The organism is Leptothoe sp. LEGE 181152, assembly GCF_032906605.1.
GTDB classification, from domain to species: domain Bacteria; phylum Cyanobacteriota; class Cyanobacteriia; order Phormidesmidales; family Phormidesmidaceae; genus Leptothoe; species Leptothoe turfae.
Genome location: NZ_JASATU010000016.1, coordinates 1 through 57,671, shown reverse-complemented (window position 1 = coordinate 57,671; position 57,671 = coordinate 1). Strand labels below are relative to the sequence as shown.

The 57,671-nt window shown below is 49.2% G+C and carries 36 protein-coding genes and 3 pseudogenes (1 of these 39 running past the window's edge); 24 read left to right on the top strand and 15 right to left on the bottom strand.

Annotation, left to right across the window (positions count from 1 at the left end):
* Both QGP82_RS08035 and QGP82_RS08030 read right to left on the bottom strand, forming a co-directional pair.
* On the bottom strand, positions 1–1,234 hold the 5' portion of the coding sequence (locus QGP82_RS08035; protein WP_499058269.1) for a CHAT domain-containing protein. Its footprint begins 1,367 nt before the window's first position; only the first 1,234 of its 2,601 coding nucleotides appear in the window; the start codon lies at positions 1,232–1,234; its stop codon lies beyond the left edge, outside the window.
* 23 nt (positions 1,235–1,257) lie between these two features.
* Positions 1,258–5,667: a two-partner secretion domain-containing protein gene (locus QGP82_RS08030; protein WP_499058267.1), complete on the bottom strand. Its 4,410-nt coding sequence runs from the start codon at positions 5,665–5,667 to the stop codon at positions 1,258–1,260.
* Positions 5,668–7,148: 1,481 nt separating this feature from the next.
* Between QGP82_RS08030 and QGP82_RS08025 the strand changes: the two genes are divergently transcribed.
* From QGP82_RS08025 to QGP82_RS08005, 5 genes are all read left to right on the top strand, one after another.
* Positions 7,149–7,304, top strand: a complete 156-nt coding sequence (locus QGP82_RS08025) for a hypothetical protein (RefSeq protein WP_163670229.1) — start codon at positions 7,149–7,151, stop codon at positions 7,302–7,304.
* Positions 7,305–8,083: 779 nt separating this feature from the next.
* Positions 8,084–8,725, top strand: coding sequence for a sigma-70 family RNA polymerase sigma factor (locus tag QGP82_RS08020; protein ID WP_499058265.1), 642 nt, complete (start codon positions 8,084–8,086; stop codon positions 8,723–8,725).
* Between the two features lie 39 nt (positions 8,726–8,764).
* Entirely contained in the window at positions 8,765–9,793 is a 1,029-nt protein-coding gene (locus QGP82_RS08015; RefSeq protein WP_499058262.1) for a DUF1822 family protein, read from the top strand.
* Between the two features lie 14 nt (positions 9,794–9,807).
* Positions 9,808–12,177 carry a CHASE2 domain-containing protein gene (locus QGP82_RS08010; protein WP_499058260.1) on the top strand — a complete coding sequence of 790 codons (2,370 nt, stop codon included), beginning with the start codon at positions 9,808–9,810 and terminating at the stop codon, positions 12,175–12,177.
* A gap of 86 nt (positions 12,178–12,263) precedes the next feature.
* Positions 12,264–13,094: a DUF928 domain-containing protein gene (locus QGP82_RS08005; protein WP_163670222.1), complete on the top strand. Its 831-nt coding sequence runs from the start codon at positions 12,264–12,266 to the stop codon at positions 13,092–13,094.
* A gap of 246 nt (positions 13,095–13,340) precedes the next feature.
* Here the strand turns inward: QGP82_RS08005 and QGP82_RS08000 are convergent.
* The 6 genes and pseudogenes from QGP82_RS08000 to QGP82_RS07975 form a co-directional block, all read right to left on the bottom strand.
* Positions 13,341–13,763: pseudogene (locus QGP82_RS08000) on the bottom strand (ISAzo13-like element transposase-related protein); the annotation flags it as partial.
* Between the two features lie 56 nt (positions 13,764–13,819).
* On the bottom strand, positions 13,820–15,481 hold the full coding sequence (locus tag QGP82_RS07995) for an IS1182 family transposase (protein ID WP_499058258.1): 1,662 nt from the start codon (positions 15,479–15,481) through the stop codon (positions 13,820–13,822).
* 320 nt (positions 15,482–15,801) lie between these two features.
* The gene (locus tag QGP82_RS07990; RefSeq protein WP_499058256.1) at positions 15,802–16,461 is read right to left on the bottom strand and encodes a SprT-like domain-containing protein; all 660 of its coding nucleotides are present in this window, start codon (positions 16,459–16,461) and stop codon (positions 15,802–15,804) included.
* Between the two features lie 172 nt (positions 16,462–16,633).
* Positions 16,634–17,071: a hypothetical protein gene (locus QGP82_RS07985; protein WP_006513347.1), complete on the bottom strand. Its 438-nt coding sequence runs from the start codon at positions 17,069–17,071 to the stop codon at positions 16,634–16,636.
* A 1,551-nt stretch (positions 17,072–18,622) separates the two neighbouring features.
* A complete protein-coding gene (locus QGP82_RS07980) occupies positions 18,623–19,084 on the bottom strand; it encodes a hypothetical protein (RefSeq protein ID WP_499058254.1) in 462 nt (153 codons plus the stop codon).
* Between the two features lie 199 nt (positions 19,085–19,283).
* A complete protein-coding gene (locus QGP82_RS07975) occupies positions 19,284–20,285 on the bottom strand; it encodes a GlxA family transcriptional regulator (protein WP_499058252.1) in 1,002 nt (333 codons plus the stop codon).
* 139 nt (positions 20,286–20,424) lie between these two features.
* On the opposite strand from QGP82_RS07975, the gene QGP82_RS07970 reads away from it, so the two are divergent.
* The 6 genes from QGP82_RS07970 to QGP82_RS07945 are packed head-to-tail and all read left to right on the top strand — an operon-like array spanning position 20,425 to position 24,561.
* Positions 20,425–21,096, top strand: a complete 672-nt coding sequence (locus QGP82_RS07970) for a DJ-1/PfpI family protein (protein WP_499058250.1) — start codon at positions 20,425–20,427, stop codon at positions 21,094–21,096.
* 19 nt (positions 21,097–21,115) lie between these two features.
* Entirely contained in the window at positions 21,116–21,442 is a 327-nt protein-coding gene (locus QGP82_RS07965; protein ID WP_499058248.1) for a DUF3817 domain-containing protein, read from the top strand.
* Complete coding sequence (locus QGP82_RS07960; protein ID WP_499058246.1) at positions 21,442–21,870, top strand: CopD family protein; 429 nt, start codon at positions 21,442–21,444, stop codon at positions 21,868–21,870. Before QGP82_RS07965 ends, QGP82_RS07960 begins: the two co-directional genes overlap by 1 nt.
* Positions 21,871–21,914: 44 nt before the next feature.
* Positions 21,915–22,868, top strand: a complete 954-nt coding sequence (locus QGP82_RS07955) for an ATP-binding cassette domain-containing protein (RefSeq protein ID WP_499058244.1) — start codon at positions 21,915–21,917, stop codon at positions 22,866–22,868.
* A 9-nt stretch (positions 22,869–22,877) separates the two neighbouring features.
* Positions 22,878–23,714 carry an ABC transporter permease gene (locus QGP82_RS07950; RefSeq protein ID WP_499058242.1) on the top strand — a complete coding sequence of 279 codons (837 nt, stop codon included), beginning with the start codon at positions 22,878–22,880 and terminating at the stop codon, positions 23,712–23,714.
* A gap of 25 nt (positions 23,715–23,739) precedes the next feature.
* Positions 23,740–24,561: an ABC transporter permease gene (locus QGP82_RS07945; protein WP_499058240.1), complete on the top strand. Its 822-nt coding sequence runs from the start codon at positions 23,740–23,742 to the stop codon at positions 24,559–24,561.
* A 458-nt stretch (positions 24,562–25,019) separates the two neighbouring features.
* On the opposite strand, the pseudogene QGP82_RS07940 reads toward QGP82_RS07945, so the two are convergent.
* Positions 25,020–25,658 (bottom strand): annotated as a pseudogene (locus tag QGP82_RS07940) (alpha/beta fold hydrolase); the annotation flags it as partial.
* 107 nt (positions 25,659–25,765) lie between these two features.
* Between QGP82_RS07940 and QGP82_RS07935 the strand changes: the two are divergent.
* The 10 genes from QGP82_RS07935 (at position 25,766) to QGP82_RS07890 (ending at position 42,782) form a co-directional block, all read left to right on the top strand.
* Complete coding sequence (locus QGP82_RS07935; protein ID WP_499058349.1) at positions 25,766–27,445, top strand: ISL3 family transposase; 1,680 nt, start codon at positions 25,766–25,768, stop codon at positions 27,443–27,445.
* A gap of 87 nt (positions 27,446–27,532) precedes the next feature.
* A complete protein-coding gene (locus tag QGP82_RS07930; protein ID WP_499058239.1) occupies positions 27,533–29,029 on the top strand; it encodes a glycoside hydrolase family 19 protein in 1,497 nt (498 codons plus the stop codon).
* Positions 29,030–29,135: 106 nt separating this feature from the next.
* Positions 29,136–29,555 carry a hypothetical protein gene (locus tag QGP82_RS07925; protein ID WP_499058237.1) on the top strand — a complete coding sequence of 140 codons (420 nt, stop codon included), beginning with the start codon at positions 29,136–29,138 and terminating at the stop codon, positions 29,553–29,555.
* A gap of 7 nt (positions 29,556–29,562) precedes the next feature.
* On the top strand, positions 29,563–30,138 hold the full coding sequence (locus tag QGP82_RS07920) for a hypothetical protein (protein ID WP_499058235.1): 576 nt from the start codon (positions 29,563–29,565) through the stop codon (positions 30,136–30,138).
* A 4-nt stretch (positions 30,139–30,142) separates the two neighbouring features.
* Positions 30,143–31,909, top strand: a complete 1,767-nt coding sequence (locus QGP82_RS07915) for a type IV secretory system conjugative DNA transfer family protein (protein WP_499058233.1) — start codon at positions 30,143–30,145, stop codon at positions 31,907–31,909.
* Between the two features lie 24 nt (positions 31,910–31,933).
* The gene (locus QGP82_RS07910) at positions 31,934–33,388 is read left to right on the top strand and encodes a hypothetical protein (RefSeq protein WP_499058231.1); all 1,455 of its coding nucleotides are present in this window, start codon (positions 31,934–31,936) and stop codon (positions 33,386–33,388) included.
* Positions 33,389–33,396: 8 nt separating this feature from the next.
* Positions 33,397–34,656, top strand: coding sequence for a hypothetical protein (locus QGP82_RS07905; RefSeq protein ID WP_499058229.1), 1,260 nt, complete (start codon positions 33,397–33,399; stop codon positions 34,654–34,656).
* 3 nt (positions 34,657–34,659) lie between these two features.
* Positions 34,660–38,604 (top strand): strawberry notch C-terminal domain-containing protein, encoded by a 3,945-nt coding sequence (locus QGP82_RS07900; RefSeq protein ID WP_499058228.1) that lies wholly within the window; start codon positions 34,660–34,662, stop codon positions 38,602–38,604.
* Between the two features lie 87 nt (positions 38,605–38,691).
* Positions 38,692–42,156, top strand: coding sequence for a DUF6908 domain-containing protein (locus QGP82_RS07895; protein WP_499058225.1), 3,465 nt, complete (start codon positions 38,692–38,694; stop codon positions 42,154–42,156).
* Positions 42,153–42,782: an ABC transporter ATP-binding protein gene (locus QGP82_RS07890; RefSeq protein WP_163668364.1), complete on the top strand. Its 630-nt coding sequence runs from the start codon at positions 42,153–42,155 to the stop codon at positions 42,780–42,782. The genes QGP82_RS07895 and QGP82_RS07890 overlap by 4 nt, the downstream gene beginning before the upstream one ends.
* Positions 42,783–42,946: 164 nt before the next feature.
* Here QGP82_RS07890 and QGP82_RS07885 read toward each other — a convergent pair whose 3' ends face one another.
* Positions 42,947–43,456 carry an IS5 family transposase gene (locus tag QGP82_RS07885; RefSeq protein ID WP_499058347.1) on the bottom strand — a complete coding sequence of 170 codons (510 nt, stop codon included), beginning with the start codon at positions 43,454–43,456 and terminating at the stop codon, positions 42,947–42,949.
* 186 nt (positions 43,457–43,642) lie between these two features.
* Here QGP82_RS07885 and istA point away from each other — a divergent pair.
* The 3 genes and pseudogenes from istA to QGP82_RS07870 form a co-directional block, all read left to right on the top strand.
* Positions 43,643–44,509: pseudogene (gene istA, locus QGP82_RS07880) on the top strand (IS21 family transposase); the annotation flags it as partial.
* A 619-nt stretch (positions 44,510–45,128) separates the two neighbouring features.
* Positions 45,129–45,893 carry an IS21-like element helper ATPase IstB gene (istB, locus tag QGP82_RS07875; protein WP_284681996.1) on the top strand — a complete coding sequence of 255 codons (765 nt, stop codon included), beginning with the start codon at positions 45,129–45,131 and terminating at the stop codon, positions 45,891–45,893.
* 222 nt (positions 45,894–46,115) lie between these two features.
* Entirely contained in the window at positions 46,116–46,454 is a 339-nt protein-coding gene (locus tag QGP82_RS07870) for a YybH family protein (protein ID WP_163668358.1), read from the top strand.
* Between the two features lie 79 nt (positions 46,455–46,533).
* On the opposite strand, the gene QGP82_RS07865 is transcribed toward QGP82_RS07870, so the two are convergent.
* The 5 genes from QGP82_RS07865 to QGP82_RS07845 form a co-directional block, all read right to left on the bottom strand.
* Complete coding sequence (locus QGP82_RS07865; RefSeq protein WP_163668356.1) at positions 46,534–47,925, bottom strand: di-heme oxidoreductase family protein; 1,392 nt, start codon at positions 47,923–47,925, stop codon at positions 46,534–46,536.
* Entirely contained in the window at positions 47,922–49,262 is a 1,341-nt protein-coding gene (locus QGP82_RS07860) for an imelysin family protein (protein WP_499058220.1), read from the bottom strand. Before QGP82_RS07860 ends, QGP82_RS07865 begins: the two co-directional genes overlap by 4 nt.
* A gap of 476 nt (positions 49,263–49,738) precedes the next feature.
* Complete coding sequence (locus QGP82_RS07855; RefSeq protein WP_499058219.1) at positions 49,739–53,800, bottom strand: ABC transporter ATP-binding protein; 4,062 nt, start codon at positions 53,798–53,800, stop codon at positions 49,739–49,741.
* Between the two features lie 164 nt (positions 53,801–53,964).
* Positions 53,965–56,088 carry a TonB-dependent receptor gene (locus tag QGP82_RS07850; RefSeq protein ID WP_499058217.1) on the bottom strand — a complete coding sequence of 708 codons (2,124 nt, stop codon included), beginning with the start codon at positions 56,086–56,088 and terminating at the stop codon, positions 53,965–53,967.
* 212 nt (positions 56,089–56,300) lie between these two features.
* Positions 56,301–57,326, bottom strand: coding sequence for a helix-turn-helix transcriptional regulator (locus QGP82_RS07845; RefSeq protein WP_499058216.1), 1,026 nt, complete (start codon positions 57,324–57,326; stop codon positions 56,301–56,303).
* Positions 57,327–57,671 lie beyond the last annotated feature (345 nt).

Genomic DNA, 57,671 nt, shown 5'->3' with positions numbered 1-57,671 from the left:
GGTTTTGTGCAATTGCCAGGGCGGATGCTAACTGGACCTGTGCCTCAGACAGATTGGCTGTTCGGTTGTAGAGTTCTCCTAAGTAGCCCATTGCGTAAGACTCAGCACGACGATCCCTGAGGTCTTGGGCCTGGTCAAGTGCTTGTTGCAGGAGTTGAGCGGTCTCGTTGGTGGGTAGTGGTTCGGCATGATCCAGCAAGTTACGGGCCAGGACGAGCCGGGTGTAAACGCTAGTGCGACCAACAGGCTGATTAGTTAACTGGGTGCGGATATCGGCAAGGAGTGAAGTCGCCACATCGGTTTTGCCGGTTTCAAACAGTAAACTGAGTCGGGTAATGTTGGCCTTTAGCCGTAAGGAGGATGAAACTGGCTGAACAGAGACTTGCTCAAAATAGTTTAGGGCCTGGTCCGTATTTCCCTGCGCCTGGATCGTATTGCCTAAGCTAAAGCGGATTTTGGCTGTTTCGATGGGATCGCCTAGCTGTTGGGCCAATGTGAGACTTTGTTCCAACACTGTTTGAGATTGTTCAAGGTCGCCCGTAATCCGGAGCAGATCTCCCAGGTTGCGCAACCCTGTTATTTGGCTCAATGAGGGCGAACGGTCTGCAAGGGGAGGATTCAGGTCTGTGAGGGTGTTGAGTGCTCGACGGTAAAAGCCTAGTGCTTGCAAGGCCTGGGCCTGGTTAACCTGACTGCGGAGAATGCCATTGTTGTTACTGGCCTGGCGGTAATCCCGCTCGGCCTGCTGAAAAGAGCTGAGGGCATCTGTGGGTTGCGATCGCAATAAATATATGGTCCCCTGGGTGCTTTGCACCTGGCCTCGACTACTCCAGTAGTCAGGTTGGTCGGGTGATGGGTTACTGTCGAGCAGTTGTAGACTAGTGCTAATGGCCTCATCTGTCTGGGGGCTCTGGCCTATATTTTGATAGGCCAGAGCCAGATGGCTATGTACACTGGCCTGACTCAGCCAGTTTCCCTGGGCGACCAGTTGGTCAACGGCTTGTTGCCAAACCTGGATAGCTGTTTTGTAATTACCTGCTTTGTATAGGTCTCGTCCCTGTTGAATTAGGCTGGATGATGACCTGTCTGTCTGTTGTGCGGTTAGGCTGTTGAGAGAGTTAATTTCAGTATCTGGCGTCTGAACTAAGGCTGGCTGGCTGGCTGGTGCTGGTGGCGGGTACCAGAGGATGCCTATGCCTAGCACTGTGACTAAAGATAGGCAGAAGTAACCCAATGAAAATGTCCTTAGATATCTTCTCATGGTCTGGATGGGCATGCACCACTGTAAGAGATTAACTGGGCTGTTGCCTGGGGAGCCTGGGCTAACAGCTCAACGATGCCAGAGTCATTCATGACAAAAGACTGAGCTTCGACATGTGCTGGGCGATTTGCTGTTGGGGTTAGGGCAGTGGGTTTTGCATTAGTGTCTGTACTCTGGGTGAGGGTATTGGGGTTTCCATAAATTTCTAGGTCTATCAATCCAGGTGATTCACTACGTACTACATCATTGGGGGTGGGGGGTAATCCGCCGCGACCGGTTACTACAAATGCACTCTGCCCTTGGCCAGTATCAGTCAGGCAGCGTTGATCAATTTGGTTGCTCCTATCTACGAGGTCGGTCGGTAACTCAATCAGTCCTTGAGCGGGATCAAGGTTGGGGGTATTGAGAGTGACAGTGCCCGATAGGCCAAACTCGGAGCTGGCGGTGATGTCACTGAGGGGTGTTAGCTTGGGGCGAAATTCTAGACCAAGGATATTTCGGGCGGTGATGTTGATATTGCCGCCATTACCTTCAAAGGCATTGGCAGTGATGTCGCTGTTTTCATCAGGAACAGCAACGAGAAAACTATTGGGACCAGTAATGCTGATATTGCCACCATCACCGCCAGCTTGGGCGGTTCCGGCAGTAGCAGAGAGAGTGCTACCGTTGCGCAACACTAAGACATCTTCCAGGGTGAAGGTCAGGTTACCCCCATTACTGCTGCGCGTGGTGGCGGTGATGGCACTACCGTTGTTTAGCGTTAGTTGGTCAGCGATTGTCGTGATATTCCCCCCCTGAGCTTGCCCTTCGGAGTTGACCGTAATCCGCCCACCGTTATTTAAAGCGACCTCAGGAGTGCTTTGGAGAATTACAGGCTCTCCACCTTGCTCGACAATCTCATTACCGATGAAAATATTCCCCCCCAATCCGGACGAAACAGGGCCTGTACTGGATTCAACAGTACTATTATCAATAGTCAGACTGTCGGCAACGTCCAAGAGTATGTCTCCTGCTTGGCCTGATGCTGTGGTAGTTGCTGCGATGGTTATTCCCTCCTTGAGGGTGACTTCCGGAGCCGTCAGTGTCACCTGCCCTGCATCACCTTGTCCCAGGGTCTCAACCGAGACTCGTCCTTGCCCCTGAATGTTAATAGTTTCAGGGGCCGTAATCTCAATACCACCGCCGATGCCAGTGGCTGTCGTGCGAGCAGCAATAAAACCATTGTCTCTGAATTGGATATTTAAATCGGTATCATGGCTAGTGGGTTGGATGGATAAGTCTCCTGCGGGTGCAGCGCTGTTGGTTTCGGCAAAGACCCCCAGTTCACCGGAGATATCTAACACCGAGGTATTGAGCTTGATATCGCTGTTGCCTGCCTGGTTGGTAGAGTCTACGGTAATGGTGGTACTGAGTTCTGCATTCTGACCAATGGTAAGGATTGGGGCCGTGATTTCAATGTCACCGGGGGCACCAGCACCAGAAGTTTCAGCAGTCAGACGGGTGTTTTGTCCTAGGGTTACGGCTTCTGATGCTTCAACCCTGATGGAACTAGCGTTACCTGCACCAGTAGTCTCGGTTGAAATAAAGGCAGCATCCGCAAGGCTTAAGTTGGGGGTGGCGATGGTGATCTCTCCTGCATTTCCCAACGCCGAGGTACTGGCAGCGAGCCCTGCCCTATCCAGTAGTTCGATGCTCTCAGACGCCTCCAATATAATCCCCTCAGAATCTCCTTCAGACCTCTCTGATATGCTGCTGGACTCGACTTGGCTGAAAACGCCACTGTTATCACCATTGCTAGATGCTCCCTGAGCACGAAATGTGGTGGTATTTACCACGATTTGCCCAGCATTGCCCTGATTCAAGGTATTGGTAATGAGTTGTGCCCCATCCAGGAGTTCGATGCTGTCAGATGCTACTAATTCAATTTTTCCAGAAGAGCGCTCATCCTCATCGAACGTGAAGTTAAAGCTGAAAACACCACTGTTATCACCGTTGCTAGCTTCTCCCTGAGCGCGAAAGGTATTGGTATCCACCACTATTGAGCCAACAGTGCCTGCACCCCGATCTCTAATAGTGGTACTGAGTCGTCCCCCATCCAAGAGTTCAACGCTGTTAGAAGCCTCCAGGACTATGCCCCCAGAGTTCCCCTCAGCAAATCCTTCAATTTCGCTGATAACACCGCTCCGTCCTCGGCTGCTTTCTCCTTGAGCGCGAAAGGTAGTGGTGTTTATGGCGATTGGACCAGTATTGCCCTGACCAGAGTTACTGGCAGCAAGTTGTGCCCCATCCAGGAGTTCGACGCTCTCAGATGCTTCTAACACAATTCCTCCAGAATTCCCCACCGCGAGAGATCTGACTTCACTAAAAACAGTACTCGGGACACCGAAACTGCCTGTTCCCTGTGCGCGAAAGGTAGTGGTGTTCACTTCGATGGGTCCGGCATTTCCCTGACCAGCGGTATTGCTAAGGATTAATGTCCCATCCAGAAGTTCAACACTTTCTGAAGCCTCCAAAACAATTCCCCCAGAGTTTCCCACAGCGAACGGTTCGACTTCGCTGACAACATCACTGTCCTGCGCACGAAAGATAGTGGTGTTTACGACGATGGGCCCAGCATTTCCCTGACCAGCGGTATTGGCCTCGAGTCCTGCTTTATTAAGGAGTTCAACACTGTCAGATGCTTCTAATACAATTCCCCCAGAGTTCCCCACAGCGTTTCTTCCAACTTCGCTAAAGATGCCTGCTCCATCCAGGAGTTCGACCCTTTCAGAAGCTTCCACCACGATCCCTCCAGAGTTTCCTACAGCATCCTCTTCGACATTGTTGAAAATGCCGCCACTGCGACGTAAAACTTCACTAGATGCTCCCTGAGCACGAAAAGTACCGGTGTTCACCACGATTTGCCCAGCATTGCCCAGACCAAAGGTACTGGCCTCGATTCGTGTTCCATCCAAAAGTTCCACTAGATTAGAGGCATTGATAACAATATCCCCTGCCCCATTGCCGCTCGTCGCGTCTGCCCTAATTCCGGCCACAATCTCGCTCGCCTGAGTCAGACTAAGGGTGTCAGCTAAGATGGCAACGCTCCCATCACCATCCCCTTGTACATTCACTGTGGCTCCGGCCTCGAACAAAACATCCCCACGGACAACATTTTCAGGAAAAGCAATCCTCTGATTCGCGTCTAACGTAATCACCCCTGCTGCATTCAATCCGCCCAACTGCACATCTGCCCCTGGTGCCAGAATTTGTCCGCTTTCCAGGCGAACATCTCCCCCCAGCAACGTCAGGGTTTCACCTGCAGGCACCTGTAAGCCGCCCACATCATTAGGATCCGAACTCAGAACATCAAGAAAAATTGTGTAAGCTCCACTCTCTTGGCCATTGTCTGTATAGCCTGCTAAGGGTAAGACCGACCCTGGCCCTGTCGGTCTAAAGTCATTAAGTGAAAAAATATCTCCCCCTGCACTTACGGGGCGATTGTTAAAACTAGATAGACCCAAATAAAATTCCCCTGATGCGGTTACTTCTTGAGCAGGCAACGTCGATTGAAGCCCTACATCATCATCATTGCCAATAATCCCCAGTCCGTTTTCATCAAACAAGAAAACAATTGTATCCACATCGGTTCCGCCGACCGTGCTCGCCGAAAAAGAAGAGCCTGCGGGCAGTAAGAGCCTGTACAAATCAACATCATTATTCTCGGCGAGTTCGCCCGTGATGGTGTTGGGTACCGATGATCCTGCATCATTAGCAACTTGGGCTGTATCTAGTAAAGGCCCTGCATCAGCGACTTCAGTGATGTTTCCTGCCGTAAAAGAAATCGGTTGACTACGAACCACAATGTCCCCTGGATTTTGCCCAACTTGCAGCCCCACCGGTTGGCTAATCGTTAGCAAAGGCGGAACTGTTGGATTAACAGTGTCAAATTCATACTCGTTAAATAAGACGCTGTCGGCAGTACTGGCGAAAAAGGAACCGCCCACATCTAAGCGACTATTGGGACCAAAGATAATCCCATTCGGATTTAGCAAGAACAAATTTGCATCGCCCAAGACGCCTAACGTACCGTCTATTGCTGAAGAGTTTGCACCGGTTACTCGACTAAAAATGTTCTCGATCCCAATGCGGTTGCTGAAGTAAGCCCCTCGTCCTTGTTCAACATTGAATTCGATAAAACTGTGAAACAAGTGGGAACCTCTAACAGCCCCACCATCAATGATGTCTACAGATAAACCATCGATAGTTTGATTGGGAATAATTTGAGAATTTTCTGCTCCTAAACTGTTGTCAGGGATAAGGTTGCTTTGAGCTAATGTAGGTGCGACTAAAAAAACACTAGTCCCATAAGCCAAATAGCTAATGAGGTTAAGGTAACAAGACCAGTGGTTTAAAGGCTGACTCATGTTTATATCCTCTACTCCTGGAAGTTATGGTGATTCCCAATCGCTTCGAATACAGTGTTTCCCTTTCTACTTTTCGATACTCGGTCTAAATCACAAATGCTTTGATTATAAATATGTTGCCGAACATCATTTTAATATCAAAGCTTTCTCCGGGTAAACCCTGAAACTGTTTGAGCTATATATTTATTTCAAGGCCTTGACGTGGTGAATCGTAATGCCTGGCCCTCAAACAGAATGCCTAGCCACTGACTTGGGTTTACCCAAGCCGCTGTGACCGGGCTGAATTTGTTTAAGTAGGACATTAGAGAGCGAGCGCTACTGGTCAAGTGCTTGTTGCAGGAGCTGAGCAGCCTTGCTGGTAGGGCAATGGCTCGGCATAATCCAGCAGTGCCATGCTTTTATATAACGCTTCAGTCCTTGGTCTGACTGGGTTTGTTATATCACTTAATGTATTAAGTCGAGCTTAGTTTCATACTCATCCTAAAAAAGTTGCGTCACTCTGCATAATTTCTAGAACCTCCCCTGATAGGTCAATAGACGCTTACAGAAAATCTGTTTGAAGTATCTGATATCCACTAACTAATCCTGTAAGGAGGCTGGTACCAGGCATTATTGACTCAAAGAATGATTTTCATGTTTATGTTCACGTACTAGCGATCTCACTTGCAATTTACTCAATGTGAGATCGCACCTTTCGCCAAGTTCCAAAGCACAGTCCATTAACCTAACAGTGTTCAATCAGCAAGCATCGTCAGACAAAACAAAGAACAACTCAAAGAACACCTTTTTTACAAACCAAAATGGGTTTGTAAGGAGTTATCCATGATTTTAGAATTTGTCCGTATTTTGACTACACCAAAACCATTGTCTCCGTCAAAACCTTATTCTCTCGAATAATTGAATGTGACTAAGGTATCAATACCAAAACCTCACATCATCCGATCCGCTAACCCCGATTGGACCAGTCTGCTTGGTCTTTTAGTCTTGACAGGACTAATGGCAATCGCAACATGCGCCATGGTGATGGATATGGCCACATTACGCCAAGTGTTTCAGCCTGATGTGCCGATTCCAGGACAATATGAGGCTGCTGAACAAGTTTCTTGTTAGCTAATGCTTATCGCATTCTCGATTGGAATGAATATATTGGCAAGGTGAGGCAATGGGCAATGGGGATATATTCAGCGCATGTGAGAAACGCTGTATCCTCTTTAAGAGTGATCAGAGATGGAACAGTAAGACTGAAGCGAGCAAGACTAACGTCAAAGCATTAATCCTTTGGAGAACTTTCCGATCTCATGTTCCATCCCACCCATGGTCAGAAGGAGTAAAAAAAATGGGCCCTAGGGGCTTGCCGGTAAATAAGGTACCTGCCAATAGCCCCTTACCCTTGTTCCTTTACCCCTTTTCCTTCTCTCAGCCAGAGATTTTATTTTTTGGCAGATCCCTAACCTTGATCACATTATTTGGAGAAAATTGTCATGACTGCACCTGTTCAAACCCTGGCCCCTAAGACTGATAAATTCCAGACTCAAATGCCCACTGCTCAAACCAAAGCTCGGCTAACGGCTACCTGGGTTGTCGAAAACAATCGCTTAGTTTGTAAGTGGCTACAGATTAACCCTTATGTCCGTTGAAACCGCTTTTCTAGTAGTCTGTCAAGCCTAAATTTTTAGGTTGAGACTAGGGTGACGGGAATGGAGTAAGAGGGAAAACTTCCTCTGAAATTCCCCTGGACTGAAAATCGGCGGAGATATCGATAGAACCCTTTCAGTCAATATTATAAATTCTCCGAAATCTGGAGAAAACAATATCGAGTTTCGGGTAACTGGTGGAACTGGCAACGTCAGCATTAGTGACGTTGCCATCTTTTATCGAAATGCGAATGCTCCTCTCGTTCCCTAATGATTCCTGGGTAGAGAGAGTTCTATCAGTATCTTCCCAAGTACTCAACTAGTCCAAAGATTTTATTCATAAAGGGGATCTGTCTAATGGCAGCCCCTTTTTATTTTTTGACCTGCCTCAAGCAGTAATTTGCCCTTAAGTTAGAATCTAAAATTACTGCTATTGCCAAGTGGTCTGTCAAGACGAAGATTTTGACTTGGCAAGTCATGGGCAAGACGTGGCTAAACTTGATATAAACCTTGTCCACGTCCAGAACTGGAATGTTACCGTAGAGGAAACGACAGGTTTCAACTTGGACGTGGTTTATCAATTACGGCTCACGACTCACTGTCTTAGTTCCAAATTTTTGCTTTAATGATGCCCAAGCAAGAGTGGCGAGTTAGCCTCTCAACTTAGTGAACTTTCACATAAACGTCCGCGTAAAAGTTATCAATCTTCCTGATAGGTTATTTAGATGACCGTCCAAAGATCGCTAACTTAAACTGACGTTTGCAAGGGTGACTGATCAGGCATGAGTGAACTCCAGGAAACCGTCGAAAAACTAATTGCTGAGGCCTGTTGTCATCCTCCAGGTAGTCTGAAAAGACAGACTCACCTGACCCAAATCATTCGCCTGATTTCCAATCAGCTTTGGCGGGACCAAGCCCCCTACTATCAAGATGCTCTACAGCAGACCTGGATCTACTTTTGTCGTAATCTGTGCGAAGCAACAACTGGTTGCGCTTACGATCCTGACAAGGCTAATGTCGTTACCTGGTTAAACGCTTACCTTAAGCGTCGCCTCCAGGACGGCTACATCAATACACAAAAGCAATACGCTACCACGGCATATCCATCCACTTCCTCAGATTCAGAGGGAAAACCTTTGGACCCGATTGACAGCTTACCTGCCCCACCAGATATTCCCCCGCTGCTGGCAGAAGTTCAAGCCTGGGCAGAGGCCGATGCTGATGGCGTCCTGGCTGACACCCACATTAAAGGTCAGCCTCAGATTACCTGTCAGCTGCTGATTCTAAAGCGATTGCCGCCAGAAACTCCATGGAAAGAGTTAGCTGCACAGCTAGAGGTGTCTGTGAGTACCTTGAGTAGCTTTTACCAGCGTCAGTGCATTCCATTATTAAAAGAATTTGGTCGAGTCCAGGGTTATCTATAAACCCATTGTGTCTGATTACTATTACGCCAGAGAAAGATGATGACCACACAGTTAACGCTATACCCTCAAGCAGTGCCGCTTCCCATTACTGAACAGGCCCGCACCATGGCCCAGCAATTTGCCAGTGCTCAGCCGACTGCCATCAAGTCAGAGCAGGTGCAGCTAAATACGCTAGCCGTTTTTGCTACCCATGGTTACTGCCAGATGATGGGAATTATCAGCGATTTAGAGCAAAGTGATAGCTGGAATCCAGTGACTCAGATGATGACTGATGTTGCTGACTTGACGCTGCCAGGGCTGGGTCGGTTAGAATGCCGACCTATTCAGACAGGGGCTAATAGTTGTGAAGTCCCCCCTGAAGTATGGGATCTGCGCATCGGGTATGTGGTTGTCTGGATTGATGAAAACTTGAAAATGGCTCATCTACTGGGTTTTACGCCTACCGTTGGTGAAACAGCCTTAACCATTTCAGACCTGCAGCCCCCTGAAACATTGCTACAGCGTATCCATGAGCTGATGCCCTCGAACGCAGTGGCTACATTCTCAGATATGGACCAGTCCCAGCTAGCTGCAACAGCGGTCAAACTTGGCCAATGGCTTAATCAATCATTTGAAGCAGGATGGCTTGCAGTGGAAACCTTGCTTAGTCCAGAACAAGTCAGTCTGGCCTTTAGCTTTAGACATGTCGATGAAACGGATACTGATACTCCATTGGATGCTGTATCTGATGGCCCCTTTGCTGACAGTCTTCTTGATGTCAAACGAGCCAAGCTGATTGATGTTGGAGTGCATCTGGGGGATGTGCAAGTTGTCATGCTGGTGGAAATCCAGAGTGAATCATCTGGGGCAATTAACATTGGGCTACAGGTACATCCTCAAGGTCAACCTTACCTTCCCCCTGACCTTGAACTGGCAGTGCTAGAAACATCGGATACTGTATTTATGGATGCTCGAGCCAGACAGGCTGACAATTATATTCAGTTACAATTCAGCAGTCGTCCTGGTGAGCGCTTTCGGGTACGGCTCCAGTTGGATGGTGTCCAATACCTCGAAGAATTTGTCATGTGAGACTTGAGCGGGCCATGGAGCAGTTGGTTACCTTAAAGTTTGGTAATGGCAGCCTGGAGACTGGGCTACATGTCATTTTGCAAATTGGTGAGTCAGGTCAATTACCCACTGTAGAACTTACTGGGAATTTACCGCCTGCTGTGCAACTACAGCATACGCTGCAGCGCTGGCAAAGGGCATACCGTCGCATGGGCACACCCTATCGTCTGGAGGCTAAAACCGGGTTTGCCAAGAATGTTTCTAGAATAGATGACTGTGATACGGTTGCTCGGCAATTAAATGCTGAATTTAATCGCTGGCTCAGTTCAGATAGCTTTCGCCCTTTATATGACAAACTACTGGAGCGATTAAATCCCAGTGACCACATTCGTATTGTTTTACAAACTGAGCTGTATACTCTCCAACGGTTGCCCTGGCATACTTGGGCTTTGTGCGATCGCTACCCAAAAGCCGAAATTGCCCTGAGTGCCCCTGCCTACGAACGCATTGAACGGCAGACGATACCTCGCTCCAGGGTTAGGATTTTGGCCATTTTAGGCCATGGTCAGGGGCTGGAGCTACAAACTGACCAGGCATTGTTAAACCAATTATCCCAAGCCGATGTGCAATTTTTAGTTGAGCCCGACCGTCAACAGCTAAATGATGTTCTTTGGGATCCGCAGGGATGGGATATTCTCTTTTTTGCTGGACACAGTTCCAGTCAAACGCAGTCAGCAACAGATATCACCGGGAAACTTTATCTCAACCCTGACGACAGTTTAACTGTGCCTGAACTGAAACATGGCCTGAGTAAAGCCATTGAGCGTGGATTAAAGATCGCTATTTTCAATTCCTGTGACGGTCTGGGTTTGGCCCATGATCTGGCAGATTTGCAAATTCCTCAGGTGCTGGTGATGAGAGAACCAGTTCCCGATCCGGTCGCCCATGTGTTTCTCAAATCGTTTTTAACTACATTTTCCCGTCAGGTACCCTTTTATCTTGCAGTCCGAGAAGCCCGAGAAAAGTTACAGGGATTAGAAGACAAATATCCTTGCGCTACCTGGCTGCCGATGATTTACCAACACCTGGTTGAACAACCACCCACCTGGCCAGCCCCACAGCTCGACAACATAGCCAAGCCACCCCACAACATTCCTCAACAACAACAAACACTGGGCCTGAAAGAACTACTTATTATTGGCATTTTTTCAGTATGTACAACCTTAGGATTACGCCAGACTGGGATACTCCAGCCTTGGGAATTACGAGGGTTTGACTTTTTAATGCAACGCCGTTCCCACCAGTTGCCCGATCCGCGACTGTTAATCATCACGGTGACCGAAGCAGATATTCAGGCTCAGGATGCGGCTCAAAGACGGGGTTCCCTTTCAGATGATGCGTTATCAGCGCTGTTAGAGAAGCTAGAACCGATGCAACCCAGGGTGATTGGGTTGGATATCTATCGAGATTTTCCAGTCAGCGATCGTCAGCCACAACTCATTGAGCAGCTGCAGTTACCCAATTTGATCGCGACGTGCCAATCTCGCAATAGCCGTGACGATAGTCCAGGGATTGCCTCGCCGCCAGAAGTGCCCAGCAATCAAGTAGGCTTTAGCGATGTGCTCACCGATGCCGATGGCATTACTCGTCGTCAGTTACTGTCGATAACGCCTGAGCCAGCCTCCCCCTGCCCGGCCAGCTATTCTTTGAATGCCTTAATCGCTCTACACTATCTGTCAGCGCAAGGTATGGACATCACCGTTACCCCTGAGGGGCATCTACAGGCAGGTGAGGTGATCTTTACGCCATTAGAACCCCATAGTGGAGGTTACCAGCGGATGGATGCTGGGGGACATCAAATTTTGCTGAACTATCGCCATTTACCCTCGCCGGATCAAATTGCGGACCAAGTTACCCTCGACGAAGTGTTAGCGGGGCGTGTGAGTGATGATATTGTGCGCGATCGCATTGTTCTGATTGGTACCACTGCCACCAGCTTTGGAGACTATTGGTTAACCCCCTACAGCCATGGACATATGGGCCTACAGGAAACGGCAGGGGTTTTTCTACAGGCCCATATGGTGAGTCATCTCCTGAGCACGGTCCTGGATGGACATCCCCTCATTCGAACCTGGCCTGATTGGGCTGAAATTCTATGGATAGTGAGCTGGACGACCCTTGGTGGTGTCGCGATTTATGGTGTTAACATTTGGATTCCTACACAGCCTCAATGGAGACAGCTACTATTGGTAGGAGTAGTGGCTCAATTTAGTTTATTGAGTCTATGTTGGTTTAGCCTGACACGGTTTGGTTATTGGCTGCCATGGGTATCGGTATCTACTGTAATCATAATTACGGTAGGGAGTGTAGCGACCTACCGTCGTTTCCAGTCAGCTCACGTCTGAATTCATTAACCGGCCAAACACTGTAGGTTCTTCCTCGGAAAAACGACCATTCTGACTGTAGATAAGACTGGTCATCTAGCACGATTATGAAAAGACTTAACACACTTTTCAACTTAATGTTTCCAGTCAGTTTACTGGGTGTTGCCTGGCTATGCTTAGTGCCAATCTCCAGCTTGGCTCAGTCAACCCAAATCAACACTAATATCGAATTTACTCCACCACCTTTAGAAGATCGCGGTCGTCCTCACTCAGGGCGTCGTCAGGGAGCTGCTAGCCGAGGGAGTTGTCAGTTGTTAGAACAGCAAACTGGCCTTACGGCTCTCGTGCCAAATACCCAGGTTCAATTAGAGGACACTGCAGAAACCGCCGACAATGCTTACCTGTCTAACTATGAATCAGTCTTGAGTTTGACAACAGAAGCCTTGCCTGCTTTTTGGTTCTACGTTCCCTACTCCTCTGAAGATATAAAGGAATTTGAGTTTGTTTTACAAGATGAAAGCGGAAATGAAGTCTATCAGGAGACATTTATTTCCCATCATGAAACCCCAGGCATTGTCCAGATTACTCTCCCCGAAACGCTATCCCCTTTGAGATTGGATGCTACCTATCAATGGTTCTTTTTAACTCACTGTGAATCTGGTACAACAGCCCTATCGCCTGAGGTGGGAGGATGGATCCGACGGGTTGAGTTGGTATCTAATTTACAAACACAGCTTGATAATGCCACAGCTTTGGAAATGGCTTCCATTTATGCATCGAATGGTATTTGGCAGAATGCCATCACTATTTTAGGAGAACTCTATCGGGAGTCGCCCGAAAACACCATATTTCGAGATAATTGGAGTAGTTTATTGACATCTATTGACTTAGAAACCATTTCAGAACAGCCACTACTGGAGCCAGTAAGTATCGATTAGGCTAGTCTGTAGTTTCAAAGAAATGCTACATCAAACTAATTGAAGAGAAGCTGTAATTAGTTTGGATTATTTGAAAGTTCTGGGAACGACTATTTCAAAGTTTTGAACCAGAGATAGTCATGCTCTACAGTTGAAATATCCTAGCTATGAGGGATACTTATTGGTTGTGAGATCAGGCTTTTACGAAAAGAAATAAGAATTTTAGTGTAAGTCTGATAAGGGAAATGCAAATGAATAACACACCAGTCAAATGGGAATAATAGTGACGTCCCACTTTGGCAATTGCTCAGAGCGTTGCCACTGCTGTTCAAGCTTGGCGAGTTCTTCAGGCGATGCCTTGACGCCCTTGTGATAAACCTTGTCAACCAAATCGACAACGGGTGTACATCCTCTCCAAGTCATGTTGGCAGCCCACCGTAGGGCATCTTCAACAGTCTTGAGAATCGTTCCATTCCAGTAGTTTTCTAACGCAGCCCAACACCGTTCAATCGCATTATATTTGCTGTGGTAAGGCGGGTAGTAAATCAATTGGATGCATAAACGACTCGCCTGAGCAAAAGCTACGATACGTTTGATGAACTGAGTGCGATGACTGTTGAGCGATGGACCGTTATCCAAGTTGATGACCAATTGCTCAATCTCAACATACTCGTCTGCATAGGTCAGCCACCACTCTTCTAGGCCTTTGTATAGAGGACACTGTTGGCGAACTTAAATTTCGGCAACTAAGCAGCAGGTTCTAGCGCCTTAAATCGAGACACTCTCGTTTTGGCTAATGGAACTTCCTGAAACCAGTTGAATAATCGATCAATATTAACCGCCGCGCCAATTGCCATATTCTGCAAGTGAGTCTTAGCCATGCCCATATAGCGAGAACGCCGTAGACCGCAACTATTCACGCCTTGAGCAATTGTGCCCTCGATGCCAGCACGGCGACGATAACGCTCCTGACCTTCGGTTGTCGTTTGTATGGATCGAGCTTTTTCTAATGCCTTGTGTTCGTCTTGGGGCAGCAGATGCAGTGTGCGGCCAACAGTTGGCTTAGCTTTGGTGCACAGTGAGCGAACTGGGCAACCAACGCAGTCTTGAGGGTCAAACCTAGCCAGAATATAGGGTTTTCCGGAATCGCGGTTGTACGTTTTCCACGCCTGAGAGATTTTACCTTCTGGGCAAGTTACCTGTTCGTTATCCCAATCAATCTTGAAGTAATCTAAATTAAAGGCTCCTTCAGTTCGTGTCTGCCAACTGGTGTCAAAGCGAGCTGGCCCAATCATCTCGATGTTTTGATTCTGTGCATTTACCAGCAGGAACGCATTAATATAGGCGGTATCGGCAAAGTGCTCTTCAGGCCGAAGATGCTTGTCGATTAGTGCCTGGTGAATGTCATCAACGCACTGTGCTTCATGGACACTGGCATCAGTGGTCATCACATGAGTAATCAAATGACAGCTATCATCATCGCAGGTTTCACTCAAGTGGGTGATATAGCCTGTCCAAGTGGTGCCACAGCGCCGACGATAGCGTACGTCCGTGTCATAGGGTGATTCGACAGTTGGTGTCTTCTTTGTTAGCTGTTTGTCGCTTTTCCAACGCAGGCTCGGACCATCCTCCTGATGGTTGTATTCATAGTGATATGGCCACAGTTCCTCTAGTGCTTGCACTGTCTTGAGAGCCTGGCCTTCAGCAGATAGCTTTGATTCAGATAGGCATTTGAGTAGATAAGCTCCATCTTCTCCAACCTGTTGCGCGTAGGCGATACGCTCTGCTGGCTTTGATGGCAGCCGGTAGTCTTCTATGCGTCGTCCATAGCGTTGATACCAGTCTTCAGGTGCTATCTGTTGTAACCAGTCAGGAGCCAATACTGCTAAGTCATTGAGGGCGGCGCGAAGAGTCTCTCCAACTACTTCTAAACGGTTCAGACTACGAATGGCTCCCAGGACACGGGTTGAGTCAGTCCGTTGCTTGCCTCCGGCTTTGACTAGGCCTAATTCTCCGCAGCGGACCAGCAATTTATCCAGTAGCAAATGCTCGACGTTGCCTGCGATTAAACGGTCTCGAAATTCACTTAAAACACTATAGTTGAAGCCAATGTCAGTCAGCTCTAGCCGCAGCAGATATTTCCAGTCGATACGTGAGCGTACGGCTTCAGCGGCTTGTCGGTCGGATAGGTTTTCACGGAACTGCATGATAGTGACCAAAGCCAGCCGCCACGGTGGAATGGCCGACTGACCGACCTTTGAAAATAGCTCGCTGAAGTCGGTATCTTCAAAGATAGGGCCGAGTTCATCATGCAGCGTCACGTAGGGATTGCCTTTAGCGAATACGGCTTTAGCAACTCGCAGCGTATCAGCGGGTACTGGCGATTCTGGTTGAGGCTTTAGGGACATGGTGTTCTTCCTTCAGGACACGCTTTAGCGATCACACTTACTGATAGCGATAGATCGGTCTCAGCTTAGTGGTTTTTCAATACTTCTGGAGTTCGCCAACAGTGTCCTATACAAAGGCCGACTTGACCAGAGTTTTCTCATTTCAAAAGGGTGGAGTAATATCCTCCACAGCAATCAACCGCAGAGAAAATCTTTTGCAGTTTACAGCAAGAACTTTTTGCTGGTGGCACTGGATGACCTCATAAGATTGGTGGCAAAGACTAATGAGATCTCCAGGCCGAAGGCCCTTTATCACTTTGTCCTTCGAGGAATCCGGTTTATTAATCATCCTCATCCTGCGTCTCAGCAACTAACAGAATGACACAATCACCACAAATGAGACGAGTCTTCGGTTTTGCCCAGGCATTGGTGCCACATTGGGGGCAAGAATATTTTGTTTTGCTGGCTCCCTTTTTAGCCTTCAGACGAAGGCGCTCTTCACTGTGTAACTCTACATAAGGCAGAGTTACCCCTTGGGCAATCAGCTCCTTACAGCAGGTATCAAAGGCTCCGTCTTTGATAATGTAGTGAGTCATTCTGGAGCCAGTCACTTTACCACCAGGGGCTCCCGTCGAGGTAGGCATAAGCCCGATAGATTTCATTTTCTGAGCCCATTCCTTATTATGGTAGCCATTCTTGCTCGGCTTACCATGGCGAAACTGCCACAGGTGAACCATTTCATGAGCCAGGGTGGAAAGAATTTCCTCAACCGATCTGCTCTTAAAATGGACTGGGTTCAGGGCGATCTCATCAGTAGTTTCGTCGCCATCACGGGTAGTAAACCGCTGGCCTGCAAAATACCCGTAGGCACCTCGTTTCCGCTGCATGGTGATCAGGCATCCTGGCAAAGCGTTACGAAAGAGCTTGGCATTGAAGTATGCATACGCTCTATTTAGTTCGTCATAGGTTCGTTTTGTAGGAGTTGCAGTCGTTACGGTCATCAGGATGACTCATTTCAGAGTTAATAAATCGTACGATTTAAATACTAGAGTATGCCCGATTGAGCTTGAATAAGTAACTTAATTGATTAGTTTAATCGTACGAGTTAATTTTTAGAATCAAAGATGGCTACTGTGGTTACTGGCGCTTGTATAGAGATGAATCCTAACCCAGCTACCAGGGCAAACGATTTCGGGTCTTCTTAGACTCATCCCTAACAATATTGAGAATCGCTTCGTTAACCGCTTCTTGTTCCTGATGGGGCAGACTGCCGATCCACCTTTCGAGTTCTACAGCGGTGAGCACTTCGTTAGCCATGTATGCCTGCTGAACTATTTCAGGCAAAGTTGATCGGTCTCTACGTTTTCCACCAGTTGCCTTGTACAGTTCACGTACACCACATCCAAAAAGTTCAGCAGTTTCTTCTTGTACAGCATCGTTATAACAATCTCCTCCGTTAGCCTTGATGCTATCAGTGAAGCGTTTGAATATCTTTCCCCCATCAGTCCTACCTCGTTTGTCAGGTAGCCTCTCTGAATCACCTGATAGGGTTAATTGATGCTCCGAGGGTTGCGTTTCCTGCTCCTGCCGCCAAAAGTCTAAGAACCCCATTATTTTTTACGTCCTCGCGTTCTTCGGTAGTGAAATCATCAGTCGTAAATACAACCTCTAACCCATGACGGATGATGTCTAAACCATCCTCGAACATTAGGAACTCATCTAAAATCTGATGTCTGTATGGATATAGCGAATCGGACTCGTGGAAATTCAACCCGTGGGTAATCAACATGTGGGAATCGAGCGTCGTTTCATACAGCCAGGTAGAGTACAACCGGCACAACGCATTGATCCAAGTCCGCTTATACCGTCGATCTCCGTAACTACGAATTTCAGACACGTAATTTTGCGGCGGACTGGTCAATTCGCCTTTCCAAGAATTGAGCTTCCGCCAAAGTTTGAATACCTGGTCTTTTAGCGCATACATCTTCATGGGCCAAGTATACCAAACGCTGAAACGTCGAGGCTACGTTACTTCAAAGTGTAAAGCAAATGACCTGTAACACCCTGAAAACTACTTTATTCCCGATTTAGGCAATACATTTGCCACACTTTCACATTACGAATTCATAGCATTTGAATGTGACCAATGGGGTGATACGCTCTCAACTCAATTCCCCCCTTTTATTTAGCCTGAATAAGTAGGCATTTAGTGTAACCGCAAGTTGATGGTCGAAAGTACTTCAACTTGCCCGTCGCATTCTGCGATTTAGGCAACGGGTCTGCCCCTTGGCTAGCAATTTGCGGTCTTGGTCAGCGCATCGGCTCTTAACCCACGATTGAACGGTTCGATTTTAAACGGATCAAATCACCGCTTGTAGTATCATCAACCACAATATCCTAGAGACCTACCTCACTGACCAGTAACAAAAACTAACAACATTAACGTTTATGTCAGAGAAGAGACATTGATCCACTCTAGGAATATTCTAAATACATGAGCTGAAAAGCTCGCAAACACGACAAAGGAGGTCAACAATCGATATCTCAACAAAATCGTTTGACGGCTCAATACCAGCACCCAACCAGGTCACTGATATTTCTTCTTGCTTGCACTAGAGAGCATTGTTTTTAGTCAAGATTACTCTTCTAACAATAACTCTTGAGCGTCTTGATCTAATGTAGAAGAGTTCCTCAGGTAGATCGTTCTGGGTGTTGTTGTGCTTTAAAGCGCCCCTAGACCAATCGCCCAACACTACACCTCACTGAGCCATGGCCTAAGGCAGCCCAAGAATCCTTCAGTTAATATCAAAACAACTCATTACGCTGTGATCACACACCTAACCTAAGAAGAAATGATGGTTGTGTAAGCAGACGGTGGGATTATTCTGCTAAGGGGGTGGTCTGCCACATATCGGCATACAGTGGATTCACGGACAAAGCATACTATTGCATAACTTCCTATCTCGAACCCTATATCGCCTAAATGAATTTAGGTAAGTAAACAGCACACTGTATTACTTAAGCCTCTATATCTAAACCGAAGCCCCTATGGACACTAAGGTTCATGGGGGCTTCTTATATTGAATTGATATTGGCCGGTTGCGTATAGCCCAAAGGGCATGGCTGCGCTAAGGAGGAGCCGCTCCAGCGGAACATCGCATCCTAGCTTTCGCCCACATCCAACAACTCTAACCGCTGAGGTACCTCATGTTCATTAGTGAAAAAGTAGGCCTCTACTAAAGCAGTAGCATCGAGTTTTTCTAAAAGGTGAGCTGCATATTTTTTAGCCTGGTCTTTGACAGTCTTACGCTTACCCTGATTACTTTTTCTCCTGGTTTTGCCAGTCCCCAGCCGATTATCGCCAGTCAGGGCAATGTATTTCACCTCTACAACGGCAAAGCAGCCATTGCCATCAGTAAAGACTAAATCTCCGCGTCCTTCGTTTGCTCGGCCTGGCTCTACTTCCCATTCGTCATCAATAACAAAAGGGTAATCAGGCAACAGTGCTTTGCTATCCAAAACAAACCGCCGTTTTAGTGCTTGCTCACCGGCTTGGTCCCAGTTGCGTCCCTTAAAGTAATCTCGCAGCACTTGATCACGATGTTCGATATCAGATCGATTCATTCTCAGGATAGGTATCACAACTAGTAAATTCAGGGCGTTCAGCCTTAGTTACTCTGTTAAAACAAATTGAAGTTGCGATCGCAACCGCCTAGCCACACCTCTATCACCACATTTCTTCAGCCAAACTCAGAAACCCGTTAAGACTGGCATATTCTTGGGCGGGGTGCCATACCAGTTAAGTTGTCAATACCTTGGTGGGTTATTGCTTGCAGAATCGCTTGCGATAATCGCTAGGAGCGACCCTCACAACGCGGTGAAATGAACGCCTCATCGAATCGGCGCTGCCGAACCCGCAATTTTTTGCAATGGCATCAAGCGATTGGTCTGTCTCTTCAAGACTCCTACGCGCTGCTTCGACCCGCAGTTTCTCAACGAACGCAGCAGGTGTCTGACCGACTTCGTTACGAAAAACTCGCGAGAAGTTCCGAAGGCTCATGTTAGCTCGTTCGGACATTGCTTCGACGGAAAGATTCCTTGATAGGTTGTCTGCGGCCCACGCAATCAGTTCGTTAATGGAGTCTCGTTCGACGTGTTGTGATTCCAACGTGGTACTAAACTGAGACTGCCCACCGGGACGCCGCATAAACACGACAAGATTTCGGGCACAGTCGAGTGCCATAGCTCGCCCTAAGTCTTCTTCTACAAGAGCTAGCGTAAGGTCGATACCGGCTGTAACTCCGGCTGACGTATAGACGTTTCGATCCTTAACGAAGATTGAATCGCCCTGGACATCAACTTTTGGAAAGCGAGCAGACAATTCATCAATCCCTCGCCAATGAGTCGTTGCCTTCTTGCCGTCTAAGAGCCCGGCTGCAGCTAGAAAAAACGCTCCTGCACAGATTGAGACAACGCGGCGAGATCGTCTCGCGAGGCGTTGTAGCACCTTTAATGAGCGATCTGTCGGTTCTGCTATCCAATCCAAGTTGGCTGCTGGGACAATCAGCGTATCGATAGCACCGCAGCAAGAAGTCGCCGATCGGTGGCTTACCATTGAAATCCCTCCACCGGAGACGATCGTCGCGGAGTCATCGCCGCTAACCAGCTCCAGGTCGTAAGGCGGTATCTTGGTACAACTTAGGGTGTTTGCCAGTGAGAGTACCTCCCACGGTCCTGTCAGGTCAAGAAGTGCCACTTGCGGGAACGCAATAAACACAACACGGCGAGATTTTTCTTTTGAAGTATCTATGGGGCGTTTTTTCATCTAGCTTCCTTTATTTCTTAGTGTGGCCGAATTTGTCGGAATATTGTCATTTACGCCAAATTTAATGTCAAGTATAACTGTGATTGTGTTGGGTATTGGACTCAGCACGTTGAGTAAATGACATCACAGAGGAGAAAAAATGACTGATTTACCAACCAACTGGCCCCACTACGTTATCGGCATTGTGATCTATCCCGGTATGACCACATTGGACATCGTTGGCCCGCAAACGGTGTTTGCTGGGTTGCCTAACGTTGACATTCATCGCGTTTGGAAAACCCTAGAGCCTGTGACCGGAGACGATGGCATGATTGTTGTGCCAGATACTACGTTTGCGGATTGTCCACCGGTCGATGTCATCTGTATCGGCGGCGGTCGTGGACAGAGCGCAATTGTCGATGACCCTGAGATACTTAGTTTTCTAAAAGTACAAGGCGAAAAAGCTAAGTTTGTGACCTCCGTTTGCGGTGGCTCTGAGTTTCTAGGCAAAGCAGGGCTGCTCGAAGGCTATCGCGCCGCTACTCACTGGGCAGCCCGTCCGCTGCTTGCTAAATTGGGCGTTGAAGTCGGCACCGAGCGTGTGGTTATAGATCGCAATCGGATGACGGGCGGTGGTGTCACAGCCGGGATTGACTTTGGTTTAACGGTTGCCAAAGTCCTCTACGGTGAAGATGTTGCCAAAATCAACCAGCTTTTGATGGAATACGACCCAGCGCCGCCTTACGATGTGGGCTCACCAGAGAAAGCGGGGCCTGAGCTGGTAGAAAAATCGATGCAGTACATGATCCAGACAATGGGTGCCAAACTATAACCACTCATCAGCACATTGTATGGAAGACGATCGCCTCAAGTTGATATCGACACTACAGTCAAACATTCGAATTGCGGCTGTAGCTGAAGGTGTATCGTTGCTTGCTTTACTATTGGTCGCGGTTCCTTTGAAGAGATTAGCTGACCTTGAGATAGCTACGGCAATTGCAAGCCCTTGTCACGGTTTTTTCTTAGTCGTTTATCTTGTCTTATTGATCGAAGCGGTCGCGGCAGAAGCGCTACCTATTCTAGTGCTGCTGCTAGCTGTTGTTGTTGCGCCTATTCCATTTGCCACGTTCATTATTGAACGGAAGTTTGTATCACAGATAAATCAAGAATCGGAGTAATGGTTTATACCCTCCTGAAAGTCTTTCACATTACCGCAATGGCGCTTTGGCTAGGTGGAATGTTCACCTTCTCACTTATCGGCACTATTGCGGATAAAGAGAATGCAGCCGCGTTGCGCACTCTTTTTGGAAAAATCGTGACGCCAGCAATGCTGGCAACTTGGGCTGCTGGCCTGAGTTTAGCGACGATTGGTGGCTGGTTTAATATCGCTACATGGCCCCTTGTAAAGATCACAGGTGCTTTCATTTTGTCTGGTGTACATGGAATGGTTGCAGGTCGTTTGACACGACATGCTAGTGAAGAATACGCAAATGAATGCGCTAGTAAAGAACAAACCTCTGACGTTTCACTCTCGATAGCAGCACCAGTTGTTACAGCGCTAGTTATGGTTATCCTCATCTTTGTTGCAACGACCAAGCCGTTCTAGATATCAACTGATAGAAACAACAATATATGTAATCAAAGAGGATTATGATCCCGGTTTTAGAGGTAAAAGATCTGACCAAGCACTTTGGTCAAATGCTTGTTTTACGCGGCGTGAATCTATCGGCAGAGCGAGGCACGGTGCTGGGTGTACTAGGGCCGAATGGGTCTGGAAAGACAACAACGATCAACTGCTTGACAACGCTGCTGGTGCCGGATGGGGGCGTGGCAAAGATTGCAGGGTATGACGTTGTAGATGACCCTGCGGCGGTGCGTTCTCTTATTGGTTTAACAGGACAATTTGCGGCGGTGGATGAGACGCTGACGGCTAGAGAGAATCTGGTTTTGTTTGGGCGATTACTCAGGCTAAGCAATAAGGTTGCAAGGCAGCGAGCGGATGAGTTGCTGACACAATTTGAGCTGACTGAGGCGGGTAATCGGTCAGTCAAAACGTTTTCGGGTGGAATGCGGCGACGACTGGATCTGGCTGCAAGTATTGTGGTGTCACCGTTGGTATTGTTTTTAGATGAGCCAACAACAGGGCTAGATCCGCGTAGTCGGCAACAACTTTGGTCAGTGGTGCAAGACCTGAAGGCGCAGGGGATTACGATTGTGCTGACGACGCAGTACTTGGAAGAGGCGGATGCGTTGGCGGATCGAATTGTGGTGATTGATCGCGGGCAGGTCATTGCACAGGGAACTGTTGACGAGTTGAAAGATCGGGTAGGGGGTCGATTTTGCGAGTTTCAGCTAGAGCGTATAGCAGATTTAGAAAGTGTGAAAATTGTACTTGAGGAAATGGGTTTTGACTACGCTCAGGCCACGGGTGAAGGGCAGGAAAAGGCAGGAAAAACACTGGCGGTGCCAGCTCTTAATGGAGCAAGGACGCTAACTGAAATTGTGTCGAAGTTGGAGCGTGAAGGGATTGTACTAGAAGATATATCCTTGCGTAGACCTAGTTTGGATGATGTGTTTTTCGCGCTGACAGGTCATACCACTTAGATGAACAATATGAAGGCTGATGATAATGTGGCTATATTAGCCAAAGAGATGGTGCCTCGCCGGAAAGAGACAGGTTTGCGGCGAGCGGTGAGAGATAGTTGGCTGATTACAGGTCGAAACTTGAAGCGGCTGAAGCGCAATCCGATTGTGATTGTAGCGACTGTGATCTTCCCGATGGTCTTCTTTCTAGGCTTTTGGATGATTGGACAAAAGCTATTTGCTGCACAAGGAATTGACTATATACAGTACCTGCTGCCAATTGTGAATTTGCAGGCGCTGTACTTTTCTGGGTTTGGGTCGGCAATTATGCTGGCACAAGATATTGAATCAGGGATGATGCAGCGGTGTCGGGCAATGCCGATTTCGCGAGTGGCTGTGGTGGTTGGCTTAGTGGCCTCTTACACGGTGCGCGGGCTATTATCGACGATAGTACTGATGCGGATCGCTTCTGCGTTAGGTTTTCGATTCAGCGGCGGATTGATTGCGGCGCTGGGCTATCTATTCCTGGTGCTCATCTTTACGGCAACTTGCATCATGGGATTTAGCGTTTTGGCGCTGAAGTTGCGCAAGCCGACCTTAGTAAAAGCCGTGGCGATTGTTCCTTATGCACCGCTGGTAAAGCTAAGTAATGGGTTTAGCCCAACTGAGAATTTTCCAGAATGGTTACAGCCGTTTGTTCGCTATCAACCAGTGAGCGTAACTTGTGATGCGTTGCGAGCGTTGGTTGCGGGCAGCGAAGGACGTTTATTTTCGTTTGGGGCTAGCTCTTTATGGTTAGCTGTTCTGCTGCTTGCTTTGGGTGTGTGGTCGGTGAGGCTATATCGCCGATTAGGTAGCGCTGTTTGAATGGTCGTACTTGGTTAGACGCTCCATGAACTTTGATCAGCAGGCGATCTCGCAAATGGTCGCAGATAGAAAAGAAGGTGGATTAGGGCGAGCGTTTCACGATGTAGTAATCGTAGCCTGGCGAAATATCTTGATAGATTTGAGAAATCCGGCAGAAGTTCTGGCCTCCACCGCCTTTTCAATCTCTTTACTATGTGTATTCACAGCTAGCTTTGCGCGGGTGGTCAATCCAGGGGGCAGTTTTTCGGAATATGCTCAGTTTTTACTACCGTTTACGATTGTTCAAGGGCTGCTATTTAATACAGTGAATGTCGGCATCGCCTTCTATAACGACTTAGAGGGTGGAATGGATATGCGGCTTCGAGCCATGCCGATTGCGCGTCTCTCTGCGGTAGGCGGAAGGCTGATTTCGGCAGGGGTACGTTTGTTGTTTCAAGTTTTAGGCTCTGTGTTAGTGGCCCATTTACTGGGATTTCGCTTTTCGGGCGGTCTATTGGGCGCGATTGGATTTTTTTTGCTGCCAGTGATATTTACGCTCTCAATTGCGATGATTTCTCTCTATGTTGCAACTGAGGCGAAATCGGCTGAGGCTATTTCAGCGGCGATGAATCCGTGGATATTACCACTGACGTTTTTGAGCGTTGGTTACGTGCCGAAAGAAGCATTTCCGGATTGGATTGTTGGATTTGTTGTTCGGAATCCGGTTTCGATAGCGTCTGATGCGATGCGAAAATTGGCTACTCATGAATCTGCAATAGGTTCCGGAATGGCAACCCTGGCCTGGAGCCTGGTACTTTTTGGAGTGTTTGGCTGGCTGACTTTGAGAGCCTATCGAAAGCGGCTCTAGGCTACGTGTCAGCATAAGGTATAGCCGTCTGCAAGTATGTATGGCTGGTAAAAGTCGGCTTTTCTCGCGCTCTGAAAATATTACATACCAATGCTTTCAGGGGATTTGGCAGTCCTGTTCAAGATCGTTGTGTGAGACGTTTTCCGAAACCAGCTCTGTCTGGAGGATGGAAAACAAGGAGAGAATCTTGACAACTGATATCTCGATGAGGGTGAAAGTCTCTCTCTCCAATTGGTGGAGTGACAGCATACCCCCCAGGTTCGCTAGTTTTACCCTCAATACCAAATTTGAGAGCAACTTTTTCGATATGAATATCGGCAAAGGCTGTGTTACAAAACTATGGGCTCTTTCTTTAGAGAACGTTTCGCATGAACTTGGAGGTTGCTATTCAAATACCGTTGCTAATCCAACACCAGCGCGGTTGTTTGACTGCTAGGACAACTGCGCCGTTTCGATACTCACATCGATGTCACCCTGTCTAAAAACTGTATTACAGCTTGATTGAATAGATCAGGAAATTCCATCCAACAGTTATGTCCGCCACGCTCTAATACTACTAACTCAGCTTTTGGGATCCTGCTAGCAAGTTCTTCTGAACACTCTATAGGGATGAAGATATCATCTCCACCAATCAAAACCAGAGTCGGAGCTGAGATTTGGCTAATTCGCGATCTCGTGTCATGCTTCATCAACGCAGCAACTTGTCCGGTAAAACCATAAGTGGATAGCGGATAAGGATGATTGATCGCACGATTGACTGAAGCCGTCACCGTTTCATCATGTTCAAAAAATGTGTCTGTATAAACCCACAAGAAGCCTTCTCTTATGCGGGTTTCTAACGATACATTTTCGTTCAACATTCTCAGCCAGTTCTGAACTAAATGTTTTGCTTTGGCGGGAAATTGAGCGGCGGTTGTATTGAGTAGCAAACTTTTCACTAATTCTGGATATTTAAGCGCAATGATCTGGGCAATCATGCCGCCCATTGAAAAACCCAAAATATGAGCGTTATCCACATTCAAAAACCTTAATAAGGCAACAGTATCATCCGCCATCATTTCGGTTGAGTAATCTTCATTAGGAGCATCCGTTTGTCCAACACCGCGATTGCAAAATCACACTAACTTCGGGCTCATGGCAACTTTTGGTGATCCAAATTGGCTGGCAAGGCGTAGATGGGATTAGCCTTTATGTGCATCCCATCATGAACTTCCTCCAGCATCTACTCCCTGACTCATCAGCCTTGGCATTGAAACACTGGGAGTTAGAGACGGCAACTCACCAATTCGTTATCACCGTAGAATCCACTCAGGTGATTGCACATTGTCCATTATGCCAAGCGCCCACTGGGCGAGTGCATAGTCGCTATCAGCGAACCCTTAGAGATTTACCCTTGGTTCAGTTCAGCCTCACTCTCTTATTAGAGGTCTGTAAGTTTTTCTGTCTCAATGACACCTGTCCGCGACGCATCTTTACCGAGCGATTACCCAGCCTGGTCGCCCCTTGGGCGAGACGCACGGCTCGCTACACAAACCATCTCATCGCCATGGGCCTGGAATTGGGCGGGTCAGCGACCGCTCGATTAAGTTATCAAGTGGGGTATGGCTATAGTCGAAATACCTTTCTGCGGCTTCTCTCTAGCTTACCGCTACCCGAGGTGGTCACCCCCAAGATTCTGGGTGTGGATGATTTTGCCTTCCGTAGAGGTCATCATTATGGGACTATCTTGGTGGATCTCGAAACGAACCATCCCATTGCCCTATTACCTGACCGAACAGCAGAAACCTTGGCAACCTGGCTAGAAGACCACCCAGGCATCGAAATCTTGTCACGAGACCGGTCCAAGACGTACAAACGTGGAATGACCCAGGGGGCTCCTAATGCCATTCAGGTCGCAGATCGCTTTCACCTATTACACAATCTTGAAGAGACTTTAGAAAAGGCACTGAAAAGTCACTCGAAACTTCTCAAACAGGTTGAGCAAGAACAGCTTCAATCTGAGGGTGTTCTTGCCTCTGACGTGTCGATATCAGAAGGCTCAGTTCCCCAACCTCAAACAGCACAACAACGGAAAACGGCCCAAAAGCGAGCTGAACGATTAGACAACTATGAACAGGTCCACAGCTTACGACAACAAGGATACAAAATCAAAGACATTGCCTACCATCTAGGAATGGGGAAGCGTACCGTGTATACCTACCTGTCTCACGAGACATTTCCAGAATGGCAGTCGTCCAGCCGACAATGCAAGAGCATCTTAGATCCCTACAAACCCTATCTCATCGATCAATGGAGCCAGGGACGTCAGCACACTAAACAGCTCTTTAAGGAGATTCAACAACAGGGGTATTCAGGGACCTATAAAACCGTGGCCCGCTATACCCATACGCTACGGTCAGCTCAGTCTCAACCACTCCCCCATCCCGACTCTTTAAAGGACCTGCCCGGTCGAGGTCCGGCCCCAAAGGTGACCATCAAGTCCCAGAAACCATTAAGTGCCAGGCGTGCGGCTTGGTTAGTGCTCCAGCGACCAGACACGTTGACAGACAAGCAAAAAACGCTGTTGGAATGCCTCACTCAACGATCTGAACTATCGGGAATGATCCGGCTCACTCAGGGATTTATAGACCTTGTCCGACAGCGGCTTCCCAAGCAGCTAGATAGCTGGCTAGAGAAGGCTAAAAATAGCACAGTAAAAGCATTTCAGAGTTTCGCTAAAGGCATAGAAGACGATTATGAGGCGGTCAAGGCAGGCATGACCTTAGACGTCAGTAATGGACCGGTGGAAGGTCAAAACAATCGATTAAAAATGCTGAAACGACAAATGTTTGGTCGCGCTGGGCTAAACCTATTGGCCAAACGACTGATCTTAACCAATACATAGTCTCTTAAGGCGATGGTTTAAGTGAGGGTAGTGCGATCACCAAAAGTTGCCATGAGCCCGAAGTTAGTGTGATTTTGCACGGTCCAGGTGTCGATTTCATTTCGTACCTGTAAGACAATCTTTTTTGTAAAAACCTGCACACCCTATGTCTTTCCCACCCCCAAAGGGATTCCCATTGGCAGAATCAAAGAGAAAGCAATCTTTCCGGTAACACCCCCTGATATTAAGTTATCCGGCGATGATTTTAACTACGGCAATTCTCGCTATGGGAGTAATGGCAATCGCTATAGCCGAAATCCCTGTTTCTCTGGTGCAGGCGGTGTCACAGGAGATATCGTTGACCGGGCTGTTGACGCCCTACTCACGGTGCCGCTATATGACCGCAATGGTCAACTTGTTGGCCAAGGCTGGGATGAAGCGGGGGTGAGAGAACATGCCCCCCTACTCATTGGTGCAGCCCTAGAGCACGGGGTCACCGATCCGGCCCACATTGCTTATATCCTGGCGACGACTGGCCATGAAGCCTTATTCCGTGGCCCGATTGAAGACTTTGAATCCGGCTGGCAACGACGTACAGGTCCAGGAGACTATGGCGCTATCCATAGTGCCACCGGTCATCGTTACTATGGTCGCGGCTATGTACAAATTACCTGGGCGGCTAACTACCAAAAGATCGACCAGGTTCTGGGCACCAATACCTACCAGAATCCAGATCAGATGTTAGATCCAGCCGTGGCGGCACCGGCCACAGTTATCGGTATGCGCGATGGTATTTTTACCTCCCGCAGCCTGGACGATTATGGTTATGGCGACAATTTTGACTGGAATGGCGCGCGAAGCATCATCAATGACGGCGATCTTCGCTCGACTATTGGTGGCTATGGTCGACACATTTATGAGTACATCAAAGATACCGATTCAAATGATGTTCAACAAGCGGATGGTACGGTCGCTTCCAACTGTGCTCCAGGCAACGGAAGTGTTTCATCCCCCCTTGGAGGCACATCTCTCGAAGAGTTGTTAAATACCTACCAGCTCGCTGACTTTCAACGCTTTGAGGCCTATCGCGCCTACAGAAACGGCTGGCATGGAGGCATTGACCTCGATTATCGGGCCAATGGCGGTGCCGGTGGCGCAGTCAGTTCGGTCTCCCAGGGCACCCTCGTATCTGTCAAACAAATTGGCAATGCCCGTACGACTGGGGAACCCAGCGTTCAGGTTGTTGTCATGACCACCGATTCCCTCGGTCGTCAGATTGAACAGCGCTATAATCACTTATCATTAAGCTCCGTCCAAGCGGCAACAGGATGTGGACTGGGTGATTGTAACGTCCCTGTAGGTTCTGGCACCCAAATTGGTGCCGTTGGTGAAGAAGATACCTTATCCCGAGGAGCCCATCTCGATTACAAAGTCAAAATCGACGGTCAATTTGTTGATCCATGGGGATTCCTGCAGGTTCAGACTACAGGTGGTTCCGGCACGATTAACACAATCGATCTATCCACAGGAGCTATCGGCTCAATCGAGGTCGTTCCATTAGGGGTCACGGAGACTGAGGAGATACCGTCCTCACCCTCTTCTTAGAACGCAACGCTTTGGCATAACAACATAATCTCAATGAGAAATCATGAAACCCATAAGACCCATAAAATTTCTGTCATTCCTCCTAATCTCAGCCGCAATTGTCATCATGCAGTTGTCACCCGTTCATGCCTTTGAAACACCACCAGGATTAGAAAACGCCTATCAACAGGTGTTATCCGATTGGGCCGCGCCACTACTACCGGCTGAAATCCCCTTTGAATTTACTAGAGTCGAGACCAGTTCCAGTGCCTCTCACTACCTTATCTCCATTGACATTAATGAATTTCAAACCGTTGCGATCTCAGCGGGTAACGGCAGCAAACGAATTGACGCAGTGTCATCAACAGCTGTGCAGCAAATTGCCCTCAACAATCAAGTCGTCGGCTATTTTCTTCCGGCAGGTGAAACCGATGAGGAACCACCCGAACTCTCTTTTTTGATTGAAGAGATTAACTACTACGTCGGGGGCTGGGCTGCACCTGAGGATTTAATTGAGATCGCGAACTCCATGATTGATAACCAATAAGCACACCATGAGATTACTCACGAAACCACTCCTCATCCTGGCAGCCTGTGCAGTTGTACTCTTCACGGGATCATCGCTTCTGGCTCAGTCTAATGAAGTCACCGTTGAGGCGATTCAAGCAGAAACACAAATCCCGGTTCTGATACCGGATGAGACGGTGCTGGCCATTGAGAGTCCTCTCTATCCCGAGATTATTTACACCGGTCCCGATGGCTACTATGTGGCCTATGGATTCACAGAAAACTGCGCCGATGCAGGCTTTTGTAACTATGCCCGTGTCCAAGGCTATCGCATCGGTTCCACCGCTTCTCACTTTAAGCCAGACTCACTTGATGAGTTGATTACCGAGCGCACCGAAGTACTAGCGGAAGCACTGCACATCTCGCCCGACCCGATTGAAACCGTCACGCTTGCTGATGACTCCGAAGCAACCGTTCTGCCCTGGTATTCCTATGCCAATCCAGGCAATACCGAAGTCATTTTTGAGCGTGATGGCATTCGTTATCTCTTTGCCATTGAAATGGCTCCCAATGCAGATGTTATCTCCATGGCCAATTCAGCACTGACCTCCTTTCCTGAGTAATCCCATGGCCGACTCCCTTGGTTCCACACAGCCAGCCTCACCAGCAGCAAACTATCTGTCCTCACTCTCGCCCCAGCAACTTGGCATCCTGGGAGCCTGTGCGGTCGGCATTCTGGCACTGGTCATCCTGGGCAATCAAGGAAGTGGTCGTAAATCACGACTAGCCACCAGTCGGTGGGCGAAAGGGAGCGACCGCAGTCGAGCAAAAAAACGAGCCAAACAACAAATTAATGGACGTGAGAAAAATAAGGTCACCCTATGGGTAAACGGTCCCAAAATAAATGTTGTTCACCGTGAGGAGAAACCAACTCAATACAACGTCTCTGGAGACCATAAAACGATTTACATCCCGGATGCACAGCGCGGTATGTCGGTGATTGGTGGATCGGGTACCGGTAAAACCTTTAGTGTGATTGACCCGGTGATACGGTCTGCCATTGCCCAGGGGTTTCCGTTGTGCCTTTATGATTTCAAATATCCGGCCCAAACCCAGCGGGTAGCGGCCCTAGCCGAAGCCGCAGGCTATGAGGTGAATATCTTTGCCCCCGGCTTTCCTGAATCTCAGGTGTGTAATCCGTTGGACTTTATCCACGATGCCACTGATGCGGCCACCGCCCGTCAAATCGCAGAAGTTCTCAATCGGAATTTCAAACTTTCAGCCGCTCAATCGGACGATCCATTTTTCTCCAATTCAGGCGATCAACTGGTGGAAGCCACTCTCCTACTGGCTAAAGCCTTACCTCATCCCGATGTGATGACGGCCTACACCATCCTTAGCGATCCGGATCTCATTAACCGGCTCAAAGGCATTAATGCGGTGAATCCTTGGGTTGGTGTGGCTTTTGGTCAGCTATTAAGTACCGCCAAGTCTGAAAAGACGGTCGCCTCCATTGTCTCTACAGCGGCACTGGTCTTCACTCGCTTTATGAAAGCAGGCATGTTACCGGCCTTTTGTGGTGAATCCACCCTGCCCTTGGATATGACCGGGAAACGACTGCTCATCTTTGGCATGGACCGTAATAAGAGGGATGTCGTAGGACCTCTGGTAGCCACTGTTCTCCACATGGTGATCACCCGCAATGTTACCCGGCCTCGTACAGATCCACTGGTAGTTGTCTTGGATGAGTTACCCACGCTGTATCTGCCCAATCTGGTGCAGTGGCTCAATGAAAATCGGGAAGATGGCCTCTGTACTCTCATCGGCTATCAAAACCAGACGCAGTTGGAAAAAGCCTATGGAAAAGAGCTAGCCCAGGCTATCTTTGGCGGCACCGCCTCAAAATTTATGTTCAATCCCCAAAGTGCGGAATCCGCTGACATGTTTAGTCGGATGCTTGGCGATGAAGAGATTCGCTACAAGTCGAAGTCCCGCAATACCGGCAGTGGCAAAAGCAGCATCACTCGTGCGGATCAAGAACGTACCCGTCGTCTCTTTGCGCCAGAACAGTTTAACCGACTGCCCCAAGGTCATTGCATTTACATCAACCCCGCCTATGGCAGCCGTAAAGAAGGCTCAGTTCCCCAGAAGCTCAAAATCAAGGTGACTCCCCGTGAGATCAAGGCCCAAACCCTGAGCATCCAGTGCTGGGAACAGCTCAGGAATAGCCTGATCTCACGAGGTATCGGCAATACCCCTCAAGATCCCAAAGCGGTCACCATTCGAGAACAGGAATTTCAGACCAAGTTACCCCTCACCCGCAGCAACGACACCACCATGCCAACCGGCAATGCCCTCACTGCCTCACCCCAAACCATATCCAGACGCATTTAAGCCCCATCGATAGGAGATTGTCCAATGCAAACGGGATACACACAACTGGATGCCGAAGAACGCGAAGCCGTCCGCACCAATGGCGCGATTACGGGTCAGATGCTGACAACAGCCGCTCGTCTCACACGACAGGCATTGGACCGGGGTCTACAGTGGTTCCAAAACAGAACCCGACCTCCCACTGAGTTAGAACTCACGCGATCTCAGCAGCAGGCCGCTGACATTATCGCCATCACTACTGAACGCTGTGGTGAACTTCAGAGTGATGGCAGTCTTGCCTTTGAAACAGAACAATATCGCTTTTCAGTGACACCCGATGGCATTTATTCAGCGGTTGATAAAAATCTCGAGTGGACTGTCTTTGAATTTCAGCGAGGCCGTACAGCAGTACAAGAAAAAGCAGCGGCACTGGCCGATTTAGCAGCGGATTATGGTGACTACACTCCCGAAGCGGCAGCGACAGCCACCAATGGTGCGATCGATGACTTGTTTACCGTCATCGACGGACCTGATTTAGAGATTGATCAAGCTGTTCCAACCTCACCAGTTGTAACTACACCCACCGCAGAACCGGTTGTTGATGACATTACACCCACGGTCACTCCACCTGAGGCTATATCTATTGCCACGGCTGAACTGACTGCCCCCATTGAAGAATCGGAACCAGTACCTGCTGTTGACACTACTCCAGCACCTGGAGACAGCAACAATTCTCAGACGATGGCGGCGTTCTTTGCCAATCTGGTAGACACCCAAGGGCAGATTGAAACAATTGAAGCACCTCAGATAGAAACAGCACCTGCTGAGGTCATGCCCTCTGAAGAACCACCGAGTCAAGTCATTGATGATCCGTGGATAAAAGCCCCCTCTGTGGAGCCCACCGCTGAGATCGCGGACGAACTCATAGAATCCTACGGTGAACCGATTCAACCGAAACCACCTAAACGGTACGCCGGAGAAGACTTTGACATTCTCCAAAACGACAATCGCTACGAAGTGCGTGACAAGGACAATCAAACGCTCTTTAGCTTTGAAAAGCACGGCAATCAGTATCACATCCTCCAGGACAATCTCAGCGACGAACAGCGCCAACAGTTTGCTCGGGTCCATACACGCACCCAGTCAGTAGGACTAGATCAGGTGATGGCTGACCCTACGGGCAATACCCAGCTGCGCTATCTCGAAGACCTGGCTCCTGAAGGCAGTAAAGCCGTTTCCTTTGCTCATCATCAGCTGGACCTGGCCCATACCAATCAGCTAGAAACCCAATCCCAAGGCATCATTCGCCATGAGGATCGCTCCTTGGTGATTTACAACAAGGCTGACAATCGGGTAGTCGCTTCGTCCACGGCTCAAGGTGAGATTTCGTCCCAGATGACACCCCAGGAAAAGGCCACCTTTGACCGGGCATGGCAGCAAACCACACAGCAGCAACAAACCATGCCACAACCATCCCGCAGTCCAGATCTCGAACGGTAAATTCCATCATGGCCAAAACCCTTATTTCCTACACCCTCGCCGCAGGCATTTTGACACCACCTGTCATTCTGGGTAATCAACCCACAGAACCTGATGCACAACCATTAACATCAGATTATCCGCTGATTCAGGCAGCTCAACCCGTTCAGATAGACAAACCCATTCCCCATAATCTCCCGACTGTTGTACCACCACCACCAGCCGTTGTGCCCATACCCCAGACAATTGCCCCGCAATTTGTCACCTATCGTCCTGAACGAGTGCCAGTGGCAAGCACATCTGAAAGTCTTCCACTACCTGAGCCACCAGCTCCAGTAGGGCAAGAACCGACTGAGTTCGCTCTCTCGGAACCACACATCCCTACAGATAGTCCTGATGTGACTTCGGAAGCGGTCTCACTACTGCCGCCGTCACCCACTATTGAGAACTCTGACGTAGAGACTCCAGAAACACCTGATTCGTCTACAGATCTCACAGTACTGCGTGACGTTACTCCCCAAGCCCATATCAGCAGTACAGCTCCCTTAAGTGCCTACGACATCATGTCCGGTGAACGGCTGTGGGAAACAACTGAACCTCTTACCGTTCAGGCCAGTAATCATCAGGTCCTGCTTGATGACCAAGCCCATACAGAACTCATTCTTATCGTGCCTAACAATGAATCCATCACTGTTAATGGCACGGATTATCCTGGTGGTCTCATTATCCGTGCCCAAGAGGATGAGCTTTACGTCATCAACTATCTCTCGGGAGATCAGATGATGACGATTCAGCCAGAGGTTGTCTCAACAATCACTTCTTTGTCTGAACAAACAGTCACCCTTATAGCCCAATCCGAACCGGCTCATCACTGGTATGACCTGGATGGTCGTTTACCAGAACAGCCGCCGCAAATTTGCACGGCGTGGGTCACCATAGATGGGTTCTTTGCTCCGGTGTCCTCCATGTCGACTGTACCCATGAATTTACTCACTGCCCAAACCGCCGATGATTTTACCCAGTTGGGAAAAGAACTCATCGATATTCAAGCCCTCCTTCAAGCCCAAGCCTATGAACTAACCGAACACGATACCGTTCCAGACTGGATGCAACCCTGGCCTGTCGATATGCAAACCGTCTTTTGTTGTCCTACCTGGAATCAATGGATGGTGCAACAACTTCAGCAATGGCAACCCACTGAAGACCAGGTGCCTCTTACCATTACCAATCTTGTTAAAGCAACCGTCTTCTATCTACGCTCCGGCGAACTAGACCAATTACCGGCCTAATCCATGGATTTAGCGGACCAACAGACACTCATTCAGCAGTTTCAGGCCCATTTTCTGACTGGAAACGGGTTTTCCACCATCGTGCAGGCCCGACAGTTTGCCAATGATCAGTTGGACCAGTCCCTGGATCCGCTCTCCTCCGACCACAAACAAGTGGATGAAGCCATTGAAAAAGCTATCGTCCGCAGTGCTCGGATTTTAATCTCAGGCAGTGATTCCCTTGCACCACCCATCACTACCCACCAGGCCTTTGACCGACTGACTGATTTACTCAGCCATCAGCCTCGTTTGGCCGTGCGCACCTCCACCTCCATGGCCCAGCAAGCCTACAGCACACCCATTCCCATTGCCTATTTTGCTGCCACCCTGGCAGGCATTGATGCCAACACCACTGTCTATGAACCCACTGCAGGCAATGGAGCCTTACTCATTTCGGCGAATCCAGCCCTGGTCATCGGCAACGAACTAAACAGTGACCGATTGACAGAACTTCAACACCAGGGATACACACAGCTGACTCAACATGATGCCTGTGACTATAGTCCTGGTCAAAGCATTGCTAATGTGGTGATTACCAACCCGCCCTTTGGTCGTGCCCGAGATCCGACAACGGGTCACAGCAAACGGTTTGCCATTGGTGATACCTGGAGTGCTCAGCTAGACCATGCCATTGCCTTTAAGGCCCTTGATGCGCTCAAGGATAACGGTCGAGCGGTCTTAATCATTGCTGCGCCCCACCGTCGTACTCAACAGATCACCGATGAGTATCGCGCCAACCAATACAACGAGCGTGAAACCCGTGGCTTCTTTTTTACTCTCTATCGCCACTACACCGTCACCAATCATCTCACCCTGGATGGTGACCTTTATACCAAACAGGGAGCCGGTGCCGATATTGATCTGATTGTGATTCAGGGGCGACGGTCATCGCGGGATGATCCCTTTGTTCGAGCCTTGCCCGCCGTAGATGTCCCGCCCATTCTCAACACCTTTGACCAGCTTAAGGAGAGATTACCCGATGTTCCCCTATCCCACCTATCCCTACCTTTGGAGGCCCCAGAAGAGTCCAGAGATTCTCACGGTGAAGGTCCCCCAGGAGTACACCCACCTGACGGACCGCATCTATCGGACACTGATGGAGGAACGTCTGAGCTGGCTGATGTGGGAAGCGATGACGACAGAAGGCTATCGTCTGACGGACATTCACCAAATCCTGAGTCAGTTTCTCTCCCAGACCGCCCCCACCCAGATGCCACCGAACCTGCCGGACAGTCTGGAGGACGAAGACGGCAAGATTCAGTGGTGTCAGGACTGGGCACAGACACTAGTCCAGGGCAACGAGATCGTCAGAATAGTTCTGAATACAGCCGACCTGACCATACCGCCCCTAACCCCAGACAGCCCCCTCTATTCCAACGGGCTGGATCTGCACAACAGCACTACCCTCCACACCTGGCTCGATACAGTGAAACCCTAGCAACCGCCATGGCTCAACCTGTTTCCACCCCCAAAGACACCACCCAAGTGCCCTATCAACCGCGCAGTCAGGGTCGTCCCATGGATACCCTGATTCCGCGCAATATGGCGAATTCAGCCCAGGTGGCTCTCACTCGCTTTGAGCAACAGCATGGCAACATCGATGAATTTGTCCGCACCAGCCTGGGCTACAGCTCCATTGGTGAATTACACCAGCGGCTCTACGCGGAACAGATTGACACCATTGGGCTGGCCATTAGTAATCTCAACCAAGGTAATGGCTTTGTCATTGGTGACCAAACAGGCATTGGCAAGGGTTGTCAGTGTGCAGCCCTGATGGCCTACAGCACTCGCCAGGGAAAACCGGTGGTGTTTTTCACCCAAAAGAATGCCCTGTACAAGGACATTCTGCGGGACCTAGAAACCATCGGCGTAAGAGATTTTGCTCCCTTTGTGACCGACAGTAATGCCAAGATTGACCTGGGTAAGGGGGCGATGCTGCGCACTGGCAGTCATAACCAGCAGGAACAAGAAATGAACCGGCTGATGGGGCTAGGCAATCTGGGCTCCTATGATGCGGTGTTTACCACCTACAGCCAGATTCAAACAGTGGCTCAAAAAGAACCCCTACGGCGACACTTTTTAAGATCGCTGGCTGAACGGGGAGCCATCTTTATCTGCGATGAAAGCCACGAAGCGGGCGGGTCTCCCCAGACCGGCTGGCAGATTAATGGAGCACCACCCAACCGGGCCGAATTTATGCGCGAGTTGATTGATACGACGCTGGCCAGTAGCGGCGGCGTGGTCTACAGCAGTGCCACCTATTCCAAACGGCCTGATGTCATGGACCTCTATGCCCGCAGTACCGATCTGCGCTACGCGGTGGGCAAACATCGGTCATTAGAAGTCACTCTGCGGGTAGGTGGCGTACCGCTCCAACAGGTGATTGCGGCCAAGTACGTTAAGTCCGGTCAGATGATGCGCCGGGAACGTTCCTTTGAAGGGGTGTCCTTTGACACGCTCACCGTTCCTGCCGATAAAGAAACTGCGGATCAGTTTTCGGCGGCGATGCGGGCTATTAATGCGTTTGATCGGGCTAAGCACAAGGAAGTGAAACGCCTCAGCAAGGAACTGAGAAAAGAAGCCAAACGCATGGCCCTGGACAATGCCATCGGCCAGGTGGGCGTAAAATCCACTAACTTTACCAGCCTGATGCACAACTGCATTGAGCAGGGGTTGTTGGCTCAAAAGGCAGAGGCGACAGTTCAGACCACCATTCAAGAACTAGAAGCCGGACGCAAGCCGGTGATCGCCTTAGACAATACTATGGGAGCCTTTATCGATGACTGGGCGGAGACCCATGATGCTAAACCCGGAGACCGGGTCAATATTACCTTTTCAGATCTGTTGGCCCGCTATCTGGAGCGCTCCCGTGATATCTCCATCAGTGACCATGCTGGACGCAGAGACCGCCGCCCCATGACCGATGAGGAACTGGGCATCGATGGTATGGCCGCTTACATGGAAGCCCGAGACATTATTGATGATAGCGATCTCTCCCAGATTCCCATTAGCCCCATTGACTATATCCGAGGACGCCTGGAACAAGCAGGCTACACCACCACTGAAGTCACGGGACGAAAATCGGTTCTTGACTATGACGCCGATGGCTCAGCTGTCTACAAGACTCGTTCAGCCAAAGAGATTTCCACCAATGGCAAAATCGCAGCAGTTAATAACTTTAACAGCGGCCAGGCGGATGTCATCATTATCAACCGCTCCGGCTCCACTGGCATTTCTCTCCATGCCTCAGAAACCTTTGCCGACCAACGGCCACGGGTAATGATTGTGGCCCAGGCCAGCCGGGACATTAACACCTTTATGCAAACCCTGGGACGCATCCACCGCACCGGCCAGGTGGAGCTGCCCAATTACAAACTACTGACAACAGACTTACCCGCCGAAAAACGACCCGCTGCCATCCTCAGCCGTAAGATGGCTACCCTTAATGCCAATGTCACCGCAGACCGGGAAACAGCCACCTCTATTCAGGGTGTCGTGGACTTTTTCAATGAGTACGGCGAGACGGTGATTACCCAGCTGCTCGAAGAAATGCCCGAACTCAATGAGCAACTGGATGACCCACTAGGCAGGGCCAATGACAATGATTTAGACCTAGTGTCCAAGGTGACGGGACGTTTACCGCTGTTGCCGGTAGCCGAACAGGAGCGGACCTACCAGCTCATTGAGACGGGCTATGCCGACCTGGTGGCTCAAAAGGAAGCCATGGGAGAAAGTCTTCTCCAGGCCGACCAGCTGGATTTGGATGCCCGCACCATTGCCCGGATGGAAGTGGTACCTGCAGACACTAAGTTTCAAACTGAATTTAGTGGACCGGTTTATCTCGAAGTCATTGACGCCAAGTCTCTGAGTAAACCACTCACACAGGTGCAGGTGGCTAACCAGGTCTGAGAGTTTTTAGAACAGCCACTCAATCAGCAGGTTGCTGAAGTCCATTGGAACCGTCTCAAGGACCAGGGCCATGAACGGGCGGAGACCATGATTCAATCGGTCACCGCCAGTACCCAACATTACAAAAACGGAAAACTGGCCAGTCTGGAAGTGCTCAAGCGACAGCAGTTGGAAGGACTCCCTGAAGGAGCCGAGGCACCGGCCCAGGAGAAGATCGACAAGCTGACTCAAAAACTGGACGCGCAGCTGGCCTTTGTCACCAAACAGCTCAAGGATTTTTCGGTGGGTACTTCTGTGCGTATTACGCGGCAGCAGAATCAGACCACTGCCGATACGTTTTATGGGGTGATTACCGGCGTAGACCATTGCGATCGCGGAAGTGCACCATCCGTCCCTAGCTCCTGGCATCTACGGGTGGCCCTCAGCAATGGCGATGTCAAATCCATGGCCATTCCTCTATCCGCCCTCAATAGCACCCAGCGCAAGGGCAAGACCGTCAAAGAAGCCCTGACTATGGAGCCCGTCGAGCAGGATATGTGGACCGGAAAGTCCATTTACGAACTGTTTGATGTGCAGCAGCAGGATGTGCGGCAGCAGCGACAGGTATTGACCGGGAATTTGGTAAAGGCGTGCGATCGCTATCCGGAAGGGAAATTGCTCAACTTTACCGATCACAAGAGTCGCATTCGTCAGGGGCTATTACTACCCAAGTCTTTTGATATTGCCGACAAGCTCCGTAATGAACCGGTGGTGTTTGAAACAGCCCAGCAGGTCCATCGGTTTTTAACGGAAGTGACTGAAGGACGGGGTGGGCTAAAAACCTTAGATGGGAATTTGTCTATACGGCTCCATGGCAGTGGAGAAGGGTTGATTTTAGAAGCGCCTAGAGCCAAGGAAACGGGAGGAAAATACTATCTCAATTCGCTGTTGATTGACCGGATTGGTAAGGACTTTATCTCCCGTAGGGACACGATGCGGGCGTTGGTGCCGCCTGAAAATGCAGAGCGTACACTGAACACTATCATCACCATTAATCCTATTGCCTGTGTGGATCCACGATATTTACCAGACGCCCGAGAACAAATGGGCGTGAAGATTCCAGAACTGGAAGTGGCTCCCGATGGTCAAGTATTGGAAGTAGAAGATGAGTTTATTGAGGGCAATGTAGTGCCCTATGTAGATGAACCCACACCGCAGGATATTGAGTCGTTAGAAGCACTGTTCGCTAAGGGAGATGAGATTATACCTTCTGAGTCTGAAGCGGGGGTGTCAGTGGACAAAGGGTTACTAGTTGAGGAGACTTCTGCACCTAAACCTGCTTTAGAAACTACCGTCGAAGAACCTCAGAAGTCAGACAATACCCCACCGATCCAACGAGTTGCCCATAGCAAATACCAATCGAGAATGGCGGAGAAGTTTATCTCTAAATTTCTCTATGAGGCAGACCTGGCGGAAAAAGTCGTCGAAGGCGAAGACTTTCACCTCAAGATTCACAATGAGCCCTACATTCCGCTGGTGGTTGAAGCTCACAAATTAGCCGATGACCACTATCAACTGTATCTCACCCATTACATCGATATAAATGGGGACCTCGTCCATGATGGGGAAATGGTGTTTAACATCTTGCACGATGGCATTCTCCAGCTGGACCAGACGGCTACCCAGGATGCATTTCGAGGGGGAGAGCATCGTGTGTATGACGGCGGTGACCGAACTTTTGCAAAAATGTTTGCGATGAATATTCGTGCTCAAGGCTTTGGCGAAGCGGCACGGGCACAGCTGGACCAGGCGACCATTACTCATGAAGAGGAACCAGGGCTTGAACCCGAAGAGATATCCCTAGAATCTCCTACTAAAGAAGAAGAAGAAGTTATATCAGAATCTCCTCAAGCAGAAGTCACACCGGACTCTCCTGAACCTGAAGAGATTCAGCCGTCCCTACTGGATGATTCGCCAGGCATTGGAGACTACTCCCTGGATGCCAAGGGAAGTGATCCGAGTTGGGGCAATCCTGAACCGACAGAACTAGAGACTGAACATGTGATCTCGCCCCCAAATTTAGAGCCCCGAGAAATGCACCCACTAAAACCCTTGAGTGTTAATGCTCAGCGGGAAATAGTCCAACAGGAGCGTGAGGCATTAATTACCCAAGCACGGGCCATGGATTTAGAACAGGTCGCGATCTCACTTGGCCTAGAACGCTACACCTCCGACAAATCCAAATGGCACTTTGGCAGTCATGCCATTTCGATCTCTGCCAACAAAGGTCTTTTTAATGATTGGCATGCCCATAAAGGCGGCAGTGGAGCCATTGACTTAGTGCTCCACGTCAATGAGGACTGGGACTTTAAGCAAGCCGTGGAATGGCTCACGGGAGAATCCATGGTGCCTGTTCCATCTTTTCAAGAAGCCCAGGCCATCCTGAAAGCGACTCAGCAGCCTACGGTCGAACCACTAGTCATTCCGAAAACGGCTTCAACCAACTGGAGTCAGGTTCATACCTACCTCACCCAGGACCGACGGATTCCAGCGGATATCGTCAATCAAGCTTTCCAACAGGGCATTGTCTTTGCCGATGAGCGCAGCAATGCAGTGTTCACGATGCAGCAGCTGCGTCAGGATAGTCTTATCGGGGAAGCCTCCAACACACTCAGGGCTGGAGCCATTACTGGCTATGCCCTTCGAGGCACGGGTAACGACTACAAACACATTACCAAAGGGTCTTCTAAAGCAGAAGGCTGGTTTCTGTTTCATACAGGTGCTGACACCCAGCGCATTGTGATCACCGAATCTCCCATTGAGGCGTTATCGTTAGCGGCCATGGAGCGCAGTGACCACACCCTCTATCTGGCCCTCAATGGCAACAGTCCGTTACCCATCGAGCAGCTCCAGCACCACATTGACCAGGGTGGAGAAGTACTGACTGCCTTCAATAACGATGCTGCCGGGATGAATCTCAGTGCGCGGGTTCTGCAACAGATACCCGAGGCTATCACTCTCTATCCAGAGAGTGATTTCAATGACTGGAATGAGCAGCTTTGCCACCAACCAGAGGCCTTCCAAAATCCAGATCAGGATCTTCTCAGTGCTCCGGCCCTGGATGACCTGCGCGACTGGTATCGCAAGGCGTCATTCATGCAGCGGGGACCAGAGCATCAGGCCCAAATTGCCCAGGTGGGTCTTGGAGAACGAGAGTTTACTGAGCGAGATGCTGCCGCCATGGCTGCAGACAACCGGGCCTTTGCTCTATCGGAACGGTTTGTGCAACACACGAGACACATCCTAGCTCAGTGGGGTCAACCCCAAGCGGATGGGCATCTGGCCATGGATACTGATCAGTATCATCTGCGTGGCTCTCCGGATGGGCGTAGTTTTTCGGTGACTACTACCCACGACGGTAAACCCTTGCTCCAGGTGGATCAGGGGACACTTAGTCACGTCACCATTACACCCAATGACGCTCAGCGATTCGAAACCCTGGGTGCCCAGGCTCAGCAAGAACAGCTACGGGCGCAGCATTCTCATAGTCCATCCCATGAGGTAAGCCGATGACGATATCCACTCAAAATGCTCCCAAGTCCTTGGATTCTGTTCTCAAGCAGTATGGAGCAGAAGCTAAGCATGCTGTCACCCAAATCTTGGCAGAGTATGGGGTACGGGTCACAGACCCCATTGCGGCGGTGATTAGCTCCATTTATGCGGCCAACCTACAAAACCTAGCCGAGTTAGCCAGAGTACCCACGGTATTTCAGGACCAGGTCAAAAACGAGGTTGAAAGCTTTGGGGCCTTAACCCAGGACCTCAAAGAGCAGCTGCGGGGCATATTGGCCCAGAAGAATTTTGACTTATCGAAAGAATTGGGAACAGAGCTAGGAAAAGTAGTAGAGAAAGCGGTCATTAAGCATTGCCAGCGAATTGACCGAGTAAAGGAAAAACAGTTTTGGGTCATGGCTGGCTTACCCGCCTTGGGCATCGCTGGACTGCTGATGTGGGGTGGGGTGGGCTATGGCTATGCGCGAGGGATGGACCGGATATCTCAAGGGGGACAGGCCAAGATCCTATCCTCGGCTGAATTGGCAGCACTTCAGTGGTTGACCTCAGAAGAAGGGAAGCAGGCTTGGGAGATGGGAATCCATAACCGAGGGGTGATTCAACAGTGTTTTGAGGGGTTGGAATGAGAGAGATTGCGATCTCAAATACACTGGCATGCTAATCGATAGTTGCTACCGCTTAACCCTTTAAGTAACAAGAAAAGATTCAATCCGTTAACTCTAGACAACCAAATTACCGCTTTGGTGCGTGATTGATCTGGCAGCCAGATCAATCCTCCAAGGCATCGATTTCAGGCTTCAACAGAGTAGCTATCTGGCATTCCCAAATGAGTGAACTGATTGATAATTGAACATTCCAACAATAATTCTGTCGTTTGGTTCTTAATACATCGTGCAGACACTTCACCTGTGAACATAGTTTTGAGTCGATACATCATAGTTTCGCTCAAGGACCGTCGATGATAGTTAATCTCTTCTTTCCAGGCAGAGCGTCCCTGTTTTCGAATAGCCCGTAGATTCTCATCCCGTGGATGAGGTACCTGCTTACGGTTGCCGTGAAACCAAATTTTGGCATCCTTGCGAGGCGGAATGGCTGCGGTTGCGTTTCGCTCATCAATGGCGTCATAGCAGTAGGTGCGGTCATACGCCCCATCGGCGCTCACTTGGTCAATCTCATCGGGAATTTGGTCGAGCAGGTCTGGGAGGATTTCACCATCACTGATGGCGTTCGAGGTCACCACGACTGCCAAAATCTCTCCGGTTTGCTCATCTATGGGGTGACAATTAGATAGACCGCTAATTACCCCACAATGCCAACTATGTAGTCCGCGAACATCAGCTCAATTGAGCAGGATCAGTATTAAGGCTTTCCCCACATTCGCCAGACTCATTACAAGTCAATAAAGAAAGACACTAGATGTGTAAATCTCTAACCAAAGAGTCATCTAGTGCCAGCAGCAATTTACCCGAAACAAGTAGAGTTGTATATGGAATCGAAGCAAAAAGGACTGAGCCAACGGGCATCATCAGCCAAAGCCGGGATATCAGACCGAACAGCACGACGCATTGAACGTGGAACCCATCGACCGAATCGAGGACGACCGAGAGACTGGAAGACTCGTCGAGATCCCCTTGATGGATTATGGGAAAAGGAACTCAGGCCAAGACTAGAAGCGGAACCGAGACTAGAAACGACGACAATATTTGAGATTCTCCAAGAGCTTCATCCGGGTCAATACGATGACAAACTTAGGACCGTGCAACGGCGAGTATCAAAATGGAAAGCGACCCATGGGAAGGCCAAAGAAGTGATGTTTAAGATCCGCCATGAGCCGGGTGAGATGGGACTATCGGACTTCACTCATCTGAAAGGGGTGACGGTAACGATAGAAGGGAAAACGTTTCATCATCTACTCTATCACGACCGATTGGCCTATAGTGGCTGGCAATATGTGCAGGTAATCCAAGGAGGAGAGAGCTTTATCGGTCTATCTCAAGGGCTCCAAAATGCGCTTCATGCCTGCGGCGGAGTCCCCAAGACCCATCGGACAGATAGTTTAAGTGCAGCCTATCGCAATACGGGAAGACGCAACCCCCAATTGACCCAGTTGTATGCCAGTGTGTGTGACCATTACCGGATGGAAGCGACGCGCAACAATACCGGGGTTGCCCATGAGAATGGCAGCATTGAATCCCCCCATGGTTATTTCAAACGCCGCCTGTGTCAGGCGCTGTATCGACGGGGAAGCTTTGAGTTTGAATCGGTGGTTCAATATCAGGATTTCATCGAGACCGTGATTGCCAAGCTCAATGAGAAATGTCAAAAGAAGTTTGCCACCGAGCCCCCCTATTTACAGCCACTGCCGCGTTATCGCACCCCCGACTATGAAGTGCGCAGTGCTAACGTCAGTGTCCACAGCACTATCAATGTCCGTTGTATCCTGTATACGGTGCCGTCTCGGTTAATTGGTCAGCGGTTAACCCTGCACCTCTATCATGACCGCATCGTCGGCTTTCTAGGCACCACCGAGGTGGTTGAACTCGAACGAGTGCATGTCCATGGCAGTGAGAAGATCCGACGGGCGCGCAGTATCAATTATCGGCATGTGGCCGAAAGTCTCCGGCGCAAGCCTCGGGCCTTTCTCTACTGCCAATGGCAAGCAGACCTGTTACCCAATGCTCAATGGCAGGCGATATGGACCACGCTCAAAACAACCGTTGAGCCTGATAAAGCGGCTAGATTGATCACTGAAGCCCTCTATCTGGCCGCTACCCAAGATAAAGAGTCTGAGGTCGCCGAGTATCTACAGACTCAATTAAAGCAAGCCACCCTTTCCTTGGCCGGGCTACAACGGGCCTTTGATTCCACCCTAACAACCGACCAATGTCCGGCCATCACCTCAGTTCAACACGATTTATCGGATTATGACCAACTCCTCAACAGTCCCCCAGGAGGTACCCTATCAGACCTTGATGAGCACCCTCAAACAACTCAAACTCAAACACTTCCTCGACCAGTGGCAAACCCTGGAGCACCAAGCCACCCAAGAACATTGGTCCTACGCCCAGTTCCTGTTGGCTTTGGCCCAGGCCGAAGCCGCTCGCCGAGAACAAAACCGAATCTCCCGCGCCCTGGCCGAAGCGCAGCTGCCTTTCGCAAAGTCTTGGACCAACTTTGAGTTTGAGCACCTGCCCTCCCTCAACCCTGCTGCTATCATGGCCCTGGCCCAAAATACTGACTGGCTTGACGCGGCCTCTAACCTGTTGTTATTTGGTCCTAGTGGCACAGGGAAAACACATGTCTGTGCCGCGTTGGGACTCTCCATCGTTCAACTGGGCAAACGGGTTAAGTTTTTTTCTGCCACCGCATTGGTCCAACAGTTGCAGTTGGCCAAACTCCAACTTGAACTGCAGGCTTTGTTAGCCAAACTTGACCGCTACGATCTCTTGATCATTGACGATCTTGGCTATGTCAAAAAGTCAGATGTCGAAACCTCGGTTCTCTTTGAGTTGATTGCCCATCGCTATGAACGCAAGAGTTTGATGATCTCGGCTAATCAACCGTTTAGCCAGTGGGATTCTATTTTTCCTGACTCGATGATGACGGTCGCGGCCATTGACCGATTAGTCCATCACGCCACTATTCTTGAGTTTCAGGCTCAGAGTTTTCGTAAACAAGCCGCCGCTAAACGCTCTGCCAAGTCGCAAACCAAGACGGCTCAATCTTCCTCTGAGTAAGCCAATACCTTAACCGCCAAAGATAGTCTTAGCCTGCCTAAAGCGATCTATTCTCATGCAGATCGTTAAACTTACAATGCCTAAAATTCTGATAATTGTCGTTGACGACCTGGCGCGATCTCCTCCAAATTAACGACACCAAGCCTCTGTTGAGAATGACTGGAAAACTATCACGTTTATACACGTCAGATTTGAAAAAATTGACTGAAATTTAATCCTATTTTGCTGGCCTATGTAATTGACATTTCACACCTCAGGTTAATTGATGACAATGCTGTTTACTGGTTTAGCAACGGAGGTTGTCATATTGGCAAGGCTGAGATTGCAACAGCCATACAACACAATTTTGAAATCATTGAAAACGAGGATTATCGAATTTCTGATCTTGTCTGGATTGCTCAGTCATCTGAATGTGCGGTGTGCGTTTACCGATTTGATTGGTCCGGTACCATTAACGGTGCTCCAGCTGCTGGAAGCGGACGTGGCACCTCGGTTTTAGCGAGCAGGGGTGATTCATGGGTTGTTGTCCATGAGCATTTAAGTAAAGGAATAAATGATTGAATCCATAAAAACAGGGGAAATGTAATGCAATTCCCCTGAAATCAATCACTTTTGAGTTTTCGACCCGCCAAAAAGGCTGTTAAAGCGACTTCAAAAACGCTACCAGGGCCATGCGATCACTTTCCGACATCGTCCGAAACGCCTCTCTCGAAGCCGCCCCTTCACCACCATGCCAAAGAATCGCCTCCTCCAGTGTCCGAGCCCGACCATCATGGAGATACGTCGAATACGGGAAGACCGTCTGAGATAAGCCCAGCCCCCATAGTGGTGGAGTTCTCCATTCCTCTCCAGTTGCCTGGAAATCAGGACGATTGTCCGCTAGCTCCGGACCCATGTCATGTAACAGTAGGTCCGTGTACGCATGAATCATCTGATTTTCCAACGCCGGAACCTTATGAGTACCTGTGCGCATCTCGCTCAAATGACAAGCCGCACAGTTGGCATTAGCAAACAACCGTTCACCTTTTCTTACCTTAGGGTCGTCTACAGATACTCGCGCTGGAACCGCCAGCGTTTGCACATAAGCAGTAGCCGCATCCAAGATCTCTAGATCGATATCTTCAACACCATTTTCAGCTGGAAACATCGGATTCGAGACACCCATATCATTTGCATAAGCAGCTGCCGACTGCTGCAACAAATTAGGCATATTGGACTTCCAGCCAAACCGACCTAGCGCGTCCGCTTGTTGCTCTACATCCCACACCCAGTTGGGACGACCAGAAACACCATCCCCATCAAAATCATCGGGATCGGCGGCGGCTAGCACAACCTCTTCTGGAACCGCCTCTAGCAACCCCAGTCCAAAGACCGGCAGCGGAATCCGATTTGAGACAACAACTCCGTCAGGAATAGGAGAGCCATCGAAGTAGGTTAGCTCCAACTGCGAGGATCTCAGAGAATAGTCACTGCCGTCTCCGTAGCTTCCAGTTTGTTCTTGCCAGGTAATCTCCAAAGCACCTTCTGGAGGATGTCCATAGATACCTTGTTCTTGCACCTGAGTTCCCAGGCCAGAAACAGGGGAAGTATTTGCTGTGGGCGCAACAGCCTCTAACGCATAGGGATGATCCGACGGCAGAATCTTTTCTGCCCCCAACTGACTCACCCGTACTACACGCTGTCCTTTCTCCTGTAACCCTCGACCATTGTTAAAGTGGCAGGCAACGCAAGACACATTGTTAAATAAGGGGCCTAAGCCAGGATTCACATTGGCAGGGGCAGTAACGAAAGCAGCTTCGAAGGCCAGATCTCCCACCGCATGGCGCTCATCCCAATAGTCATCCAAATTGGGTGCAGGCTGAGCATAAGCCTGAGAAGAGCGCATGTAAATGGTAGTGTCTCCCCCAGATTGGGGAGCCTGAGCCTGAGCTGGGAGGTGGAGTAGGGTGGAAAACAGAATACCTGCAACAGCAGCTCCTACAGCCAGTATCAGCCGATGGAGCCGTCGGGAAAAGATTGATTGGACAATCATTGCTGTACTAATGGTAGAACCTGATCTTGGAACAGCTCAAACAGGTCTACAACACTGTCTTGGGCAGCAGAGAGTTCTGGCTGAGCCGCCTCGCCACATAGAGTTTTCTCAATGGGGCCAGGAATTGTCTCAAGGTGTGCTAGCGCTATTTGCATTCCCTCGCGAATGGTCGCGTCCAGAGCTGGGTCAATCTCTGCGAGGTAATCGCTCAGACTGCGGCCAGCGCTGCCAGCACCATACAGGTCGCCCAGGTATGCATTTTGGGCACTACGCATATTGGCCTTAAAGTCCTGCAAAGAACTTTGGGCAAACCGGCTTTCTAATAAGAATGGGTTCTGCGCATCATATGCTTCGCCAATCTTGACGTTACCCAATTCGTCCAAAATGCCGATGATGCCTTGTACAATTTCTTCCCCAGCAGACTGAACTGTGGGGTACAGGCTACTGCCACTACCAGCATTGACAAACTCGCTGCGGAAAGGAGGATTTCCTTGAATGCCGTCAGTCCAGCTGAGCAGCAAGTCATTGGCAGTTTGATCAAACACTGGACCAATCGCCGTCAGATATTCCAGTTCTCTTGGAGTAAAGGCAGATAGGGATTTATCGTTGTCTGTGCCAAAGAGCAAGAAGCCGATGGCATGGAATCCTTTTTGACTAGTTTGTAACCCAGCGACGTAGTCGGTTGTCAGGGCATCACCGCTCTCTAAAACTGCAAGCACATCAACTTCATTTAGAGGCCAATCATCCAGTTCTGCATCTAAACCCAGAAATGATGCAGGACCAAAGGCAAACGATTCACTCTGTTCCCAGGGGGTGCGGGTGGCCAGCCAAGCCTGACGCGCGGTGGCCAACATCTCGTCAGTTGGTGCATTAACAAAGGCCGCAATTGCATCCGACAGCTCACCCGAACGCTGGGTGAGGAATTGGTAGTTGGGGATCACCAAATTGTCTGCAAAGTTGATCAGGATCTGGGAATCGCGAAACCTCTGTGACTCAGGTAAAAAGGTCAATGTTGAGAATGAGGAGCCTTCACCACCTTCACCGCCCTCGCCACCTTCACCACCTTCGCCGCCTTCACCACCTTCGCCGCCTTCACCACCTTCGCCGCCTTCACCACCTTCGTTAATTTCAGCAGCTTCACCACCGCCTTCACCACCACCGTCAACAGCAAACGCTACACAGGCATTATTTTGACTAAGCAGCAAAGGGGGTGCTTCATCTGATACAGCTAATAGTTCCTCTGCCTTGGCCGCCTCCGTAACACCAAGAGTCATCGCTCCCGCATTCGCTAAGGCATAAGCGCCAATTCCTGCCCAGAGTTTCAAAGCCTTACTCACAACACACATCTCCGTAAAGTGCCTTTCCAAAAGCCAACACCTTAGACAGCAAGTCTGAGGCATTGTGATTTTTTACACTAATAATGCATTAGTGACATTAATTCCTATAAATGCAGGTTTTATTTCAACTTTCTGAGAAGCATTCTTGGAAGCAGCAGTAGACCTCAAACCCACGCCGGGTTGAAAATTCAACAATCATCATGGGCCGTCTAATAGGGGAGGATGCGGCAATAAGTTCCTGATTTTGGAGATAGATGAATAGATGGGGTATGGGTAAGTGTCCTGAGTTCTCAACCTATACCCATCTATGTGAATCAGAGGTTGCTTGGTGCTGCCAGGAGCTAGATCTAAGTACTCAAGGCACTGTCCAAACGTTGATGGTGATGGGCAATACTTTTATAGATTGGTTGCAAATGGTTCCGATTTAGTATGGATGGATTCAATGCTTGTTCAAACAGTTCGGCAGCCTAGGAGCATCAAATGGCAATTTTCCAGCCGTGCGATCTCACCCTTACATCCCACAGCCGCTGATACAATCCGCCCTGTTCCACCAAAATCTCATGCTTACCCCGTTCAACAATGCGTCCCTGATCCAACACCAGAATCTGATCCGCCGCGGCAATAGTTGTTAACCGGTGGGCAATCACAATCAGCGTTTTCTCAGCACTCAGAGCGTGAATCGCCTGTTGAATTAACCGCTCATTTTCTGGATCGATGGAGGCTGTCGCTTCATCTAGTAGTACGATAGGCGCATCTTTAAGCATGGCGCGGGCAATGGAAATCCGCTGTTTCTCACCACCGGAGAGGGTGGCTCCTCCTTCGCCTACCATGGTTTGATAGCCATCAGGCAGTTGACTGATAAATCCGTGACACTGAGCTGCCTGGGCCGCTGCTATGACTTCGACCTCAGTGGCTTCTGGATTACCAAACCGAATATTTTCAAAAATCGTATCGTTAAACAGATACACATCCTGAAACACCATAGTCATTTGTGACAACAGCGCATCTGTGGGCAACTCTCGCACATCCACACCGCCGAGAATAACAGCCCCCTGATCCACGTCCCAAAATCGAGCAATCAGGTTTGTAATTGTAGTCTTACCCGATCCGCTAGGTCCCACCAAAGCCGTCATTGATCGGGGTGGAATAGTACAACTTACTCGCTCTAGCACGGTCTCATTATCATAGCTAAAGCTCACATCCTGAAATTCGATAGTCGTATCTTCTAGCCGTTTAGGAGAACTCGCCACAGGAAGCAAATCCGCCTGCAAAAACTCTTTTAGGTTACGCACACAGTTTTGCATAATCCGATAGAACTCCAGCATATCAGCCATGGACATCAGCGGTATGTAAAACGCCAGCCCCAACACCATAAAAAAGAGAAAACTCTCACCCGTGAGGCTCCCTTGCACAAACAAAGCAGCACCCACCACCAAAAGCAGAGCAAATCCCAACTCTAGCACCGATAAAAACATCACCGTTGCTGAGGTTAACTGGGTCACAGTATTCAAGCTTGCGGTGCGATAGTCCTGTAGCCCATGGCGAAACTGCGCTAGCCGATCCCCAGACAGATTAAACGCTCGAATAACAGAAATACCCTGGATATACTCTACCATGCGAGAGTTGGCCTGCACCCGAGCAATGGACTGCAGCCGCCACACCCGCGCAAAAATCTTTTCCCCATAGCGTAGTGCCATTAATGCAAAAGGCACGCTAGATGCCAGCACCAGCACCAACCGCCAGTCGTATACCAGCATGACAAGGAAGATAATCACGGGTGTCACCACCGCGTTAATCAAGCTTTCCAACACATGGTGGGGCTCTAAAAACATAATGTTGGTGGTAAATAGAGCATCAATTGTCCCTGTGGAGCGCTCAGTGAAAAAGCCCAAGGGCAACCGCCGTAGATAGTCAGCAATAAACAGCCGCAGCCGTGTCTGTACCCCCATAGTCAGCGCATAGGCTTGGACATTGGCCCGATAGCCAAACCCAATCTGCGCCAGACACAGAACGACAATAGCCGCCACATACCCCCACAACTGACTCGCCTCAGCTCCTTGAAACAAAGCAACCAGCACCAGGTAAACCACATAGCTTGTCATTCCAATTGCCATGCCCTCCACCATGCGCCAGCGTACCGCCCGCCAAAAATAATGGTCTATGTTTGCCGGAATCAGCTTACGCATCATCGTCCAAACGGAGTCGGTCTCATCCAGTGTACGATAGGGGTTTTCTAAAGGTTTATCTGTTTCTGACGTATTGGTAATGAGAGGAGTATGGTTCTGAAGATGGTTGAGAGGAGTCGAAACCATCGCGCCAGGACCTCGACTCCTCTCGGCCCTCGAATTCTCTCCCTGTCTCCCCTTCTCTTCTCCCTGGCCTAGTTGCCAATCCTTCGCACTCCTATGGGCTTCCCACTGCTCCCGATAAAGCTCGCAGCCCGCCAAAAGCTCTTCATGGGTTCCCCTGGCAGCAATTTGTCCCTGAGCAATGACCAAAATCTGGTCCGCTTCGGTAATCGTCGAGAGACGATGGGCCACCACAATCAGAGTCTTCTCTCCTTCAGCTAGCAACCCAGCCAACGCTTCCTGTACCATAGCTTCATTTTCAGGATCCACGTAGGCAGTGGCCTCATCCAGCACCACAATCGGCTCATCCTTGAGAATGGCGCGGGCGATGGATAACCGCTGTCGCTGACCGCCGCTAAGACTCACACCATTTTCACCCACGGACGTGTCATATCCCTGGGGCAGTGCCTTAATAAAGTCATGGCAGCGAGCCGCTTTAGCCGCTTTTATAATCTCCGATTTCGTAGCTGTAGGCTTACCAATGCGAATATTCTCTAAAATTGTGTCATTAAACAGAAAGACATCTTGAAACACAAACGAAACTCGGTTCATCAATTGCTCAACAGCAATGTCTTTTACACTGACGCCACCGATAGCAATTTCTCCATGCTCCACATCCCAAAAGCGAGGAATTAGCTTTGCCACTGTACTTTTACCCGCCCCCGATGGCCCCACCAGTGCGGTAACGGTGCCCGCAGTCGCCGTAAAGCTAACATTGTTTAATACCTGGGTATCGCCATAGCCAAAGGAGACATTTTGGAAAGAAATATCATTGCCCTGAGGTTGCTTGGGTTCTGCTGGGTCGGCTAGCTCTGGCTGACTAAACACTTCGGCAATTCGCCGAGAGGCTGAATTGATCTGATAAACCCCGGTAAATCCATGGAAGAGTACGGCCATAATTGGTCGATTAAAGCCAATACCCATAACCACAAACAAAACAAATGTCGGGACGCTGAGAGATCCGGTTAAATACAGAGCAATTCCCACAGGCACTACCGTCACTGCCGCTGAGCGCATTAGGGTGAGCATAATTGCCATGGGTAGGGCAGAGGTGCGAGTGGTGCGCCCATACACCTGACGCATTTCTTCTACCACATCCTGCAGCTGGTCAAAGGAAAAGTCAGTGCGGGTAAAGGCTTTGATTACCTTCATGCCGTTGATATATTGGATCACCACGCCATTCATCTTGGCCAGCAGAGCGTTGTAGGCACTCATGTCAAAACGAGACATCATAAAGCCAAAAAGCCCCAGGGCAATAACAGCACTGGCTAGCGTTGCCAGGGTCATTCGCCAATCTACCAGCAGCAACAAAATGCCTGCCAAAATGGGTACCGTCAGCCCGGCAACAATATCCGGAATGAGATGGGCCAGCCCCTGCTCCAGCTGCTCCACGTCTTCGTGGATAATCTTTTTGATTTCCCCTGTAGTTCGGTTGGTAAAATAGCCTAGTGGCAAACTGCCCAGCTTGCGAGCAAGCTCAATGCGTAGGTCGTAGAGAATTGTATAGGCCGCAATGTGGGACAGACGAGTGGAAACTCCGTTACAAATTCCCTTGCCAACTACAGCTCCCACAGCCAGCCACGCCAACTGCCAAATATATTGAGTGTCGAGGCCACCTGTTGAACCAAATAGTCGCAAGCTAACCAGATAAATCAGATAGTAGGGCACCAAACCTAGAGCAGCCCCAATCGCTGCCAACAATCCTGACAGCCCCAGCATGACTTGTTGTCGTAAAACTATCTGCTTGAAAGACATGGGGGTAGCGCTGCCTGAAGTAGCTAGACCCAATTGTTCAGCTGCCCATTCTTCTGCTTCATCCATCGAGCCAAAGACTTTACCTGGGCAACCGTAAAGGGTGCGAGTTACCGAGGCTACCATAGGGCCCCAGAGTTTAAGTAGCTTAGCCGAATCAGGCACCATGGCTACACCAGCGCAGTACTGAGAAATCTCAGGTTTGTGGGCTTTGGTCCAGGCAATGCCATCTTTGCGCATTTGCTTGACTTCAGGAGATTGCTTGCCCTGTTCTTCCGCAGCTTCCGCGTCATCTCGCTGGAGGACCAGGGCAAATTTCTCTCGTTTTGCCAGCCAGGTTTCAAATCTTTCATAAAATTGAGCCATTTCTGTTGGGGTGCCGGCTCCTTGAAACCGGGCTGAAACCAATGGCCAACGGCTGTCATCAATGGTTACCATAGGGCTGCGTTCTCCATGACAACGGGGGTAGGATTCCGATCATAGAAGTTTTATTTGTGAATGAAGACTCCTAGACGGATCTTTTTGACTCTGAAACGGAGCATTTTAACTATCTGTCGCGGGGCTGGCACAAGGCACAGCCCCTACAATCTATGTACCACCTCCTAAAATTCTGTTCTTACCTGAACGCCAAATGTTTGAGGCGCACCTGCGACCGCCAGAGTGCCGCCAAAATCAAACGCTTGGGTTAAATACTCTTCGTCAAACAGATTATTGGCAAATAGATAAATGCCGTAGTTGTCAAACTCATATCCCAGACGGGCATTGACCAGAGCAAAGGAATCTTGTTCGATAGTGTTAAGATTATCAAAATAGGTTTTACCAAAACCAATCACCTCTAAGCGGCCAAAGAAACCTGACTCGCTGCGATATTGAGCAGCCACGTTGTAGGTTAAATCTGGGGTAAAGGGCGTACGTTTTCCCTCAATCGGTTGACCTGTAAAGAAATCAACACCGTTCTGGAATTCGGCATTAAGCAATCCCAATCCAGCACTCAGTTCTAAGCCAGGAATCGGACGGGCTGTAAGTTCTAGCTCAGCTCCAATGGTACGAATGTCAGCATTGCTGATGGTTACAATGCCATTCTGTACGTTAGGAAACTGAAAGTTTGTTGTGTCATTGTAAAACCCGGCTAGATTAACTGTCAGTCGGTCATCTAACCAGGAAGACTTTAAACCAATCTCGTAGTTCCAAGATTTTTCCGCATCAAATACAGCAACCGTCTCATTATCTGGTTCAAAGTTACCGCCAGGGGGACGATAGCCTCGGGTAATACTGCCATAGGCTAATAGATTTGGGGTAAAGCGATAGTCAACGACAAATCGAGGTAACAGTTCTGACCCATCGGTTTCTACATCGCTAAACTGCTGTAGGGGTAGCACGAATGTTTCATCGGGGGAAATAAATGTTTGGGTAAAATCTGTGGAGACTTCCGTATTTTCGTATCGTAGGCCCGCAGTCAGCGTAAGGTCATTAACAACTTCGTAGCTAGCCTGACCAAATGTGGCCAGACTGCGGCTATCCACTTCACCATCAGAGCGTAATGTCCCCTGGGCAGCTACAGGAGCTGCCGTCCCAGAGATAAAGTCGCGATTGTTCTTAAAGGTGGCAGTTTCAAAATAACCTCCGGCGATCCACTGCAGACGATCTTCGTCCTCTGGAGACTGCACCCGAATTTCCTGGGTGAATATTCGTGATGAGAAATCAGGGGCATTAATCAGAAAATCAGCAACACTGCCGTCCTGATCCAAGGCTCCTTGCTGGCCAGAGAAGCGATGAGCCGTAATGGAGGTGACGCGAATAGTTGGGGTATCGTAGGCCACTCGCAAAGATTGGGCATTAGACACCACATCATTAAAGCCATTAAAGTCTAATTCTGATTCAAAGGGATCGCCGGGTCTTACAAAGACCAGCGGTTCTGCCCCTTCTCGATAGTCGCTCACTGAAGCATTAAGCAACACTTCCCATTCGTCTGAGGGAGTCCACAGTAGCTGTCCTCGCCCCGTAATAGAAGTTCCTCCATCAATATCGTCATCGAGAAAAGTGTTTTCCACATAGCCATCTTGAGTACCATAGCTGCCTGACAACCGGAACAACAATTCATCTTCTACAATCGGACCGCTGACGCTAAGCTGGGTTTCTAAATCCTCAAAGCTGCCGTAGCTAGCAGCGGCCTTAAACTCAGACTCATTTGTCGGTCTGCGACTGATAACGTTAATTACACCTCCGGCAGAGCTTCGACCATAGAGAGTATTTTGCGGACCTCGCAGCACCTCAATCCGCTCCAAATCCACAAGATCCTGATCGATAAAACCAGCAAAATCGTAAGGAACATCATCAATAAAAAAGCCGACACCGTCACGGGTAAAGGCATTAAAGTTGGAAACTCCACGAATGGTGTAGAAGGGAGCCGTACGATTGGCACCGCTGGGGAAAAAGGTGAAATTGGGTGTTCTATCAGCGATGCTATCTAATGAGTTAATGTTGGCATCTTCGATCTGCTCTTCTGTAAACGTGGTGATGCTAACAGGCACATCCTGCACGTCTTCGGGCGTACGTTCAGCAGTGACAATAATCCGCAAGGTGTCGCTCTCATCGGATTCAACAGACTCAGAGTCTGGATCGGCTGCTTCTGGGGCTTGACTACCTTGTCCCCAACTAGGCTGAATTGTTAGCAGTAGGATGATCCCCGCACCCCATAGTCCTCGACTGATTAAATGTTGTTGCATAGCCTTGCTTACAGAACTCACACCGGGTCGGAGAAGGATGTTGGTGTTTGTTGGAGGAGGGCTGGCACGAGGTGCAGTCCCTATATGGTCCAATATTTATTAAGAATTCTTCTCATTGACCTATCAGGGATAATACTGAGCCCATACTGAAACTTCTATAACCCAGCGGGCGTTTTCTTAGTCCAAAACGGTGTTGCTAGTTAAGTTTGATGTCAGCGTTTGCCGATGGTGCTGGGCAAAACACCAAACTGTCGTTTAAAGGCAGCAGTGAATTTGCTAAGACTGCCGTAGCCGACAAACTGGGGAACTTCAGAGACGTTCATGGTACGTGTGGTTAAGAGCTGGCGGGCTTGTTCTAGGCGATGAGATCGCAAATACCCAAATACCGTTTTCCCAAAGGCAGTTCGAAAGTCTTGCTTAAGCTTATAGTCACCGATCCCCACTCGACCTGCCAACTGCTGCAGTGACGGTGGATTAACCATATCGCTCAATAAAATCTCACGAGCCTGATAGACCCGTTCAAGATCTTGAGAGTTAAGCTGACGCTTTGTTCCATTGGTGTTTCTTGTATCAGCCTCCTGCGCCATCTGCTTGATCTGCGCCAGCTTTAGCACAATCAGCTCAACCGCCTTACTTTCCAGATAGAGGGTTTGCATAATTCCCTCGTAAGGGCAGTGCAGATACTGATGCAGCACCATCTGCATTTCAGGAGTTATCGCCCCCATATGAAAATAGGGTTGATCTAAATACTCACTTAGCCGCTGACGCAGCTTGACTAGGGCAGTCAAAGACTCATGATCCAAATAGGTTGCTAGTATCCGGGGATCTACAATCACCTCAACCGTTTGACTGGCTAACCCATAGGGACAAATCCAAGTTCCTTGCTTACCTAAGCCATTAAGCATCAACAAGTTATAGCCCGCTTTTACTTGAGTCTCACAATAGTATGTAGAGTCGCGATGGGTAGCTTGTAAATGGCCCTTGAGTAAAAAAATTAGGATGGCAGGATGGCTTTCTAGACCAGGTTCAAACAGTTCTAGTCTTTCTAAAAACGTCTGATTCCAGTCGTAAATTTTGAGATCGGGGCGCAGATTAAAAAAATGATTTTGTCCGGCGATAAATGGCGAATGCCAATCAGTTCTTGAGGTTTTGCCATCCTGATGCACAGTAATCCAGCGCTTTTGACGAAATTCGTCTAGAAGCGTGGCGTATTGATTATAGGAAACGTTAATTTTCATAGCAGGATGGCGAGCGCTAATAGACTGCAGCTCGATTGCTGTTTATGCTACTGCTGCTTTGTAATTTATTGAGAATTATTCCTATTTTTTCAATATTGCGTTATTGACTTATAATTTTGACGCTGGCAGTCGCCCATGCCTCCCCCCTCTATTTGGGAAAGTACTTGTTCGTGCAGGGCATACCTCTCGTAAAACCAACTGTACGATCAACACACATAAGGGCACCTCGATTAATTCAAAAATAGAGTCTCAATATGAGATCATGGTTACGGATTAGGGTTGACAGGGAGACTTCTGATGGGACAACAAGGATTTTGGGATTTTGAGACCCGTCATCAAAAGCTG

What these genes read in the sequence shown, in the direction of transcription:
- QGP82_RS08030 (WP_499058267.1), bottom strand. Translation starts at nt 5,667, where the DNA reads ATGAGTCAGCCTTTAAACCACTGGTCTTGTTACCTTAACCTCATTAGC.
- QGP82_RS08025 (WP_163670229.1), top strand. Translation starts at nt 7,149, where the DNA reads ATGACTGCACCTGTTCAAACCCTGGCCCCTAAGACTGATAAATTCCAG.
- QGP82_RS08020 (WP_499058265.1), top strand. Translation starts at nt 8,084, where the DNA reads ATGAGTGAACTCCAGGAAACCGTCGAAAAACTAATTGCTGAGGCCTGT.
- QGP82_RS08015 (WP_499058262.1), top strand. Translation starts at nt 8,765, where the DNA reads ATGACCACACAGTTAACGCTATACCCTCAAGCAGTGCCGCTTCCCATT.
- QGP82_RS08010 (WP_499058260.1), top strand. Translation starts at nt 9,808, where the DNA reads ATGGAGCAGTTGGTTACCTTAAAGTTTGGTAATGGCAGCCTGGAGACT.
- QGP82_RS08005 (WP_163670222.1), top strand. Translation starts at nt 12,264, where the DNA reads ATGAAAAGACTTAACACACTTTTCAACTTAATGTTTCCAGTCAGTTTA.
- QGP82_RS07995 (WP_499058258.1), bottom strand. Translation starts at nt 15,481, where the DNA reads ATGTCCCTAAAGCCTCAACCAGAATCGCCAGTACCCGCTGATACGCTG.
- QGP82_RS07990 (WP_499058256.1), bottom strand. Translation starts at nt 16,461, where the DNA reads ATGACCGTAACGACTGCAACTCCTACAAAACGAACCTATGACGAACTA.
- QGP82_RS07985 (WP_006513347.1), bottom strand. Translation starts at nt 17,071, where the DNA reads ATGGGGTTCTTAGACTTTTGGCGGCAGGAGCAGGAAACGCAACCCTCG.
- QGP82_RS07980 (WP_499058254.1), bottom strand. Translation starts at nt 19,084, where the DNA reads ATGAATCGATCTGATATCGAACATCGTGATCAAGTGCTGCGAGATTAC.
- QGP82_RS07975 (WP_499058252.1), bottom strand. Translation starts at nt 20,285, where the DNA reads ATGAAAAAACGCCCCATAGATACTTCAAAAGAAAAATCTCGCCGTGTT.
- QGP82_RS07970 (WP_499058250.1), top strand. Translation starts at nt 20,425, where the DNA reads ATGACTGATTTACCAACCAACTGGCCCCACTACGTTATCGGCATTGTG.
- QGP82_RS07965 (WP_499058248.1), top strand. Translation starts at nt 21,116, where the DNA reads ATGGAAGACGATCGCCTCAAGTTGATATCGACACTACAGTCAAACATT.
- QGP82_RS07960 (WP_499058246.1), top strand. Translation starts at nt 21,442, where the DNA reads ATGGTTTATACCCTCCTGAAAGTCTTTCACATTACCGCAATGGCGCTT.
- QGP82_RS07955 (WP_499058244.1), top strand. Translation starts at nt 21,915, where the DNA reads ATGATCCCGGTTTTAGAGGTAAAAGATCTGACCAAGCACTTTGGTCAA.
- QGP82_RS07950 (WP_499058242.1), top strand. Translation starts at nt 22,878, where the DNA reads ATGAAGGCTGATGATAATGTGGCTATATTAGCCAAAGAGATGGTGCCT.
- QGP82_RS07945 (WP_499058240.1), top strand. Translation starts at nt 23,740, where the DNA reads ATGAACTTTGATCAGCAGGCGATCTCGCAAATGGTCGCAGATAGAAAA.
- QGP82_RS07935 (WP_499058349.1), top strand. Translation starts at nt 25,766, where the DNA reads ATGAACTTCCTCCAGCATCTACTCCCTGACTCATCAGCCTTGGCATTG.
- QGP82_RS07925 (WP_499058237.1), top strand. Translation starts at nt 29,136, where the DNA reads ATGCAGTTGTCACCCGTTCATGCCTTTGAAACACCACCAGGATTAGAA.
- QGP82_RS07920 (WP_499058235.1), top strand. Translation starts at nt 29,563, where the DNA reads ATGAGATTACTCACGAAACCACTCCTCATCCTGGCAGCCTGTGCAGTT.
- QGP82_RS07915 (WP_499058233.1), top strand. Translation starts at nt 30,143, where the DNA reads ATGGCCGACTCCCTTGGTTCCACACAGCCAGCCTCACCAGCAGCAAAC.
- QGP82_RS07910 (WP_499058231.1), top strand. Translation starts at nt 31,934, where the DNA reads ATGCAAACGGGATACACACAACTGGATGCCGAAGAACGCGAAGCCGTC.
- QGP82_RS07905 (WP_499058229.1), top strand. Translation starts at nt 33,397, where the DNA reads ATGGCCAAAACCCTTATTTCCTACACCCTCGCCGCAGGCATTTTGACA.
- QGP82_RS07900 (WP_499058228.1), top strand. Translation starts at nt 34,660, where the DNA reads ATGGATTTAGCGGACCAACAGACACTCATTCAGCAGTTTCAGGCCCAT.
- QGP82_RS07895 (WP_499058225.1), top strand. Translation starts at nt 38,692, where the DNA reads ATGATTCAATCGGTCACCGCCAGTACCCAACATTACAAAAACGGAAAA.
- QGP82_RS07890 (WP_163668364.1), top strand. Translation starts at nt 42,153, where the DNA reads ATGACGATATCCACTCAAAATGCTCCCAAGTCCTTGGATTCTGTTCTC.
- istB (WP_284681996.1), top strand. Translation starts at nt 45,129, where the DNA reads ATGAGCACCCTCAAACAACTCAAACTCAAACACTTCCTCGACCAGTGG.
- QGP82_RS07865 (WP_163668356.1), bottom strand. Translation starts at nt 47,925, where the DNA reads ATGATTGTCCAATCAATCTTTTCCCGACGGCTCCATCGGCTGATACTG.
- QGP82_RS07855 (WP_499058219.1), bottom strand. Translation starts at nt 53,800, where the DNA reads ATGGTAACCATTGATGACAGCCGTTGGCCATTGGTTTCAGCCCGGTTT.
- QGP82_RS07850 (WP_499058217.1), bottom strand. Translation starts at nt 56,088, where the DNA reads ATGCAACAACATTTAATCAGTCGAGGACTATGGGGTGCGGGGATCATC.
- QGP82_RS07845 (WP_499058216.1), bottom strand. Translation starts at nt 57,326, where the DNA reads ATGAAAATTAACGTTTCCTATAATCAATACGCCACGCTTCTAGACGAA.